The organism is Synechococcus sp. BO 8801 (assembly GCF_002252675.1).
Classification (GTDB): domain Bacteria; phylum Cyanobacteriota; class Cyanobacteriia; order PCC-6307; family Cyanobiaceae; genus Cyanobium.
This window is the reverse complement of the sequence record NZ_NQKY01000003.1, coordinates 223,258-274,221: the sequence shown is the minus strand read 5'-3', so window position 1 is coordinate 274,221 and position 50,964 is coordinate 223,258. Positions and strand designations below refer to the sequence as shown.

The 50,964-nt window shown below is 70.0% G+C and carries 51 protein-coding genes, 1 tRNA gene and 1 pseudogene (1 of these 53 only partly in view); 28 read left to right on the top strand and 25 right to left on the bottom strand.

Features of this window, described 5'->3' with window-relative positions:
- The 7 genes and pseudogenes from CJZ86_RS16910 to CJZ86_RS04295 form a co-directional block, all read left to right on the top strand.
- Positions 1–257 (top strand): annotated as a pseudogene (locus tag CJZ86_RS16910) (hypothetical protein); the annotation flags it as partial.
- A 77-nt stretch (positions 258–334) separates the two neighbouring features.
- Complete coding sequence (locus CJZ86_RS04320; RefSeq protein WP_233133827.1) at positions 335–796, top strand: DUF2996 domain-containing protein; 462 nt, start codon at positions 335–337, stop codon at positions 794–796.
- A 103-nt stretch (positions 797–899) separates the two neighbouring features.
- A complete protein-coding gene (gene acsF / locus CJZ86_RS04315) occupies positions 900–1,991 on the top strand; it encodes a magnesium-protoporphyrin IX monomethyl ester (oxidative) cyclase (RefSeq protein ID WP_094584707.1) in 1,092 nt (363 codons plus the stop codon).
- A gap of 87 nt (positions 1,992–2,078) precedes the next feature.
- Complete coding sequence (locus CJZ86_RS04310; protein WP_094584739.1) at positions 2,079–3,491, top strand: TldD/PmbA family protein; 1,413 nt, start codon at positions 2,079–2,081, stop codon at positions 3,489–3,491.
- Positions 3,492–3,493: 2 nt separating this feature from the next.
- The gene (locus CJZ86_RS04305; RefSeq protein WP_094584706.1) at positions 3,494–4,888 is read left to right on the top strand and encodes a TldD/PmbA family protein; all 1,395 of its coding nucleotides are present in this window, start codon (positions 3,494–3,496) and stop codon (positions 4,886–4,888) included.
- Positions 4,885–5,943 carry a methionyl-tRNA formyltransferase gene (gene fmt / locus CJZ86_RS04300; RefSeq protein ID WP_094584705.1) on the top strand — a complete coding sequence of 353 codons (1,059 nt, stop codon included), beginning with the start codon at positions 4,885–4,887 and terminating at the stop codon, positions 5,941–5,943. Before CJZ86_RS04305 ends, fmt begins: the two co-directional genes overlap by 4 nt.
- Before the next feature lie 108 nt (positions 5,944–6,051).
- Complete coding sequence (locus CJZ86_RS04295) at positions 6,052–6,249, top strand: hypothetical protein (RefSeq protein ID WP_094584704.1); 198 nt, start codon at positions 6,052–6,054, stop codon at positions 6,247–6,249.
- A gap of 32 nt (positions 6,250–6,281) precedes the next feature.
- Here the strand turns inward: CJZ86_RS04295 and CJZ86_RS04290 are convergent, their stop codons facing one another.
- The 4 genes from CJZ86_RS04290 to CJZ86_RS04275 form a co-directional block, all read right to left on the bottom strand.
- A complete protein-coding gene (locus tag CJZ86_RS04290) occupies positions 6,282–6,479 on the bottom strand; it encodes a hypothetical protein (protein WP_015108343.1) in 198 nt (65 codons plus the stop codon).
- A gap of 85 nt (positions 6,480–6,564) precedes the next feature.
- Positions 6,565–7,827, bottom strand: coding sequence for a DEAD/DEAH box helicase (locus tag CJZ86_RS04285; RefSeq protein WP_094584738.1), 1,263 nt, complete (start codon positions 7,825–7,827; stop codon positions 6,565–6,567).
- Between the two features lie 229 nt (positions 7,828–8,056).
- Entirely contained in the window at positions 8,057–8,404 is a 348-nt protein-coding gene (locus CJZ86_RS04280; RefSeq protein WP_094584703.1) for a DUF6464 family protein, read from the bottom strand.
- Between the two features lie 13 nt (positions 8,405–8,417).
- Positions 8,418–9,221, bottom strand: a complete 804-nt coding sequence (locus tag CJZ86_RS04275) for a TerC family protein (RefSeq protein ID WP_094584702.1) — start codon at positions 9,219–9,221, stop codon at positions 8,418–8,420.
- A 71-nt stretch (positions 9,222–9,292) separates the two neighbouring features.
- On the opposite strand from CJZ86_RS04275, the gene CJZ86_RS04270 reads away from it, so the two are divergent.
- A complete protein-coding gene (locus CJZ86_RS04270) occupies positions 9,293–10,144 on the top strand; it encodes a hypothetical protein (RefSeq protein WP_094584701.1) in 852 nt (283 codons plus the stop codon).
- A 6-nt stretch (positions 10,145–10,150) separates the two neighbouring features.
- On the opposite strand, the gene CJZ86_RS04265 is transcribed toward CJZ86_RS04270, so the two are convergent.
- The gene (locus tag CJZ86_RS04265; protein WP_094584700.1) at positions 10,151–11,017 is read right to left on the bottom strand and encodes a hypothetical protein; all 867 of its coding nucleotides are present in this window, start codon (positions 11,015–11,017) and stop codon (positions 10,151–10,153) included.
- A gap of 297 nt (positions 11,018–11,314) precedes the next feature.
- Here CJZ86_RS04265 and CJZ86_RS04260 point away from each other — a divergent pair, with 297 nt between their 5' ends.
- Together CJZ86_RS04260 and gap are read left to right on the top strand one after the other, a co-directional pair.
- Positions 11,315–12,490 carry a hypothetical protein gene (locus CJZ86_RS04260; RefSeq protein ID WP_143594028.1) on the top strand — a complete coding sequence of 392 codons (1,176 nt, stop codon included), beginning with the start codon at positions 11,315–11,317 and terminating at the stop codon, positions 12,488–12,490.
- Between the two features lie 30 nt (positions 12,491–12,520).
- Positions 12,521–13,516, top strand: a complete 996-nt coding sequence (gene gap / locus CJZ86_RS04255; RefSeq protein WP_094584698.1) for a type I glyceraldehyde-3-phosphate dehydrogenase — start codon at positions 12,521–12,523, stop codon at positions 13,514–13,516.
- A gap of 25 nt (positions 13,517–13,541) precedes the next feature.
- Here gap and CJZ86_RS04250 read toward each other — a convergent pair whose 3' ends face one another.
- Entirely contained in the window at positions 13,542–14,423 is an 882-nt protein-coding gene (locus tag CJZ86_RS04250; protein WP_094584697.1) for a hypothetical protein, read from the bottom strand.
- 102 nt (positions 14,424–14,525) lie between these two features.
- On the opposite strand from CJZ86_RS04250, the gene mfd reads away from it, so the two are divergent.
- Together mfd and CJZ86_RS04240 are read left to right on the top strand one after the other, a co-directional pair.
- Positions 14,526–18,107, top strand: coding sequence for a transcription-repair coupling factor (mfd, locus tag CJZ86_RS04245; RefSeq protein WP_094584696.1), 3,582 nt, complete (start codon positions 14,526–14,528; stop codon positions 18,105–18,107).
- A complete protein-coding gene (locus CJZ86_RS04240; RefSeq protein ID WP_158219497.1) occupies positions 18,104–19,327 on the top strand; it encodes a glycosyltransferase family 2 protein in 1,224 nt (407 codons plus the stop codon). The genes mfd and CJZ86_RS04240 overlap by 4 nt, the downstream gene beginning before the upstream one ends.
- On the opposite strand, the gene CJZ86_RS04235 is transcribed toward CJZ86_RS04240, so the two are convergent.
- Positions 19,239–20,273, bottom strand: a complete 1,035-nt coding sequence (locus CJZ86_RS04235; protein ID WP_094584694.1) for a polysaccharide deacetylase family protein — start codon at positions 20,271–20,273, stop codon at positions 19,239–19,241. The genes CJZ86_RS04240 and CJZ86_RS04235 overlap by 89 nt on opposite strands.
- A gap of 173 nt (positions 20,274–20,446) precedes the next feature.
- Between CJZ86_RS04235 and CJZ86_RS04230 the strand changes: the two genes are divergently transcribed.
- Entirely contained in the window at positions 20,447–21,688 is a 1,242-nt protein-coding gene (locus tag CJZ86_RS04230; protein WP_094584693.1) for a hypothetical protein, read from the top strand.
- 58 nt (positions 21,689–21,746) lie between these two features.
- Positions 21,747–21,914 (top strand): hypothetical protein, encoded by a 168-nt coding sequence (locus CJZ86_RS17065; RefSeq protein WP_190609555.1) that lies wholly within the window; start codon positions 21,747–21,749, stop codon positions 21,912–21,914.
- 24 nt (positions 21,915–21,938) lie between these two features.
- Here the strand turns inward: CJZ86_RS17065 and CJZ86_RS04225 are convergent, their stop codons facing one another.
- The 4 genes from CJZ86_RS04225 to CJZ86_RS04210 form a co-directional block, all read right to left on the bottom strand.
- A complete protein-coding gene (locus CJZ86_RS04225; protein WP_094584692.1) occupies positions 21,939–22,193 on the bottom strand; it encodes a DUF6737 family protein in 255 nt (84 codons plus the stop codon).
- Positions 22,180–23,511: a S41 family peptidase gene (locus CJZ86_RS04220; protein WP_094584691.1), complete on the bottom strand. Its 1,332-nt coding sequence runs from the start codon at positions 23,509–23,511 to the stop codon at positions 22,180–22,182. Before CJZ86_RS04220 ends, CJZ86_RS04225 begins: the two co-directional genes overlap by 14 nt.
- Positions 23,512–23,580: 69 nt before the next feature.
- Positions 23,581–24,834, bottom strand: a complete 1,254-nt coding sequence (ispG, locus tag CJZ86_RS04215) for a (E)-4-hydroxy-3-methylbut-2-enyl-diphosphate synthase (RefSeq protein ID WP_094584737.1) — start codon at positions 24,832–24,834, stop codon at positions 23,581–23,583.
- Positions 24,835–24,864: 30 nt separating this feature from the next.
- Positions 24,865–25,560: a uracil-DNA glycosylase gene (locus CJZ86_RS04210; protein ID WP_094584690.1), complete on the bottom strand. Its 696-nt coding sequence runs from the start codon at positions 25,558–25,560 to the stop codon at positions 24,865–24,867.
- A gap of 65 nt (positions 25,561–25,625) precedes the next feature.
- Between CJZ86_RS04210 and CJZ86_RS04205 the strand changes: the two genes are divergently transcribed.
- From CJZ86_RS04205 to CJZ86_RS04195, 3 genes are all read left to right on the top strand, one after another.
- Positions 25,626–26,804: a pyridoxal phosphate-dependent aminotransferase gene (locus tag CJZ86_RS04205; RefSeq protein WP_094584689.1), complete on the top strand. Its 1,179-nt coding sequence runs from the start codon at positions 25,626–25,628 to the stop codon at positions 26,802–26,804.
- A gap of 11 nt (positions 26,805–26,815) precedes the next feature.
- Positions 26,816–27,487, top strand: a complete 672-nt coding sequence (locus CJZ86_RS04200) for a GDSL-type esterase/lipase family protein (protein WP_094584688.1) — start codon at positions 26,816–26,818, stop codon at positions 27,485–27,487.
- 171 nt (positions 27,488–27,658) lie between these two features.
- Positions 27,659–28,657 carry a sigma-70 family RNA polymerase sigma factor gene (locus tag CJZ86_RS04195; RefSeq protein ID WP_143594027.1) on the top strand — a complete coding sequence of 333 codons (999 nt, stop codon included), beginning with the start codon at positions 27,659–27,661 and terminating at the stop codon, positions 28,655–28,657.
- On the opposite strand, the gene CJZ86_RS04190 is transcribed toward CJZ86_RS04195, so the two are convergent.
- Entirely contained in the window at positions 28,581–29,342 is a 762-nt protein-coding gene (locus CJZ86_RS04190; protein WP_094584686.1) for a TIGR00297 family protein, read from the bottom strand. The genes CJZ86_RS04195 and CJZ86_RS04190 overlap by 77 nt on opposite strands.
- Before the next feature lie 91 nt (positions 29,343–29,433).
- On the opposite strand from CJZ86_RS04190, the gene CJZ86_RS04185 reads away from it, so the two are divergent.
- The gene (locus CJZ86_RS04185) at positions 29,434–29,811 is read left to right on the top strand and encodes a hypothetical protein (RefSeq protein WP_094584685.1); all 378 of its coding nucleotides are present in this window, start codon (positions 29,434–29,436) and stop codon (positions 29,809–29,811) included.
- Here the strand turns inward: CJZ86_RS04185 and CJZ86_RS04180 are convergent.
- Together CJZ86_RS04180 and CJZ86_RS04175 are read right to left on the bottom strand one after the other, a co-directional pair.
- A complete protein-coding gene (locus CJZ86_RS04180; protein ID WP_094584684.1) occupies positions 29,777–30,592 on the bottom strand; it encodes a 16S rRNA (uracil(1498)-N(3))-methyltransferase in 816 nt (271 codons plus the stop codon). The genes CJZ86_RS04185 and CJZ86_RS04180 overlap by 35 nt on opposite strands.
- Complete coding sequence (locus CJZ86_RS04175) at positions 30,592–31,038, bottom strand: DUF3531 family protein (protein ID WP_094584683.1); 447 nt, start codon at positions 31,036–31,038, stop codon at positions 30,592–30,594. Before CJZ86_RS04175 ends, CJZ86_RS04180 begins: the two co-directional genes overlap by 1 nt.
- 85 nt (positions 31,039–31,123) lie before the next feature.
- On the opposite strand from CJZ86_RS04175, the gene CJZ86_RS04170 reads away from it, so the two are divergent.
- Together CJZ86_RS04170 and hslO are read left to right on the top strand one after the other, a co-directional pair.
- Complete coding sequence (locus tag CJZ86_RS04170; RefSeq protein WP_094584682.1) at positions 31,124–31,777, top strand: ABC transporter ATP-binding protein; 654 nt, start codon at positions 31,124–31,126, stop codon at positions 31,775–31,777.
- Positions 31,778–31,847: 70 nt separating this feature from the next.
- The gene (gene hslO / locus CJZ86_RS04165; protein WP_094584736.1) at positions 31,848–32,765 is read left to right on the top strand and encodes an Hsp33 family molecular chaperone HslO; all 918 of its coding nucleotides are present in this window, start codon (positions 31,848–31,850) and stop codon (positions 32,763–32,765) included.
- Positions 32,766–32,781: 16 nt separating this feature from the next.
- On the opposite strand, the gene CJZ86_RS04160 is transcribed toward hslO, so the two are convergent.
- The 4 genes from CJZ86_RS04160 to CJZ86_RS04145 all read right to left on the bottom strand — a co-directional run bounded on the left by CJZ86_RS04160 (position 32,782) and on the right by CJZ86_RS04145 (position 36,188).
- Complete coding sequence (locus CJZ86_RS04160) at positions 32,782–33,468, bottom strand: CPP1-like family protein (protein ID WP_094584681.1); 687 nt, start codon at positions 33,466–33,468, stop codon at positions 32,782–32,784.
- Between the two features lie 24 nt (positions 33,469–33,492).
- Positions 33,493–33,732: a hypothetical protein gene (locus CJZ86_RS04155; protein WP_094584680.1), complete on the bottom strand. Its 240-nt coding sequence runs from the start codon at positions 33,730–33,732 to the stop codon at positions 33,493–33,495.
- 111 nt (positions 33,733–33,843) lie between these two features.
- Positions 33,844–35,496: a peptide chain release factor 3 gene (locus CJZ86_RS04150; protein WP_094584679.1), complete on the bottom strand. Its 1,653-nt coding sequence runs from the start codon at positions 35,494–35,496 to the stop codon at positions 33,844–33,846.
- A complete protein-coding gene (locus CJZ86_RS04145) occupies positions 35,493–36,188 on the bottom strand; it encodes a class I SAM-dependent methyltransferase (RefSeq protein ID WP_094584678.1) in 696 nt (231 codons plus the stop codon). Before CJZ86_RS04145 ends, CJZ86_RS04150 begins: the two co-directional genes overlap by 4 nt.
- A gap of 110 nt (positions 36,189–36,298) precedes the next feature.
- Here CJZ86_RS04145 and nrdJ point away from each other — a divergent pair, with 110 nt between their 5' ends.
- Entirely contained in the window at positions 36,299–38,686 is a 2,388-nt protein-coding gene (nrdJ, locus tag CJZ86_RS04140) for a ribonucleoside-triphosphate reductase, adenosylcobalamin-dependent (protein WP_094584677.1), read from the top strand.
- A 69-nt stretch (positions 38,687–38,755) separates the two neighbouring features.
- Here the strand turns inward: nrdJ and siaD are convergent, their stop codons facing one another.
- The 4 genes from siaD to CJZ86_RS04120 form a co-directional block, all read right to left on the bottom strand.
- A complete protein-coding gene (gene siaD / locus CJZ86_RS04135; protein ID WP_286145687.1) occupies positions 38,756–39,610 on the bottom strand; it encodes a biofilm regulation diguanylate cyclase SiaD in 855 nt (284 codons plus the stop codon).
- A 1-nt stretch (position 39,611) separates the two neighbouring features.
- The gene (gene siaC, locus CJZ86_RS04130) at positions 39,612–40,007 is read right to left on the bottom strand and encodes a biofilm regulation phosphoprotein SiaC (RefSeq protein WP_198960068.1); all 396 of its coding nucleotides are present in this window, start codon (positions 40,005–40,007) and stop codon (positions 39,612–39,614) included.
- Between the two features lie 4 nt (positions 40,008–40,011).
- On the bottom strand, positions 40,012–40,560 hold the full coding sequence (siaB, locus tag CJZ86_RS04125; protein WP_094584675.1) for a biofilm regulation protein kinase SiaB: 549 nt from the start codon (positions 40,558–40,560) through the stop codon (positions 40,012–40,014).
- A gap of 91 nt (positions 40,561–40,651) precedes the next feature.
- Positions 40,652–41,788 carry a SpoIIE family protein phosphatase gene (locus tag CJZ86_RS04120; protein ID WP_233133826.1) on the bottom strand — a complete coding sequence of 379 codons (1,137 nt, stop codon included), beginning with the start codon at positions 41,786–41,788 and terminating at the stop codon, positions 40,652–40,654.
- A gap of 332 nt (positions 41,789–42,120) precedes the next feature.
- Here CJZ86_RS04120 and cax point away from each other — a divergent pair, with 332 nt between their 5' ends.
- The 3 genes from cax to CJZ86_RS04105 all read left to right on the top strand — a co-directional run bounded on the left by cax (position 42,121) and on the right by CJZ86_RS04105 (position 44,557).
- Entirely contained in the window at positions 42,121–43,233 is a 1,113-nt protein-coding gene (cax, locus tag CJZ86_RS04115; protein ID WP_094584673.1) for a calcium/proton exchanger, read from the top strand.
- The gene (locus CJZ86_RS04110; RefSeq protein WP_094584672.1) at positions 43,230–44,411 is read left to right on the top strand and encodes a pentapeptide repeat-containing protein; all 1,182 of its coding nucleotides are present in this window, start codon (positions 43,230–43,232) and stop codon (positions 44,409–44,411) included. The genes cax and CJZ86_RS04110 overlap by 4 nt, the downstream gene beginning before the upstream one ends.
- A gap of 61 nt (positions 44,412–44,472) precedes the next feature.
- Positions 44,473–44,557 (top strand) — tRNA-Ser (locus CJZ86_RS04105).
- A 33-nt stretch (positions 44,558–44,590) separates the two neighbouring features.
- Here CJZ86_RS04105 and CJZ86_RS04100 read toward each other — a convergent pair.
- Positions 44,591–47,101, bottom strand: a complete 2,511-nt coding sequence (locus CJZ86_RS04100) for a ligase-associated DNA damage response DEXH box helicase (RefSeq protein WP_094584671.1) — start codon at positions 47,099–47,101, stop codon at positions 44,591–44,593.
- Between the two features lie 22 nt (positions 47,102–47,123).
- Positions 47,124–47,333, bottom strand: coding sequence for a DUF350 domain-containing protein (locus CJZ86_RS04095; protein ID WP_094584670.1), 210 nt, complete (start codon positions 47,331–47,333; stop codon positions 47,124–47,126).
- Positions 47,334–47,387: 54 nt separating this feature from the next.
- Between CJZ86_RS04095 and CJZ86_RS04090 the strand changes: the two genes are divergently transcribed.
- The 4 genes from CJZ86_RS04090 to CJZ86_RS04075 all read left to right on the top strand — a co-directional run bounded on the left by CJZ86_RS04090 (position 47,388) and on the right by CJZ86_RS04075 (position 50,903).
- The gene (locus CJZ86_RS04090; protein WP_094584669.1) at positions 47,388–48,422 is read left to right on the top strand and encodes a hypothetical protein; all 1,035 of its coding nucleotides are present in this window, start codon (positions 47,388–47,390) and stop codon (positions 48,420–48,422) included.
- 1 nt (position 48,423) lies between these two features.
- The gene (locus CJZ86_RS04085; protein ID WP_094584667.1) at positions 48,424–48,657 is read left to right on the top strand and encodes a hypothetical protein; all 234 of its coding nucleotides are present in this window, start codon (positions 48,424–48,426) and stop codon (positions 48,655–48,657) included.
- The gene (locus CJZ86_RS04080) at positions 48,654–50,201 is read left to right on the top strand and encodes a polyamine aminopropyltransferase (RefSeq protein ID WP_094584666.1); all 1,548 of its coding nucleotides are present in this window, start codon (positions 48,654–48,656) and stop codon (positions 50,199–50,201) included. Before CJZ86_RS04085 ends, CJZ86_RS04080 begins: the two co-directional genes overlap by 4 nt.
- 93 nt (positions 50,202–50,294) lie before the next feature.
- The gene (locus tag CJZ86_RS04075) at positions 50,295–50,903 is read left to right on the top strand and encodes a DUF4178 domain-containing protein (protein ID WP_094584664.1); all 609 of its coding nucleotides are present in this window, start codon (positions 50,295–50,297) and stop codon (positions 50,901–50,903) included.
- Here CJZ86_RS04075 and CJZ86_RS04070 read toward each other — a convergent pair.
- On the bottom strand, positions 50,879–50,964 hold the end of the coding sequence (locus CJZ86_RS04070; protein WP_094584662.1) for an ATP-dependent DNA ligase. Its footprint extends 1,591 nt past the window's final position; 86 of the gene's 1,677 nt are visible here — the last part of the coding sequence; the start codon falls outside the window, past its right edge; its stop codon occupies positions 50,879–50,881. The genes CJZ86_RS04075 and CJZ86_RS04070 overlap by 25 nt on opposite strands.

The following is a 50,964-nucleotide window of genomic DNA, read 5'->3' as shown; positions in this document are numbered from 1 at the left end:
GGGCCGGCCGATCCGAGGCGCGCTCCGCCGCCGCGCCTCCCGCCCAAGCCGCTCCAGCGGCCACCGCCGCTGGACCCAGCCGGGCCCCCGGTGAGCCGGCCCCGACGGTCTCGGTGCCCTACCGGGTGCTGCACCGTCCCGAGGCCTCAGGCCCGCGCCCGTTCCGTCCGGAGCCGGCGGTGGTGTCGCGCCCTCCGGCCCCGGCCCCGGCCAGCGCCGCCGATGACTGGGGCAACAACGACGGCGAGGAGTGGTGATTCCGGTCGCCGCGACCACCTGCGGCTCCGGGACGCTGCCTAAAGTTCCTCCACCTCCGCGCCCAGGGACCGCACCGGTGACCGAGACCCCCAGCAACACCCCCGACCCTGTCGTCGCCGCCCCCGTGAAACCAGAGGCGCCCGCCGCGGCCCCCGCCGCCGCGAAGGCCAAGCCACCCGCCCCGGAGGACAAGCCGTTCGAGGTCTTTGTGCCGGAGCTGCTGCTGCCGGCCCTGGTCAAGGAAATCGAGGCCTACGGCGGCCCGGCCCCTGAGCTGGTGTTCGAGCAGGGCACCATGCCGGTGGTCGGGGCCGACTGCTGGATGGTCCGGGGGCGGCTGCCGGGCGAGCGCCGCTTCTGGCTCTGCTTCACCCGGCCCGACATCAGCTCCGCCAAGACCATCGCCCTCAGCGAGGGGGCCGGCAGCCCCAGCCTGCTGGAGTCGTTCCTGATCGACGAGAAGAAGATGACCCTGTCGCTGCTGGTGTCGCGGGTGGTGCAGCGGCTCAACGGCCAGAAGTGGCTGGGCCCCAACTGAGGCACCTCCCCGTCCGCCGGCTTCACATCCGCGGCTTCACATCCGGACCGATGGCGGGGATCGATGCCTACGATGGCTGCCGAGCTCTCTGAACGCCCGCGCGATGGTGCCTCCCGCCACCCAAGCCCCCACCGCCCCCCGGGTGGGCACCCCGGATGCCCCGGCCATCAAGGACCCGGTGAAGGACACGATCCTCACCCCGCGCTTCTACACCACGGATTTCGACGCCATGGCGGCGATGGATCTGCGGCCCAACGAAGTGGAGCTGGAGGCCATCTGCGAGGAGTTCCGCAAGGACTACAACCGCCACCATTTCGTCCGCGACGACCAGTTCGAAGGCGCCGCCGACAAGCTGGACCCCGAGACCCGTCGGGTGTTCGTCGAGTTTCTCGAGCAGAGCTGCACCTCGGAGTTCTCGGGCTTCCTGCTCTACAAGGAGCTGAGCCGCCGCATCAAGGAGCGCAACCCGCTGCTGGCGGAATGTTTCGCCCACATGGCCCGCGATGAGGCCCGCCATGCCGGCTTCCTCAACAAGGCCATGGCCGATTTCGGCCTCCAGCTCGACCTGGGCTTCCTGACGGCCACCAAGGCCTACACCCACTTCCAGCCCAAGTTCATCTTCTACGCCACCTACCTCTCCGAGAAGATCGGCTACTGGCGCTACATCGCCATCTACCGCCACCTGGAGCAGCACCCGGAAAGCAAGATCTTCCCGATCTTCAACTTCTTCGAAAACTGGTGCCAGGACGAGAACCGCCACGGCGACTTCTTCGACGCCCTGATGAAGGCCCAGCCCGACACCGTGCGCGGCTTCACCGCCCGCCTCTGGTGCCGCTTCTTCCTGCTGGCCGTGTTCGCCACCATGTACGTGCGCGACGTCGCCCGCAAGGAGTTCTATGAGGCCCTCGGGCTTGATGCCCGCACCTACGACAAGTACGTGATCGCCAAGACCAACGAAACCTCCGCCCGGGTGTTCCCCGTGGTGCTCAACGTCGAGCACCCCGAGTTCTACGAGCGGCTGGAGAAGCTGGTGCAGAACAACGCCGCCCTCGATCGGGCCGACCGTTCCGGCGCCCCGGCGCCGGTGCGTGCCCTGCGCAAACTGCCCCACTGGTTCGGCAACGGTGTCCAGATGGCGCGCCTGTTCCTGATGGCGCCGATCCGCAGCGAGCGCTTCCAGCCCGCCGTGCGCTGAGCCGACCCGCCAGAATCGGCCGAGTTCTCCCTTCGCCGCTTGGTCGTCTCCCCTCCCACCGGCGCACCGGCCGGCACTGCGCTCACCCTGTCCCCGGCGGCCCTCGGCGATCCGGCCTGGCGTTCCGTCCTGGAGCCGCTCCTGGCCTCTGGGCGCTCGGCCGGGGCCGACCTGGTGGAGGTGTTCCTGGAGCGCTCCGACCACCTCGGCCTGCTCGCCGAGCAGGATTCGATCACCAGCGTCAGCCCGGCCTTCGGCGCCGGGGCAGGGCTGCGGGTGTTCCTGGGGGATCGGGACGGTTTCGTCTCCACCAATGACCTGAGCGCCGCCGGCCTGCGGGCCGCCCTTGAGCAGGCCCTGGGCATGCTGGGCCTCGTGCTCCCCGCCCACACAGGCGGGGGCTTTGACGGCCTGCCCGAGCTGCGCGACTTCGCCGCCACCAAGGACGGCTGGCTGCCGTCCTGTCCGTCCCTGGCGGAGGCAACCAGCCGTCTGCTTGAGGGCACCGACCGGCTCCAGGCCCATGGCCACCACCTGCAGGTGCGTCGCGGCAGCTATGCCCGCGACTGGCAGGAGGTGCTGGTGGCCGCCAGCGATGGCACCTTCGCCCGGGACGTGCGGCTGCACCAGTCGGTGGGCCTCAATGTGCTGGCGGCCGACGGCGACCACCGGGCCAGCCTGGGCCGCCGCTACGGCACCTCCGACAGCCCTGACGACCTGCGTCGCTGGGATGTGGAGGCGGCCGCGGTGGAGGTCTGCAGCAGCGCCGGCACCATGCTTTACGCCGATTACGTCGAGGCCGGCCAGTTTCCTGTTGTGCTGGCCAACCGCTTCGGCGGTGTGATCTTCCATGAGGCCTGCGGCCACCTGCTGGAGACCACCCAGGTGGAGCGGGCCACCACCCCCTTCGCCGACATGGTCGGCCAGGCCATCGCCCACCCCTCCCTCACGGCCATCGACGAAGGCCTCACCGCCGGCGCTTTCGGGTCCCTGGCCATGGACGACGAGGGCATGGAACCCCAGCGCACGGTGCTGATCGAGAACGGCGTCCTGCAGCGTTTCCTCAGCGACCGGGCCGGGGAGCGCCGCACCGGCCATCCCCGCACCGGCAGCGGCCGGCGCCAGAGCCACGCCTTCGCCGCCGCCAGCCGCATGCGCAACACCTACATCGCCGCCGGCCCCCACAGCCCGGAGGATCTGATCGCCTCCGTCGACAAGGGGCTCTACTGCAAGTCGATGGGGGGCGGCAGCGTCGGCCCCACCGGCCAGTTCAACTTCGCCGTCGAGGAGGGCTACCTGATCGAGAACGGAACCCTCACCAAGCCGGTGAAGGGGGCCACCCTGATCGGCGACGCCAAGGAGGTGATGCCCCGGATCTCCATGTGCGCCAACGACCTGGAGCTGGCCGCCGGCTTCTGCGGCTCGGTCAGCGGCAGCATCTTCGTCACCGTGGGCCAGCCCCACATCAAGGTCGACACCATCACCGTGGGGGGACGCTGATCATGGGAACCACCGAATCAGCGGCCGCCAGCCTCGATGCCGAGGTGCTGCGCCAGCGGCTCGACCAGCTGGCCCAGCGTGAGGGGGTCCGTCGCTGGGATCTGGGCGCCTCCTGCAGCACCGACACCTCCGTGCAGGTCGACCGGGGCGAAGCCAAGCAGATGAAGGGCGCCCAGCGCAGCGCCATCACCCTGAGGGTCTGGAACGACGACGGTCTGGTGGGCATCACCAGCACCTCCGACCTCTCCGACGCCGGCCTGGCCCGGGCCCTGGCCGGGGCCCGTGACGCCAGCGCCTACGGCAACGTCGATGAGGTCCCCGACTTCTCCCCTCTGGCCACCGCGCCGCTGCCGGTCCTGGAGCAGCCGCTCCGCCCGGCCGTCAGCATCCTCAGCCTGCTGGACACCCTCAAGGAGGCCGAGCGCGACCTGCTCGGACGCCATCCCGCCATCGGCACGGTTCCCTACAACGGCCTGGCCCAGCGCAGCAGCGACCGGCTTTACATCAACAGTGACGGCGCCTGCCGCCAGCAGCGCCTCACCACCGCCTCCCTCTATCTCTATGCCCGGGCCGAGGAGGCGGGCCGCAAGCCCCGCAGCAGCGGCGCCGTGCGTCTGGCCTACGGCGCTTCCGACCTCGATGTGGCCGGCTGCGTTCAGGAGGCGGCGGAGCGCACCATCGCCCACCTCGATTACGCCCCCATCGCCACCGGCCGCTACACCTGCGTCTTCACTCCCGAGGCCTTCCTCGACCTGATCGGCGCCTTCAGCAGCCTGTTCAATGCCCGCGCCGTGCTCGATGGCGTCAGCCTCAGCCGGCGCGAGTCCCTGGGCGAGCAGCTGGCCGTTCCCTTCTTCTCCCTGCACGACAACGGCCTGAATCCGGCCAACGTGGGTGCGGCCGCCTTCGACGGCGAAGGCACCCCCACCGGTCGCCTGTCCCTGGTGGAGGGCGGGGTGCTGCGCCACTTCCTCCATTCGGAGGCCACGGCCCGGGCCTTCGGCGTTGCCCCCACCGGCCATGCCGGCCTGGGGGCCAAGGTGTCGGTGGGCCCCGACTGGTTCGAGATCGGCCCCACCCCCGGCAGCGACGGGGGCGCCCGGGGCCTTGACCGCTTCGCCTCCGGTGCCGGCGGAAGCGATGGGCTGGTGGTGATCGATTCCCTCTCGGCCCTCCATGCCGGCGTCAAGGCCAGCCAGGGCTCCTTCTCCCTCCCCTTCGACGGCTGGCTGGTGGAGGGCGGCACCGCGCGCTCCATCGAGGCCGCCACCGTGGCCGGTGACATCCGCACCCTGCTCAAGGCCATCGTCGGTTTCGAGGGTCAGGCCAAAGTGACCCCCGACGGTCTCTGCCCCCACGTGTGGGTGGAGGGTCTCTCGATCACCGGCGACGCTTGAGGATCCTGTTCTGGGGCACCCCGGCCTACGCCGTGGTCAGTCTCGAGGCCCTGCTACAGGCCGGCCACAGCATCGTTGCTGTGGTGAGCCAGCCGGACCGGCGCCGTGGCCGGGGCAAGGCCCTGGTGGGCTCCCCTGTGAAGCAGCGGGCCCTGGAGCTGGCTCTGCCGGTGTTCACCCCCGAGCGGATCCGCCGCGATCTTGGCTGCCAGCAGGAGCTGGCGGCCCTGGGGGCGGACCTGTCGGTGGTGGTGGCCTTCGGCCAGATCCTGCCGCCGGCGGTGCTCTCCCAGCCCCCCCTGGGCTGCTGGAACGGCCACGGTTCCCTGCTGCCCCGCTGGCGGGGGGCCGCGCCGATCCAGTGGGCCCTGCTGGAGGGGGATGGCGAAACCGGCGTGGGCATCATGGCGATGGAGGAAGGACTCGACACCGGCCCGGTGCTGCTGGAGCGGCGCCTGTCCATTCCCCTGCTCCAGAACGCCTGCCAGCTTTCGGAACGGCTGGCGCGCCTCACCGGGGAGCTGCTGGTGGAGGCCCTGCCGCTGATCGAGGCGGCGGGTGCGGGGCCTGAGCCGGAGCGGCTTGCCCGCCTCGGGGTGCGTCCCCAGGCCGGAGAAGGGGTCAGTCACGCCCGCCAGCTCACCAAGGAGGACACCCTGGTGGACTGGAGCGGCTCCGCCCTGGCCATCCATCGCCGGGTGATGGGGCTGTATCCCTATGCCTCCTGCCCCTGGGGGGCCGAGCGGCTGAAGCTGCTGGCCACCGAACCCCTCGTTGTTCGTCTGAGGGACCAGCTCACCCCCGCGGCCGCCGCCCTGGCCGACCGCTGGGGCAGCCCCAGCCAGGACGGGACATCAGTGGATGGCTCGTCAGTGGCTGGCCCCGGCACCGTGCTCTCGGTGGTGGAGGGGGAGGGGCTGGTGGTGGCCACCGGTGGCTGCCCTGTGCTGCTGCGCCAGGCCCAGCTGCCGGGACGGCGTCCGAGCGAGGGACAGGCCCTGATCCAGCAGCTGGGGCTGGTGGTCGGTGATCGGATCGGTGTAAATACCCCCTGATCCGCTCTTTCGGCAAGGGGTCTTGACGTTTTGTTCCCTTAGCAGCGTCTCAGTGTTGGACTGCCGACGCAGGCAGTAGACCGAAGTCAGTGAATGGGTGGGGATGTCATGGCCAGTGAGCTTTCCTTCGTCAACAGCACCGGATCCGGCTGCCGGATCTTCCGGGACACGCTGGGCTGCTACGTGGCCAGCCATGAGCGGATCCCGGGCCAGCGGGTGATGAGCCCCACCCTGGCCGGTGCCTATGCGGCCTGCCAGGGGTGGGAGCAGAGGGGCCGGGGGGAGGAGACGTCCGGCGCAGGATGAGCCTGCCGCGGAGGGCGGCCCCAGCCTCCGGTTCAGCTGCCGGAGGCGAGCTCCTCCGGCTGGCGCCGGTGCAGTTCGTGGAGACCTTCCAGCTGGTTGTGGACCGCCACCAGCTGATCACGGATGTGGCGGCTGTTGTCGATGCGCTCCAGCGCGAGAAGCATGCCCTCGATCTGGGCCTTGCAGTCGATCAGCACGCGGCACTGGGTGGATCCGGGTTCGTAGGGCATGTCGGAAGGAGGCAGATCCTCACTTCACCCTAGGGAGGCGGTGGAGGCTGTCACAACCACTGCCATTCCCCCGCTGGGCCCTGGCTCAGCGGGAACCGGTGCGGCGCCGGCCGCGCTCGTGACCCTGTCCCTGCCCGTGGCGGGGGCCCTGGCTGCGGCGTCCCCGGCCACCACTGAGATCCAGGGGCGGCGCGGACAGCACGGTGGGCTCGAAGCCCGCCACCTCCTGGCGGGGCAGGGGGGAGCCGACCAGGCGTTCGATGGCCCGCAGCAGCTCATGCTCTTCGGCCGCCACCAGGGAAATGGCATGGCCGTTCTGGCCCGCCCGGCCGGTGCGGCCGATGCGGTGCACATAGTCCTCGGCCACGTTGGGCAGGTCGAGGTTGACCACATGGGGCAGCTGGTGGATGTCGATGCCGCGGGCGGCGATGTCGGTGGCCACCAGCACCCGCACCTCGCCGCTCTTGAACTCCGCCAGGGCCCGGGTGCGGGCCCCCTGGCTCTTGTTGCCGTGGATCGCCGCCGCCCCGAGGCCCTCCTTCTCGAGACGCTCCGCCAGCCGGTTGGCGCCGTGCTTGGTGCGGGAGAACACCAGCACCTGACGCCAGTCGTTGCTGCGGATCAGATGGCTGAGCAGATCCCCCTTGCGATCCATGTCGCAGGGATGGATCACCTGCTCCACCAGGGGCGCGGCCTGGTTCTCGGGGGTGGCCTGGAGCTGCACGGGGTTGTGCAGCAGGCCGGTGGCCAGCCGCCGGATCTCGGTGGAGAAGGTGGCCGAGAAGAGCAGGTTCTGGCGCTTCGCCGGCAGCAGGGAGAGGATCCGGCGGATGTCGCGGATGAAGCCCATGTCGAGCATCCGGTCGGCCTCATCCAGCACCAGGATCTCGACCCGGTCGAGCCGCAGGGCGTTCTGCTGGTGCAGGTCCATCAGCCGGCCGGGGGTGGCCACCAGCACGTCGGCTCCGCGGCGCAGCCGCTGCATCTGGGGGTTGGCGCTCACGCCGCCGAAGACGACGTCGGAGCGCAGATCCAGGTAGCGGCCGTAGGCGGTGACGCTGTCCGCCACCTGGGCCGCCAGCTCGCGGGTGGGCGTCAGCACCAGGGCCCGCACCACACCCGAGCGGGCATGGGGACCGTGGCGCAGCCGTTCCAGCATCGGCAGGGTGAAGCCCGCCGTCTTGCCGGTACCCGTCTGGGCGGCCGCCATCACGTCGTGGCCCGCGAGCACGGCGGGGATGCACTGCAGCTGGATCGGCGAGGGGCTGCTGTAGCCCTTGGCGGCCACGGCCTTGAGGATCGGCTCCGAGAGGCCCAGCACGGCAAAATCCGTCGCCAGTCCGGCCACCGGTGGGTTGAGCCCGGTGGCGGTGTGGCTGGGGGTGAGGGGATCGGCGGCCAGGGAAGCAGCGACCGGGGCGGCCCCAGGGGCAGCGACCGGCGCGGGGGTGGGGGAGGAGCCGTTGCCGCTGCGTCGGCTCCGGCTGGCCTGGGCCTGGGGCCTGGAATTAGGGGCGGTGATCGGGCGCGAACACGGAGTGGGCATCAGCCTAGGACCGGCCGGCGGCGCCATCGCCTCAGCGGGGCGTGCGGTGGCTGCAGCGCTCGCAGGGGCCCTCCGGCAGCACGGCGCAGCGCAGCAGGGGGCTGCGGGCGTTGAAGCGGCAGTGGGGGTCACCGATCACCCAGCGCCCGTCCCACCAGAGGGCATCCGCGGGCTGTCGCTGGGGCTTCACCTGCAGGGCCACCGTCGCCAGCTCGTAGCGGCCCTGCCGCAGCCGATAGCGGTGGCGGCGCTGCAGCACCAGGAAGCTGCCCTCGCCGACGGTCAGCCAGCGGCCGGGATGGGGGACGTCGCCGAGGTCATCGATCTCGATCGTGGTGATCAGCCGGTCCGAGTCGATCTGGCGCAGCTCGATCCGCATCGTTCCGCGGGCCTCAGGCGTCGCCGCTGCCCTGCTCGGGCAGGGTCGAGGGCTCCGAGCGCAGGGAGAAACCCCAGGCGAACAGGCCCGCCACCACCAGCAACAGGGCCCATTCCGGCACCTCCACGGCCGGCAGCACCAGGCGCAGCAGCAGCTTCAGCCCCACCAGTCCCACGGCCAGGTAGCCCGCGGTTTCCAGGTGGGGAAAGATCTCCAGCCAGCGCAGGAACAGCTCGGCCGTGAGCCGCAGGGCGAGGATGCCGATCACCCCGCCGGCCATCACCAGCGGCAACCGGTCGGTCACCGCCACCGCCGCGGAGACGCTGTCGAGGGAGAAGGCCAGATCGGTGAGGGCCAGGGTGGCCACGATCGAGCCCAGGGTGGCGCCGTGGTGGTGATGGCCCGGGTTGTGATGGGAGCCGTGGGTGTGGTCGGCTGCCGTCGGGCCCTGGCCCGCACCGTCGTCGTCGTCCGCGCCATCGTCCTTGCCCAGCAGATGCCGGCCGCAGAGCCAGAGCAGGTAGGCGGAGGCCAGCAGCTGCAGGGGCCAGAAGGCGAGCACCTGGCTGGCCAGGGCGATCAGGGCCAGCCGGAAGACCAGGGCCAGCACCAGGCCGAGGTTCAGGGCCATGCGTTGCCGCGCGGGATCGTGCAGCCGCCGGGAGATGGCGGCCAGGGCGATGGCGTTGTCGGCGGAGAGCACCGCCTCCAGCCCCACCAGCAGGACCAGCAGCAACAGCACCTCACCCCACTGGTCCGCTTCCTGCAGCAGGGGCTGCAGCAGGGGCGTGAGGCTCTCCACCGATTCCACTTCCATTCCTGCGGTTCGCTCGGCCGTGGAGGCTGCAAAGAAGCACTCTAGAAAGGGCGTCGGTCCCTCCCGCCCCCATGCACGTTCAGGTCCGACTGCTCCACTGCGACGGCGGCCGCCGCGTCGTGCTGGTCTCGGCCCGGGATGGGGAGCGCTTTCTGGGCAGTGCCCTGGGGGAAGCGGGCGACGCGGAGGAGGCCGAAGACCGTGCCAGGGCCAGGCTCCTGGCCCGCCTCCAGGATCCCGGGCCGGCCGCCGCAGCGCCGGAGCGGGCGCCTTCGCTGCCGGAGCGGGTCTCCGCCTCCCCGACCCCTGGCCCGGCGGCGGAACCGCCGGCTCCCCTTCCGACCCGAACGGTGGCCGCCTCTGAGCCAGGGCTGCCCGCGCCGGCCCCAGCTGCGCCGCCCCCAGTGCCGCCATCGCCCGCCGCGACGTCTGCGCCGCCGGAGCCTGCACCCCTTCCGGCCACACCCGCGCCCCCAGCGCCCCCGAGTCCCGTCGAGGACCCCGAGGACTGGAGTGCCGAACTCACCCACCTGGATCTGCAGCTGCGCCGCCTCGGCTGGGACCGGGAGCGGGAGGCGGCCTATCTGCAGCGCTGCTTCGGTCACCCCAGCCGCGATCGCATCACCGTCTACGCCGATCTGATCGCCTATCTGCAGGCGATCGAGACCCTCGAGCCCGGCTGCGATCCCGCCACGGCGTCGGTGCCGCTGCGTCGGGCCGACCTGCTCGAGCAGTGCAACCTGCTCCTGCAGCAGCTGGGCTGGGACGGGAGCATGGGCCGCAGCTTCCTCGAGAAGCACCTGGGTGTCAGCAGCCGCCAGCAGCTGAAGGACGCCGACCTGCTGCGCTTCAACATGTTGCTGGAGGAGGAAACCCTGCTGGCCGCCGACGGCGGGCCTGCAGCTCCGGGTCTGGAGGGCTGATCCCGGTCAGGGGAGCGGGCCGCTGCCCTGGGGCTCCCTCGCCACACTCAATTCGTGGAAATAGGCCATATCGGCGGGAAGTGCTCGCGGCGCGGTGGATCGGGCCTCCAGGCGCCGCCGCAGGCCCCTGGCCCGCAGGTGATTCCAGCGGGCCAGGAGCTCCCGGAGCAGGGACGCCTCGCGGCCCCGCCGCTGGCTGCCGGCCGCGAAGGCCAGGGCGTACACCAGGGCCAGGAGCAGCACCCGGAGGGTCCGCTGGACGATCGCCCAGAGCTCCGGCCTCCAGGGGGAATGGATGACGCCTCGCGAGCTTCTCAGGGACTCCCGCAGCCGTTCGTTCAGGGTCCGCTTCAGGTCAGGCAGGGACTGGGGACTGTCGCCCAGCCGCAGCCCGGGGCCCTGCAGGACCGCGATCCTCTGCTGCAGATCCTCCACCGACGTGGCGGCTCCGATGGCGCGCTGGAACTCCCCGGCGCGTTCGGTTGCCACCGCCATGGCGCTGCTCTGGCTGCGGGCCACCAGGCCGTAGCCCTGGACGGCGGAAACGGCCTGAAGGGGAATCAGCAGCAGGAATCCGATCACCGCTCCGGTCGCCCAGCGGGCCAGCGTCCGGCGACGGGCCTGGAGACGGAGGTGGTCGGGCTCGAGATAGGCAAGCAGATGGACCAGCCCCAGCCCCACCAGGGCCAGGGGGGCGCCATCCAACAGGGCACTGATCAGGTTCGCGAGCCAGGCCGGTTGCCCGACCGCCATGGGGGGAATCGCGTTCAGCAGCGTCACGACGTAGGTGACGAAAAGGGCCAGGGAGATCAGGGACAGGACATCGGTGACGGTCTGGCGGTGCGGGTGCTGATCCGGATCGTTCAGTGACATCGGGAGGGGTAGGACCCTGTGCAGGCCAATGGCCGACATTGTGGCGGTGGTCGAGGCCTCTGTGGTGAAATCCTGCTGTGGATCTCGGGTCAGTCTCTGGTCCTGGGTATCGCAGATCTCCGAGAGATGCTGCTGAGCGAATGCCGACATCTGCTTGGGAACGGTGTTAGATTCCCGTCGAACATCCATTGGCTTGATGTCTGCAGAGTACCGCCTGAAAAAGAAGGAAACATGCCTTCTTCTCGCCTGAATGATTCTCACCTGCATGAAATCAGCAGACCCAGGTCAGCCAGGTTGATGACGTCAGTGCTCCAGCGAACCTCTCCCGCCAGCGAGCCGCCTCTGCTGCGGACCCGGGCCATGGGGGGCCGCCAGGCGCTGATCTGGGGCCTCGGGGTCGCTCTGGCGCTGGCCCTCGGCCACGAACGGCCCGCCCGGGCCAATGGGGCCCAGGCGGAGGGCTTCAACCTGGGGTGTGCCGCCGGCTTCGGTCTGGTGAACATCACCGCCAGCAACGTCGCCTCCAGCCTCGGCACCAGCACCGGTTCCCCCAACCAGCTCAACGGCGGCCCCACGGTCTCCGTGCCGGCAAGTTGCAGCGTCACCCCACCGGCCCCCGCCCAGCCCGGCAACGGCCATGCCCTGGTGGGCGGTAATGCCCGGATCAATGCCGGATCGATCGCCGCCACCCGGATCTTCCGATCCCAGTCCGCCACCGTCACCAACGGCCCCGGCACCACGGTGGTCAGCAATGCCTGGACCGTCCAGGCCGAGGCGGATGCCCTGGCCGTGGCCAGCTACATCGGCGGCATCAACGCCTCGAACTGCACCGTGGCGCTGAGCTCCTGCCGCTACAACGATGCGGTCAACCTGTCCGGCAGTCTCACCCTCACCGGATCGCTGCCCGACACGGGGGGGATCAACTACTACAACGTCCAGACCGTCGGCAGAAACGTCGATCTCAATTTCGTCGGCTCGGGCCGTGAGTATTTCGTCTTCAACATGCCCGCCAGCCTCACCACCAACCAGGACTGGACGCTGCAGGGAAATGTGGATCCCTCGAAGATCATCTTCAACTTCGCCCGTCCCGGCTCCAACCTCGCCCTGACGGGCTCCGATGTCTTCGGCACCTTCCTGCTCACCGGCGGTGGCACGGCGACGCTGAATCGCTCCGGCAATGGAAATCCTTCGAGCATCACCGGCTCCCTGATCGTCATCAACAACCAATCCGCCCTCAGATTCGGATCGACGACCGGCGCCAATCGTGTCAACGCCGTGATCAATGGCAGGCCCTTCAACCCCACTGCCCTGCGCAGCGTTCCCGTGCCGGGCCCCCTGCCGTTGCTCGGCGGCGCCGTGGCGTTCGGCTGGAGCCGGCGGCTGCGGCGTCGGTTGCGGCAGGCGAGCCCGTTTCATCTGGCGACAATGGCCGGGACGGCTGCGCCGATGGCCGCTGGCTGCGTGCGACGCTGAATCCCCTGTATTGCCTTGGGAGATCCACGGGTGACCATCAGGATCGGCATCAACGGGTTCGGACGCATCGGCCGCCTCGTCTTCCGCATCGCCTGCGGGCGCGATGACATCGAGGTGGTGGGCATCAACGACCTGATTGATGTCGATTACATCGCCTACATGCTCCGCTACGACTCCACCCATGGCCGCTTCGTCGGCGAGGTGGCCATCGACGATGGCGCCCTGGTGGTGAACGGACGCCGCATCCGCATCAGTTCGGAGCGCGATCCCGCCGCCCTGCGCTGGGGCGATGTCGGTGCCGATGTGGTGCTGGAGTCCACCGGCCTGTTCCTGAGTGACGAGCGGGCCCGTGCCCACATCACGGCGGGGGCGTCCAAGGTGGTGATGTCGGCCCCCTCCAAGGACGACACGCCGATGTTCGTGATGGGGGTGAACCACACCACCTATGCGGGCCAGGACATCGTCTCCAACGCCTCCTGCACCACCAACTGTCTGGCGCCGATGGCCAAGGTGCTGCATGACAGCTTCGGCATCCGCGATGGCCTGATGACCACCGTCCACGCCACCACCGCCACCCAGAAGACGGTCGACGGGCCGTCGGTCAAGGACTGGCGCGGCGGCCGTGGGGCCGGCCAGAACATCATCCCCTCCTCCACCGGCGCGGCCAAGGCGGTGGGCAAGGTGATCCCGGCCCTCAGCGGCAAGCTCACCGGCATGGCCTTCCGGGTGCCCACCCCCAACGTGTCGGTGGTGGACCTGACGGTGAACCTGGAGCGGGGAGCCAGCTATGACGCCATCAAGGCCGCCATGCGGGAGGCCGCCGCCGGTCCGATGGCCGGGATCCTCGGCTACACGGAGGACGCCGTCGTCTCGACCGATTTCCTCGGCGAAACCTGCACCTCGATCTTCGATGCCTCCGCCGGCATCGCCCTCACCGACACGTTCGTGAAGGTGGTGGCCTGGTACGACAACGAGTGGGGTTACTCCAGCAAGTGCCTCGATCTGATCGCCCACATCTCCGGCTGATCGCTCCGGCCCCGCCGCCAGCTCCCTAGCCCGTGGCGCGAATGCGGCAATGGGTGCGGATCAGGCTGGCGCCCAGCTCCAGCTGGCGCTGGTTGGCGTAGGCCTCGCGCTCCAGGGCCTTCTCCCAGTCGGAGGCCCCGGCATAGAGGGGATCGTCGAGGTGGAGCTTCAGTTCCGGCGGCACCTCCTGGCTCAGCCCCAGTGTCCTGGGGACGGAGCGGAGGCCGCCCGCCGCACAGCTCTGGGCCACGTGGATCGCCTCGTGGTTGAGCACCTGGGCGAAATCCACGGTGCCCTTGTCCACCACCGCGGGCTTGATCCTCAGGGTGCGGCTGGCGTGGTCCCATTCCCCGGCGGCCCCCGTCTTTTTCGGTGCCGACAGATGCACCTGCACACCGGCCTCCTCCAGGACGCCGAGCAGTTCGGCGATGGCCTGGCGCTTCTCGCCGTGGTCCGGTGGGGAGTCGATCAGGGCCTGCAGCTCATCCACCGAGAGCTCGGGTTCGCCGGCCCGGCGGCGGTAGAGGAAGCGGATGCCACCGCCGGCCAGGGGTTCGGCGGTGGGAATCCATTGGCGGTCGGCCTCCTTGAGGTTCTCGAGCAGGCCCCCCTCGACCAGCGCCATCGGCCGCAGCTGCGGATCGGGGGCGGGATCGAAGCGCTCCAGCAGCCGGGTGGTGACTTCGGGGGCCTGCTGGGGCAGGCTGCCCACCTGCTCCAGCAGGCCCGAGAAGGCGGCCCCCCCCAGCACCAGCGCGGTCACCCCGACGGCCAGGCCCCAGGCACGGCCATGGCGGGGTTTGGGCTCGAGCAGGTCCCCACAGCGCCCGCAGCGGGGAAGGCCCGTGAAGGCTTGCTGCAGCCGCAGGGGACGACCGCGGCAGGTGGGACAACGGAAGCGGGCCATCGCTCGTCAGACCGGCCTCCAGCATGACGGCAAAGGGGCCGGGATGTCGCGGCGGCGTGCGGTGGTTGCGAGGATCGCCACCGGTTCGATCCCCCCGTTGCGATGCCCCTCCACGCCCTCGTGCGCCAGCTGCAGGCCGCGCCGCTCACCGCCGAGGTGAGGGCACGCTGCGGGCGGCCCGAGCGCCTGCGGCTGAGCGGGGCGGGCCGGGCGGCCCGGGCCTTGGTGGCCAGCGCCCTGGCGGGCTGCGGCGAGGCCCCCCTGCTGGTGATCGTGCCGACCCTGGAGGAGGCGGGCCGCTGGGCCTCCCTGCTGGAGCTGATGGGCTGGCCCCTGTGCCAGCTCTATCCCACCAGCGAGGGTTCCCCCTACGAGCCCTTCGACCCCACCAGCGAGATCACCTGGGGCCAGCTGCAGGTGCTGGCCGAGCTGGTGGGCGACGGGGACGGGGCTTCGGGTGCCGGCGCCGGCCGCTTCGCCGTGGTGGCCACCGAGCGGGCCCTGCAGCCCCACCTGCCGCCGCCGCCGCAGCTGGCGGCCCGCTGCCTCACCCTGCGCCGGGGCGACCGGCTGGATCTGGAGCAGCTGGCCCACACCCTGGCCGGACTGGGCTACGAGAAGGTGCCCACGATCGAGCAGGAGGGCACCTGGAGCCGCCGCGGCGACATCGTCGATGTGTTTCCGGTCAGCGCCGAGCTGCCGGTGCGGCTGGAGCTCTTCGGTGAAGACCTCGAAAAGCTGCGGGAGTTCGACCCCGCCACCCAGCGTTCCCTCGATGTGATCGAGCGGGTGCGCTTCACTCCCACCAGCTACGCGCCGCTGGTCGCCGAGGCCCTGCGGGAGCGGATGCCGGACGGGCTGGAGCGGCTGCTGGAGCCCGCCGCCCTCGACCAGCTGCTGGAGGGCGGCACGCCGGAGGGAATGCGGCGGCTGATGGGCCTGGCCTGGGAGAGACCGGCCTCCCTGCTCGATTACCTGCCTGCCGGCACGCTGGTGGCGGTCGATGAACGGCGCCAGTGCCTGGCCCACGGCCAGCAGTGGTTTGACCATGCCGCCGAGCACCACGGCGAGGTGGTGAAGGCCGCCGAAGCTGAGCCGCCCCTGCCCGGCCTGCTGCACCGGCCGATCGCAGCGGCCCTGGCGGAGGCGGAGGCCTTCACCGGCTTCGATCTGGCGGAGCTGCACGAAAGCGACCGCCACCCGAACGATCTCGACCTTTCCAGCCGGCCAGTGCCGGCCCACCCCAACCAGTTCGGGCGCCTGGCGGAGCAGATCAAGGGACACCTGCGGGACAAGGCCCGGCCCTGGATCGTCTCCGCCCAGCCGTCGCGGGCCGTGGCGTTGCTGGAGGAGCACGACTGCGTCACCCGCTTCGTGCCCAACGCCCGCGACTTCCCGGCCATCGAACGGCTGGTGGAGCAGGCCACCCCGGTGGCGCTCAAGCTGCGCGGCACGGCTGAGCTGGAGGGGTTCCAGCTGCCGGCCTGGAAGCTGGTGCTGTTCACCGACCGGGAAATCTTCGGCCAGCACAGCCTGGCTAGCGGCGGCTACGTGCGCCGGCGCCGCAAGGCGGCCAGCCGCACGGTGGATCCCAACAAGATGCTCCCCGGCGACTTCGTGGTGCACCGCAACCACGGCATCGGCCGCTTCCTGAAGCTGGAGAAGCTGGCCATCGGCGGCGAGGCCCGCGACTACCTGGTGGTGCAGTACGCCGACGGCCTGCTGCGGGTGGCCGCCGACCAGCTGGGCAGCCTCGGCCGCTACCGAGCCAGCAGCGACAGCCCGCCGGAGCTCAACCGCATGGGCGGCACGGCCTGGACCAAGGCCAAGGAGCGGGCCCGCAAGGCGGTGGCCAAGGTGGCGATGGATCTGGTGAAGCTCTACGCCGAGCGCCACCAGGCGCCGGGCTTCGCCTTCCCCCCCGACGGCCCCTGGCAGGGCGAACTGGAGGATTCCTTCCCCTACGACCCCACCCCCGACCAGCTCAAGGCGATCGTCGAGGTGAAGCGCGACATGGAGCGGGACCAGCCGATGGACCGGCTGGTGTGCGGCGATGTGGGCTTCGGCAAGACGGAAGTGGCGATCCGGGCCATCTTCAAGGCGGTCACCGCCGGCAAGCAGTGCGCCCTGCTGGCCCCCACCACCGTGCTGGCCCAGCAGCACTGGCGCACCCTGAGCGAGCGCTTCGCCCCCTATCCGCTCAAGGTGGCCCTGCTCAACCGCTTCCGCACCGCCGCCGAGCGCAAGACGATCCTGGACGATCTGGCCAAGGGCAACACCGACGTGGTGGTGGGCACCCACCAGCTGCTGGGCAAGGGCACGGCCTTCCGCCAGCTGGGTCTGCTGGTGGTGGATGAGGAGCAGCGCTTCGGTGTGAACCAGAAGGAGAAGATCAAGGCGCTGCGCAAGGACGTGGACGTGCTGACCCTGTCCGCCACGCCGATCCCGCGCACCCTCTACATGAGCCTCTCGGGGGTGCGGGAGATGAGCCTGATCACCACGCCGCCGCCGCTGCGGCGACCGATCAAGACCCACCTGGCCAGCCTCGATGAGGAGGCGGTGCGCAGCGCCATCCGCCAGGAACTCGACCGCGGCGGCCAGGTGTTCTACGTGGTGCCGCGGGTGGAGGGCATCGAGGAGGTGGCGGGTCAGCTGCGGGCGATGCTGCCGGGGCTGCGGCTGCAGGTGGCCCACGGCCAGATGCCGGAGGGGGAGCTGGAGAGCGCCATGGTGGCCTTCAACGCCGGCGAGGCCGACGTGATGCTCTGCACCACGATCATCGAGAGCGGCCTGGATATCCCCAGGGTGAACACGATCCTGGTGGAGGACGCCCACAAGTTCGGCCTGGCCCAGCTGTACCAGCTGCGGGGCCGGGTGGGCCGCAGCGGCATCCAGGCCCACGCCTGGCTCTTCTATCCCGGCGATGCCTCCCTCAGTGAGGCGGCCCGCCAGCGGCTGCGGGCGATCCAGGAGTTCGCCCAGCTGGGCTCCGGCTACCAGCTGGCCATGCGCGACATGGAGATCCGCGGCGTGGGCAACCTGCTGGGGGTGGAGCAGAGCGGCCAGATGGAGGCGATCGGTTTCGACCTCTACATGGAGATGCTGCAGGACTGCCTGGCCGAGATCCAGGGCCAGGACATCCCGGCGGTGGACGAGACCCAGATCGACCTGCCGGTGACGGCCTTCATCCCGGCCGACTGGATCACCGAGGCCGACGAGAAGATGGCCGCCTACCGGGCCGCCGCCGAATGTGGCGGCAAGGCGGCCCTGGTGGAGCTGGCCGCCGGCTGGGCCGACCGCTACGGCCCGATTCCGGCGCCGGTGCAGAGCCTGCTGCAGCTGATGGAACTGAAACTGCTGGCCCGCCGCTGCGGCTTCTCGCGCATCAAGCCGGAGAAGCCCAACATCGCCCTGGAAACGCCGATGGAGGAACCCGCCTTCCGCCGCCTGCGCCAGGCCCTGCCCCAGCACCTGCACGGCCGGCTGGTCTACCAGGGCGGCACCGGCAGCACCGCCAAGGTGCTGGCCCGGGGCCTGGGGGCCCTGTCCCCCGCCCAGCAGGTGGAGCAGCTGATGGCGTGGCTCTCCGCCATGGCCGGCCAGATCCCCGAGGCCGACGGGCTCACCCCGGAGCAACGGGCCGAGGAGCAGGCGGCGACGAACGCGGCGGTGCTGGTGGTTTGAGCGACCCCGTCGCCACCGCGGCCGACATCGCCGTCATCATCCCGCTGTTCAACGGGGCGGCCTGGATCCGCCAGACGCTGGCGTCGGTGCTGGCCCAGACCCTGCCCGCCCGGGAGATCATCGTCGTCGACGACGGATCCAGCGACGATTCGATCGCCATCGTCCGCTCCTTTCCCCAGGTGGCCCTGCACCGCCATCCCGGCAAGGGCACCCACCAGACCCGGCAGTTCGGCTTCGCGCGCAGCACGGCGGCCCTGGTGACCTTTCTGGACCAGGACGACCTCTGGCATCCCCGCCACCTCGAGCTGCTCAGCACGCTGCTGCGCGACGATCCGGCGGCCTGCGCGGCGGTGTCCCGCACCCTCACCTACGAAGACGAGCTGGAGTTGCACTTTCCGGCACCTTTTCTGGGCCCGGAACGCTTCGACCCCTGGGACAGCTTTCCCTTCCACCGGATCGATACCCCGTCCTTCGTGCTGGTCCGGCGCAGCGCCCTGGAGGCCATCGGCGGCTGGCCGGCCCGGAACGCCTGGAGCAGTGATGTGCAGGCCTGGTTCCAGCTGGCCTCCCTCGCCCCGATGGTGCGGAATGCCAGTGCCACCGCCGCCTATCGCGTGCAGCACCGGGAGGCCACCAGCACCCGCTGGCGCCTGGAGCGGGCCCACGAGTACTTCCTCAACATCCGCACAAGCTGCGAGGCCCTCGCCCGCGAGCGGGGCCTCAGCCATCCGGCGGAAGCGGAGCGGCGCCTGCGGCAGTGCCGCATCCTTGAGCCCATGGCGCAGGTGATCGAGGCGCTGGAACGGGTCGACCCGGTGCTGATGCGCTCCGCCCTGACGCAGCTTGAAGCCGAGCTGACCCGATCGGCCGCCGCCACGGATCTCGTCATCGGCACCCTGAGCTGGTACATGCGCCCGACCCTCACCTCCGGAGACGCCCGGCAGTGGCGCCCCTTGGTGCGGACGCTCCACAGGGGGCAGCCCCACACCATCCGGCATCTGGGACGGCTGGTGCCCTTCCACCCGGAGAGTGCCTACCCGACGGCCGTCCTGACCGGCTATCTGCTGGCCGAACCCTGGCAGCCACGTGCCTGGTGGCAGCTGCTCCGCCACCGGGGGGTTCCGATCGCCCTCAGCGGGATGGGCCGCCGGATGCGTTTCCTGAGGCGTTCCCCTGCAGGGTCGCCATGGCTTCGGCGGGGGTGCAGAACACGAACCTAGAGCGCTCCGGATGGGACGTCAGAGCCTGCAGGCAGTGATCGATTCTCGGCAGCGACCCGGGTTCGACGGGGGCGTTGGAGTGGATGGCGAAGGCCAGATAGGGCTGGCGCTGCTGGGCCATCGCCCGGTCAAGCATCACGCTGAAGTCGTTCGGCGGGCTCCAGTCCCGCCATAGCGACAGCGGTGTGTCCTGCCGCCGGTGCCGCCAACCGTTGTGGCGCAGACGCCTGAATCTCTGCCTCAGGCTTCTTGGACCCCAGCCGTAGCGGAGGTGGGAGGAGGTGAGGGGCAGGAGCGTGATGTCACGCTCGCCGGGTCTGGCCCTGCGGCGAAAGTCGCTGCGGGAGGGGGCATAGGGTTCGCGGGGCACCCGGTAGTAGTCAGGCAGGTCGCCCGAATGGGGCGGCTTGCGTGAGTCCAGCGCATTCGGGGGCAGGCCGGGCTCGATGGTCAGATCGAAGCGGAACCCCAGGGCTTCGGCCCGGTTGATGGCCTCCGTTCCCGACCAGTAATTGCCGAAGCGCAGCGAACGGCAGGGTGTCCCGAAACTGGCGCGGTAGCCCTCAACGGCGGTGTCCAGACATTCGGCCACCCAGTCGTCATGGCCGTGGTCATCCAGCCAGTCGCCGGAGTTCTCACACCAGCGATAGGTGTGGACATGGGCGCCCAGCTCATCGCCGGCCTCGATGGCCTCCTGGAACAACTTCGGGTAGTGCTCCACGGCCCAAGAGGCACGGCCATGGGCCAGGGCCACCTGGGGATCCATCCGGATGAACCAGCTGACATGCACGGCGTCGCCGGTGAGCTGTTGCAGGGCCGATCGCCATTCCCGGATGTAGGCATGGGTGAGCTCGTAGCCCTTCCATGGCTCGGGGTCCTGACGCGAGACGAAGAACGCATCCGGTTCCACATCGATGCAGATCAGGACGGGAATCTTCGTCTTCACGAACGATCGGAAAGCAGCAGGGACGTCAGCGGTTGGTGCTGCCCTGCCTGAGATTAGGCCGAGTCGATTCGCCTGGCCGCAGATCGGTCAGGGCCTGCTCCTCACCAGCGGGGGATCCTTGAATTCAGGGGCAGTAACGGCACCATTGGTGCCCCGGGCACCCATCGCCGCCGATGATCGACCTCGCCAGCTACCGGCCCAGGGGCGACAAGCGCAACACGGCCTTCTTCGAGGAATTCCTGCCCCGCGTCTACGCCCGGCGGGTTGCGTCGGGGCTGGAGCAGGTGGTGGGGCCGATGGCGGCCGTCGTGATCCAGGTGGACCACGGCAACGGCCTGCCCTACCTCGCGGAACTCACCCTCACCACCCCCTATCGCTACCAGGAGTGCTGGATCAACGCCACCCACCGCATTTACCTGCTCAAGGGGGGTGAGGCCTTGCCGCGGGTGATCGTGCTGGAGCCGCTGTTTGACGACTTCGAGGATGAGGTCACGCGCTGGAATGCGATGTATCCCCTCTCGATCGACAAGCCCAACGCCCGCTACATCGGTGAGATCTTCCAGGTGTCCTCCTGCCACGATCTGCGCGCCATCCTCGAACCCCAGAACATCCGCTTCGCCTATCCGGGGGAGACCGTCAACCCCTTCTATGCCTCGAAGCATCTCTGCTTCACCTTCCTCTCCGACTACACCTACAACCGGGTCGGCTATGTGGACCGGCCCCTCGATGGCCTGGCGGCCCTGGATCTGGGCGATCGGGTGCTGCTCGATGACGAGGCCCTCGAGCCCCTCACCGAAGCCGCCCGCCGCCACCGGGACCACGGGCTGGAGGGCAAGATCCTGGGCATCGACCACCTGGCCACGCGGGTGCTGGCCGGCGAGCGGGAGGATGCCATCCTCGAGTATCTGACGATGGTTCCCTACTACTACTGGGGCTCCTACGACATCGCCGAGATGAATTCCTCCACCAACGTCACCCGCCATCCGACGCTGGCGGACGACAAACTCTCCCCCGCCCGCGTCTTCACCGCCAACAACACCCCCTCCTATCTCAACTCCCTGGCCAACCTGCCCATGCCCACCGAGGACTTCGTCCGCAATTTCGGCCGGCGCATGCATCACATCGCCTATGAGGTTGTCGATGGCGACAGCAACGGGGAAAAGAACGTGGACGTGGTGGTGCGGACCCTGCGCGAGCTGGGCATCCCCTTCCTCGCCGACATGGTGGGGGAATGCGGCGACCAGCCCAACCTGCGCCAGATCTTCTCGCGCAGCTCGGCCTATTCCCTGCTGATCACCGAGTACGTGGAGCGCTGCCTGGGCTACGACGGCTTCTTCACCCGCGAGAACGTGGCGGCCCTCACCGAGGCCGCCGGCCACGCCGAGCGCTACGAGCACGGCCATGTCTTCGACTGAGGCGCCCAACCGATGAGAATGTCCGTTAAGCTGGCGTCATCTTTCGTTACGCGCCGACATGGGTGAGCTGATCGAGGTCGCGGGCGCCACCCAGAATCCCCTGATGCTGCCGGCCTTCCTGGGGGTGCTCGGCCTCGGCTTCTTCGCCCTGCTCCAGTCGTCCGCCGGCAACAACGACGACGACGACTCCTCCCCCGGCGGTGGCCTGATGCAGCCGGTGGCCTGAGTCCCGGGCTTCACTCGCAGCTTTTCAGCCTCCGCTGCTGCTGGCCTGCTCCTGCTTCCAGGCAGCCGGCATCAGCACCAGGAACAGCAGCCACCAGGCGGCGATCACCACCGACACCCCGGCGGTGAGCCACCACAGGTGCAGCACCATCCAGCTGCCCGTCACGATGGACAGGCCGGTGAGCAGAATGCTCCACGGCTGACACCACCACGGTTTGAGGTCCCAGACCGAGCCGGGCGGGGTGCCCGGCTCGTGCTCCAGCGGCTCAGGGTTTGGCAAGGGCCGCCGGCAGGTTGGCGCTGCCGGGCTCGAAGGCCTTCTGCAGAGCGGCCCCGGCCTGCAGCTGCTTGCGCAGGGTTGACTCGGCCACCCGATACTGGCTGTCGCGGTTGGTGCCGATGTCCTCCAACCTGAGGCGCTGGACCTCCTGCTCGGTCATTTTCACCGGCACGTCCGGGTTGATGCCGTGCTTATGGATGTCCCGGTTGCGGGGCGTCAGGTACTTGGCGATGGTCACCGTCATGCCCGAGCCATCCGAGAGCCCGCGGACGGACTGCACCAGACCCTTGCCGAAGGTCTTCTGACCCACCAGCACGGCGCGGTTGTTGTCCTGCAGGGCGCCGGAGAGGATCTCGCTGGCGCTCGCCGAACCCTCGTTGACCAGTACCACCATGGGCTTGGTGGTGAGGGCCTGCCCCGTGGCCCGCTTGACGTCCTGGATGCCGTCGCGGGTCTTGGTGGAGACGATGATCCCTTCGTTGATCCACTGGCGGGCGATCTCGACGCTTGCCACCAGCAGCCCGCCGGGGTTGCTGCGCAGATCGAGCACGTAGCCCTTTACCCCCTGGGCCTCCAGGTCGCGCACCGCCGCCCGCATGTCCTTGGTGGCGGTGGCGCTGAACTGCTTCAGGCGGATGTAGCCGATCCTGGTGCCGTCCGGCGCCGTATTCACCTGGTGGGTGACGGCGTGGATCTCGATCAGCTCCCGGGTCAGGGGGGTGTCGAGGTTCTGGCCCTTGCGGCGCAGCACCAGGTTCACGGTGGTGCCCGCCTTGCCCCGGATCAGCTTCACCGCGTCCTCGGTGCTCATCCCCTTGGTGCTCTTGCCGTCGATCGAGACGATCACGTCCTTGGGCTGCACCCCGGCCCTCGAGGCCGGCGAACCCTCGATCGGCGAGATGACGACCAGCTCCTTGGTCTCCTTGTCGACGCTCAGCTGGATGCCCACCCCGGAGAGCTCCCCGGAGGTGTCGATCTGCATCTCCTTGAACTCCCGCGGGTCCAGGAAGCGGGTGTAGGGATCGTCGAGGGTGCCGAGCATGCCGCGGATGCCCTCGTAGGCATCCTTGGGGGTGCTGTAGCTCTTGGACAGCACGCTCCTGCGCAGCTTGCGCCACTGCTCAGGCGTGTACTTGCCCGTGGTGTCCAGGTAGTCGCGGAAGACGATCTGCCACGCCTGGTCCATCACCTCCTTGGGGCTGTCGCTGATCGACACGGTTCCGGTGGGGGTCAGCACCATCTCCCTGGCCATCACCGCCGTGGCGGCGCAGGCTCCGAGACCAACCAGCACCACGACGGTGGCGCGAGCTCTGCCCATGGTGGGGATCCTCAAGGAGTCTGAAACGTGGTTCCAACGTAGCGCCGATGCCTGGGGTGGGCTCCCCGTTCAGGGGTCGACCCAGCGACCGTCCTCCTTGATCAGGGCGATCAGCGCCTCCACCCCTTCGGCCTCGGGAACCCGGCGGATCTCCTCCCGCCCCCGGTAGAGGGAAATCGTGCCGGGGGTCTTGCCGACGTAGCCGTAGTCAGCGTCGGCCATCTCGCCCGGGCCGTTGACGATGCAGCCCATCACGGCGATGTCCAGCCCGGTGAGGTGGGCGGTGGCATTGCGCACCGTGTGCAGCACCTCCTCCAGGTTGAACAGGGTGCGGCCGCAGCTGGGGCAGGCCACGTACTCCACCATCGTCTTGCGCAGCCCCATGGCCTGCAGAATCGAGTAACAGACAGGGATCTCCTTCTCTGGCGCCTCGGTGAGCGACACCCGGATCGTGTCGCCGAGGCCCTCGGCCAGCAGGGTGGCGATACCGGCGGTGCTCTTGATCCGGCCGTAGTCGCCGTCGCCCGCCTCGGTGACCCCCAGGTGCAGGGGGTAGTGGAAGCCCTCGGCGTCCATGCGGAAGGCCATCATCCGGTAGGCCGCCAGCATCACCGGGGCCCGTGAGGCCTTCATCGACACGACGATGTTGTGGAAGTCGAGGCGGTCGCAGATGTGGATGAACTCCATGGCGCTCTCCACCATCCCCAGGGGGGTGTCGCCGTAGGTGAACAGCATCCGCTCCGCCAGGGAGCCGTGGTTGACGCCGATCCGCAGCCCCTTGTCCTGTTCCTTGAGCAGGCTCACCAGGGGTTCGAGGGTGGCCTGGATCCGCTCGCCGATCGCCGCCACCTCCTCTGGGGTGAACTCGGTGCGGTTGGGGTCGGGTTTGTCGAACACGTAGAGGCCCGGATTGATCCGCACCTTGTCGACGTGCTGGGCCACCTCCAGGGCGATCTTCATGCCGTTGTGGTGCACGTCCGCCACCAGCGGCACCGGCTGGTAGCTGTCTTCCAGCCGCTGGCGGATCTCCTTCACCGCCTTGGCATGGGCCAGGCTCGGCACCGTCAGGCGCACGATCTCGCAGCCCGCCTCGTGCAGGCGGCGGATGCCGGCGGTGGCCCCCTCGATGTCGAGGGTGTCCTCGTTGATCATCGACTGCACCACCACGGGGTGCTCGCTGCCCACCCACACGTCGCCCACCCGCACGCTGCGCGTCCGGCGGCGGCGGATCACCGTGTCGAAGCGGGGGTCACTGGCCCAGTCGGCCGGCAGGGGGGAGGTCCCCGGAGCGGTGGTGGTGGATGTGGCCAGGGTGCCGGTCATCTTGGGTGGGCCGGTGGTGGCCAAAGCCTGTCACAAAGAGGGTGTCGACGGTTGGTCCTGGTCCAGGCGCCGCCGCACCTCCTGCAGGTCCTGCCAGGTGAGCCACTTGGGCGAGCCCTGCTCCCGCGAGGGATTGCGCAGCAGGTAGGAGGGATGGAACACGGGCATCACCGAGCGGCCCTGCCAGGGATGCCAGCGGCCCCGCAGCCGGGAGATCCCCCCCTTGATCCCCAGCACCCCCTCCAGGGCGGTGGCGCCGGCCAGCAGCACCACGGAGGGATTGACGGCGGCGATCTGGGCGGCCAGCCAGGGGGCGCAGGCGGCGATCTCCTGGGGCGTGGGCCGGCGGTTGTCCGGCGGGCGGCACTTCACCACGTTGCAGACGTAGGCATCGCGCTCGCTGTCCAGCCCCACGCTGGCGAGCATCTGGTCGAGCAGCTGGCCGGCCCGGCCCACGAACGGCCGGCCGCTGGCGTCCTCCTGGGCGCCGGGCCCCTCGCCGATCACCATCAGCCGGGCCGCCGGATCGCCGCGGCTCACCACCACCCGCTGGCGGCCCTCCGCCAGGCCGCAGCGGCGGCACTCGCGGCAGTCCCTCTCCAGGGCCGCAAGGTCGGGCGTCCCCGCAGTGGCAGGCTCCGCGGTGGCAGGGGCCTCACCCAGAAGGGACGGTTGCAGGGGAGATGGTTGCAGGGGATTGCCGGCCATCGCCCCATTCTTCGGCATGGCGCAGGGCGTAGGGCAAGATGGCGGGATTGCCGAATCGCGCCCTCCAGACGGCGCGCGCTGCCATGCCGGCCCCGTTGCCGCTCTCCGCCCGGGCGCAGGCGTTGCAGCCATCGCTCACCCTCGCCATCACCGCCAAGGCGCGCGAGCTGCGCGCCGAGGGCAAGGACATCTGCAGCCTCAGCGCCGGGGAGCCCGACTTCGACACCCCCGCCTTCATCCGCCAGGCGGCCGCCGAGGCCCTCGAGGCCGGCCACACCCGCTATGGGCCCGTGGCGGGCGAGCCTGATCTGCGCCAGGCGATCGCCACCAAGCTGAGCCAGGAGAACGGCGTTCCCACCCGGCCCGACCAGGTGCTGGTGACCAATGGGGGCAAGCAGGCCCTCTACAACCTCTTCCAGGTTCTGCTCGACCCCGGTGACGAGGTGCTGCTGCCGGCCCCGTACTGGTTGAGCTACCCGGAGATGGCCCACCTGGCCGGGGCCAGCGTCTGCTGCCTCCCCACCGATGCCAGCGGCGGGTTCCGTTTCAGCCCCGAGCAGCTCGAGGCGGCGATCACCCCGGCCAGCCGGCTGCTGGTCCTCAACAGCCCCTCCAATCCCACCGGCATGGTGCTCAGCCGCTCCGAGCTGGAGGGGATCGCCGCCGTGCTGCGCCGCCACCCGGCCGTGGCGGTGGTCTGCGACGAGATCTATGAGCTGCTGCTCTCCCCCGGCCACGTGCACCACAGCCTGGCGGCGGTGGCGCCCGACATCGCCGAGCGGATCTTCATCGTCAATGGCTTTGCCAAGGGCTGGGCGATGACCGGCTGGCGCATCGGCTGGCTGGCGGGCGCCCGCCATGTGGTGGCCGCCGCCAGCGCCCTGCAGAGCCAGAGCACCAGCAATGTCTGCAGCTTTGCCCAGTTCGGTGCCCTGGCGGCTGTCAGCGGCTCGCGCGACTGCGTCCAGGAGATGGCGGCCGAATTCAGCCGTCGGCGCTCCCGCCTCAGCGACGGGCTGATGGCGATCAGCGGCCTCGAGTTGCTGCCCCCCGAGGGGGCCTTCTACGCCTTCCCCGACGTCAGCGCCTGGGGGCTGGATTCGATGACCCTCTGCGGCCGGCTGCTCGACGAGGTGGGGCTGGCGGTGGTGCCCGGTGCCGCCTTCGGCGATGACCGCTGCATCCGTCTGTCCTGCGCGGCGTCCCCGGCCACGATCGACGACGGCCTGGAGCGGCTGCGCCGCTTCGGCGCCAGCCTCTGAGCGCCCTGCCCATGCAGGTGCCAAAGAAGCTGGTGGTGCTCGGCGACAGCGGGGTCTATGGATGGGGTGATCCGGAACAGGGCGGCTGGTGCGAGCGGCTGCGGCGCCACTGGATGGAGCTGCCCCAGGGGCCGGTGCTCTATGGCCTGGGGGTGCGAGGGGATGGGCTGGAGCGGCTGGCGGCCCGTGCCGAGGCGGAGGTGAGCCACCGGGGTGAACTGCGCCGCCAGCGGCCCCAGGGGATCCTGCTGTCGATCGGCCTCAACGACACGGCCCGGGTGGGCCGGCCCGACGGCCGCCACCAGCTGGCCCCCGACGCCTTCCTGTTCGGCCTGAAGCAGCTGCTCCCCCGGCTGGCGTCGATCGCCCCGCTGTTCGTGCTGGGCCTCACCCCGGTGGATGAGGTGGTGATGCCCTTCGCCGAGATGCTCTGGTACGACCTGGCCACGGTGCGCCACTACGAGGGCCTGCTGGAGGAGGCCTGCATGGAGGCCGACGTCCCCTTCCTGCCCCTGCTCGATGGCCTGCTGGCCGACCCCCACTGGCTGCAGTGGCTGGGCAGCGACGGCCTGCACCTCAACAGCGACGGCCACGGCCAGCTCTACCGGCGCCTGCGCACATGGAGGGCCTTGCTGGACTGGGCCGGGCTCGATCCCCACAGCAGCGTGACGGCTGGCTTCTGAACCGCCGGCCCGGCCGTCAGTTTTCCCGGGGCGAACCCAGCCGCCATTCTTCCCCGGGCCGCTGCCGCTGGCATCACCCGATCGGATGAGAGCCGCTCCCCCCGTGGGGTGAACCGCCGCCCGTGGCCGACGGCGACCCTGAAGGAACGGCCCCTCGCTGAGCCCAACGCCATGGATCGCCCCCCGCCCCCTTCGCCCCCGCCGCCGGCGGCGGTGGTGCAGAGCACCCGCCGGGTGCCGGCCCCGGATCTGTGTCCGGGCTGCCGTGAGATCCCGGAGGCCATCGTCGATCGCCGCAGCCGCAACCGCCGCCGGCTCAAGGCGTTCGCCGAGGCCACCGATCCGGTCGTCCGGCTGCGCTGGCGCAACCTGCTGGTGGAGGACAACCTGCCGCTCGTGTACAGCATCGCCAGGCGCCAGGGCGCCGACGCGGGGATGGCCTTCGATGACCTCGCCCAGGTGGGCAGCCTCGGCCTGATCCGGGCGGTGGAGGCCTTCGATCCCGACCGCAACGTCAGCCTCAGCAGCTTTGCGGTGCCGTACATCCAGGGGGCGATGCGCCGCGAACGGCGGGATCGGCAGCCCCTGGTGCGTCCGCCCCGGCCCCTGTGGGATCTGCATCAGCAGGTGCTGGGCCTGCAGGAGGCCCGCCGCCGCCAGGGGCTCGATCCCCTGCCGCCCGCCGCCCTCGCCGACCGGCTGGCCTGTGATCCGGCCCGGCTGGAGGAGGCCCTGGGGATCCGCCGGGCCGCCCGGGTGCGCAGCCTGGATGCCCCCCTCGGCCCGGGAGGTGGCGCGTCCGAGGCGGCCAGCTGCCTGCTGGATCTGCTGGCCGCCCCCGCCTCCCCCTGCGGCGATGAGGCGGCGGCGGGCGAGAGCGAAGCCCGCGGCGCAGAGCGTCAGTGGCTGCGCCAGCAGCTGGCCGATCTCGATCCCCGGGAGCGGGAGCTGCTGGTGGGCCGCCTCGATGGCGGCTGCACCTGGGTGGAGCTGGGCCGGCAGCTGGGCATGCCGGCCCGCCAGGCCCAGCGCCGCCACGACGCCGCCCTCGATCGCCTCAGGCGCGCCGCCCTCGCCTGGCGCCAGCAGGCCCTCAGCCCAGAGGCGGCGACAGCCACGGCACCAGCGCCATCGCCAGCAGGGCCGCCAGCAGGGTCTGGAGCCCGTTGACCACCTCATTGCTCAGCCAGCGCCAGTGACGCTGCAGGCTGGCGCCCACCACGCTCTCGGCCAGGGTGGCCACCAGCCCGACACCGCCCACCAGGGCCGCCAGCGGCCAGCCGCGGATCACCCCCAGGGCCCCCATGGCCAGGGTCATCAGGACGCTGCCCAGCAGGCTGGCGGCGGTGCCCTCCAGGCTGATGGCCCCCTCGGTGCCGGGGGGTACCGGCCGCAGGCTGGTGATCAGCACGGTGTGCCGGCCCCAGCGCTTGCCGATCTCGCTGCCGAAGGTGTCGGCGAGCTTGGCGGCGAAGCTGGCGGCGAATCCGGCCAGGAGCAGGGGCTGCATGGCCGCCGGTGCCCGGCAGGTCAGCAGGGCCAGCACCGTCCCCACCAGGGCGGAGCCCCAGACGTTCTCCGGCCCCCGGCGCCCCTCCCGCCCCTCGGCCAGCCCCAGCTCCCGCTTGCGCCGGAACCCCAGCTTCGTCACCGCGCTGCCCAGGGCGAGATACACCACCACCGCGAGCCAGCCGCGCCAGCCCAGGCTTCCCCACAGCAGGGTGCCGAGCACCCCGGCATGCACCCAGCCCGCCGGGGTGAGCAGGGGCAGGCGCTGGGCCAGCCCGATCAGCAGCCCGTTGATCGCCAGGGCCGCCAGCCAGTGGAGGGGGTCCTGGGGCGGCAGCGGCAGCATGGCGGAAGCCCGGTTGTGTTGCACAGATCTAAGCCAGGCGCTGCGGGGCGCCGGCTTCGGCGGATAATCCCTGCATCCGGCGGTGCTCCGAATGGTCTTCAAACGACCCAAGTTCTTCCTCGATCTGGGTGGCGGCGAAGGCAATCAGCCCCCGGCCGTGGTGGCCCCCCCCAAGGCCGAAGCCAAGCCAGCGGCCAAAGCCGCCCCCCAGCCTGCCGAGGCCAAGCCTGCGGCGTCTGCAGCCCCGGCGGCGGCTGAGGGCACCCCTCAGCCCGTTTCAGGTCTGACCACCGCCGAGGCGATCGCGGCCGAACTGGCCGCCGCCGAGGCGCTGCGGCCGGCACCCTCGTTGGCCACCTTCGCCCCCGACTGCGTCACCGCCGGGGGCGCCACCCCGATGAAGCGCCGCACCCCCGGGGCGAACCTGGGCGTGTTCAAGGAGATGGCGGCCGGCATGATGCGCTCCTGAGCGCACGCCAGTCGGCCAGCAGGGCCAGGCCGGCCACCGCGGCAGTCGCCGTGCGCAGGATGGTTGGCCCCAGGCTCACCGGCTGCCAGCCGGCGGCTTCGGCCCATTCCTCCTCCTGGGGGCTCCAGCCCCCTTCCGGACCGATCGCCAGCCGGAGGCCGGCCGCCAGGTCCTTGTCGCTCGCCCCCTCGCCCGCCCCGTCCAGCAGTTCCCGCAGCCTTTGGCTGCAGAGGGGCAGCCCCTCCCGCCGGGTGGTGGCCAGCAGGGCGATCCCGGGCGTGTGCCGGCTCAGCCACTCCCGGGCCGGCTGGGGAGATTCCAGCACCGGATGCCACAGCCGTTCGCACTGCTCGGTGGCCTCCCGCACGATCCCCTGCCAGCGCTCGAGGGGACAGCGCTCGCCAGGGGCGCCACGCTCGGCCAGCAGGGGCTGAAGCCGGTCGGCCCCCAGTTCCGTGGCCATGCGCCAGACCAGATCCGCCTCCCGCCGCGGCACGGCCATGGCGAGCTCCAGGGGTGGCCAAGGCGGCTCCTCCCGCAGCAGCGGCTCAGCAGGTGCCTGCTCCAGCCGCAGGCCCCGCTCCGGGTCGAGCACCGCCGTCCAGAGTCCGCCGACACCGTCGACCAGCGCCAGGCGATCGCCGGGGCGGTAGCGCAGCACCCGTTCCAGGTAGTGGCGTTCCTGGGACTCCAGGGCCAGCCTGGCCAGCTCCGGGCCCCCGGCCGCCAGGGCGGCGATCCGCTCCGGGGTGATCAGCAGCCGGCGCAGCTCCCGCCCCATCAGTCTCCGGTGAACGGGCTCTCGGGCTCCTCGTCAATCGGCCAGTCCTCGTTGAGGCCGCCGATCACCAGTTCGGTGATCTCGAGAACGTCGTTGTCCAGCTGGCGCAGGGCGTTGATCAGCACATCGAGGGCCAGGGCATCGCTGGTGCCCAGGTCGACCCAGCAGCGGGCCCAGTCGTCCTGGTACTCCATCGGCCCCATGTTGTGCATCAGGGCGGGCAGACAACGTTCGGCGGAGTCGGTGTCGTAGGGGAGCCAGCCCAGGTCCACACCCCCCTCGTGGGTCTGCAGGTTCTCGGCATTGAAGCCGCCCAGCTTGCCGAGGAAGAACCAGCTGTCGAAGGCCGTTTCGACGTAGCCCCGCTCGGACCCGCCGGGCTGGTCGGCGAAGCGCAGCCAGATCCAGCAGTTGAACGGATCCACCTCGCGAAATCGGACATCCATGGAGAAGGGGAGACGGCGCGCGTGTCCCCCCATCCAACACGTTCCCGGGCGCCGGCGCCGCAGCGCCGGACGGCATGCTGGTGGGATGCTCGACGTCATCGGTCTGCGCTATCACCCGGCCACGGCGGCCGCGCCGGTGCTGCGTGACGTTTCGCTGCAGCTGGCGGTGGGAGCCCCGGCCCTGGTGGCCGGCCGCAGCGGCAGCGGCAAGACCACCCTGCTGGAGGTGCTCTGCGGTCTGGCCGAAGCCGATGCCGGCCGCATCCTCTGGCAGGGGGAGGCCCTCAACAGCCGCCAGCGCCGCTGGCTGTGTGGCCTGGTGTTCCAGTTCCCGGAACGCCATTTCCTCGGCCTGACGGTGGGCCAGGAGCTGAAGCTGGGCCAGCGGCGGCTCACCGCCGAGAAGGCTGAGGCGGTGCTGGAGCAGGTGGGTCTCGGCCACCTCTCCCTGCAGCAGGCTCCCGAGCGGCTCAGCGGCGGCCAGCAGCGGCGGCTGGCGCTGGCGGTGCAGCTGGTGCGGGATGCCCGGGTGCTGCTGCTCGATGAACCCACCGCCGGCCTCGACTGGACCGTGCGGGAGGAGGTGCTGCAGCTGCTGGCCGACCTGGCCCGGGAGCGGGCCCTGCTGGTGGTGACCCACGAACCCGAGCTGTTCCGGGGTGTGATCGACCACGGCTGGCGGCTGGAGGCCGGCGCCCTGGGGCCCCTGGAGGCGCCCCGATCCGCCTCCTTACGATGACCAGCTGATGGTGGGGGACGGCTGGATGGGGGATCGGTTCATGGGGGCTCAGTTCATGGGGGCTCAGTTCATGGGGGACAGCCTGCTGAGGGCCACCGGCGCCGGCGGCGGCATCCGCATGGTCGCGGTCACCACCACCGCGGCCAGCCGCGTGGCCCGGGAACGCCACGGGCTCTCCTTTCTCACCACCGCCCTGCTGGGCCGTGCCATGACGGCGGCCCTGCTGCTGGCCAGCTCGATGAAGGTGGCCCATGGGCGTGTGAATCTGCGCATCCAGTCCGACGGACCGCTGCGGGGCCTGATGGTGGATGCGGGCCGGGACGGCAGCGTGCGGGGCTACGTGGGCCGCCCCGACCTGGAACTCGATCTGCTCCCCGACGCGGACGGCGGCCACCGCTTCGACTTCCGCCGCGCCACCGGCACCGGCTACCTGCACGTGGTGCGGGACCGGGGCCAGGGCGAACCCTTCAGCAGCACCGTGGAGCTGGTGAGCGGCGGGATCGGTGAGGACGTGGCCTCCTACCTGTTGCATTCCGAGCAGACCCCCTCGGCCCTGTTCGTGGGGGAGACGATCGACAGTTCCGGGGTGCGCTGCGCCGGTGGGGTGCTGGTGCAAGTGCTGCCGAAGGCGGCGCGGGAGCCGGCCCTGGTGGCCCTGCTGGAGGAGCGTTGCCGGGAGATCACCGGTTTCAGCGAGCGGCTCGCCGCCAATGCCCACCAGCTTCATGCCCTGTTCGAGGACATCTTTCCGGATCTCGATCCCCAGCCCCTGGAGGCGGCTCCGATCGAGCAGCCGGTGCGCTTCCACTGCCCCTGCAGCCGCCACCGCAGCGTCAGCGCCCTGCGGCTTCTGGGCCGCGATGAACTGAGCGCCATGCTCAGCGAGGACGGCCAGGCGGAACTGACCTGCCATTTCTGCAGTGAGGTCTACCGGGTGGGGGCAGAGGAACTGCAGGAGCTGATCGACGAGCTGGCCGCTGTGGCCTGACCTGAAGCCCCGGGGCTCAGGCGATCAGCAGGGCTCCGAGCAGCAGCAGCAGGATGGCGGGAATGCTCTGCAGCTGGAGGGTGGAGACCGGCAGGGCCGAGCTCAGGGAGGGCCCCAGCCCACCGGCCAGCAGGCCGCCGAGGACCAGACCCACGCAGAGGAGGGCGAAGGACCAGCCCACCGCCGCCAGAAAGCGTCCGTTGCGCCGCTGCAGGTTGAGCAGGGTGACGCCCGTGGCCAGAGCCGTGAGCAGCTCAGGGGCGGCGCCGGGCATCAGCACCAGCAGCACCAGCAGCACTCCGTCGGCCGCCAGGGGAAGCCAGAGATCGCGGCCGCTGGCCAGCTGCAGACGGGGCAGGGAGAAGCTCGGGCGCGGCAGTCGCGAGGGGGGAAGCTGGGGCAGGCTAGGCAGGGCCGAAAGGGCGGGCCGGCTCGGGGGTGGTGAGGCCTGCTCCCGCTGGGAGGCGGAACGGGCGGCGCTGCTGACCCGCCCCTGCTGACGCTCCTTGAGCCGATCCATCAGCACGGCGTCGTAGGCGGCCTCGATGCGGGAGCGCACCATCGGATCTTCGCCGGCCTCCTGGAGCCGAGCCAGCTTGGCCTCCTGGACCGTGTCGAAGGAGGCATCCGGGGCGACACCCAGCCGCTCGTACGGATCGGAGGCGTCAGGGCCCGGATGGGGCAGGTCGGATCCTTGGTTCATACCAACGAGCGTATCGAGCCAAGGCTAAAAAAGCGGTTCACTGCGGTGATATCCGGCTTCCTGTTGCAGACGGCGACGGCAGGCCTCGGCCTCCTCAATGGCCAGCGACCGGCGCCGCTTGAGCAGGGGCATCTGGGGGGGCAGGTGGCTGCCTTCACGCATCTCCACGGCCCCCTGGGAGGGCTGGAAGCTGACGTAATCACTGCCCCCGTCGCTGCGGGGACGCACAAGCCAGAGCGGGAATGGCGTCACGGATCGAGGCATCGCAGTGACCGTCCGTTGCGGCGTGACGATTTGTTGCTTCATTCTGCCCCCTCCGCCGGGGTTGCGCGAGGGAGGGGTTTCCCCCGCACCGACCCCAACGGCGCCCCGGGTTCAGAGGGCGATCGGCTCCACCCCGCTCACCACCGGCGCCACCCCGTGCAGCTCCAGCTCGGGATGGTCCTCCTGCAGCTGGTGCAGATTCCAGTCGTTGCGGAACAGCAGAACCGGCCGGTCCCAGGCGTCGCGGACCGTCTTGCAGTTGAACAGGCGGCCGACCCGTTCCAGGGCCGGCCAGCCGCCGCTCACCCAGCGGGCGACGCTGAATTCCAGCGGTTCGAGCCGGCTGGTGACGCCGTACTCGTTCTCCAGCCGGTACTGCACCACCTCCAGCTGCAGCTGGCCCACCGCCGCCAGGATCGGGTCCCGCTTGCTGGGGTCGGTGTCATAGAGCACCTGGACGGCCCCCTCCTCCCGCAGCTCGTTCACCCCCTTGCGGAAACTCTTGAAGGCCGAGGGGTTGGGATTGCGCAGCCAGGCGAAGATCTCCGGGCTGAAGCAAGGAATGCCCTCGTACTCCACCCGCGAACCGGTGTAGAGGGTGTCGCCGATGGCGAACATGCCGGGGTTGTTGAGGCCGATCACATCACCGGGGTAGGCGTCCTCCACCACCTCCCGGTCCTGGCCGAACAGCTTCTGGGGGCGGGACAGGCGGATGGTGCGGCCGCTGCGGGCGTGGCGCACGTTCATGTCCTTCTCGAAGCGGCCGCTGCACACCCGCACAAAGGCGACGCGGTCGCGATGGCGGGGGTCCATGTTGGCCTGGAGCTTGAACACGAAGCCGCTGAACTCCGGTCGCAGCGGATCCACCGGTCCCTGGTCGCTCTCCCGGGCCACCGGCGGCTGGGCCAGCTCCAGGAAGGCATCCAGGAAGGGGCGCACCCCGAAATTGGTCATCGCCGAGCCGAAGAACACCGGGCTCAGCTCACCGGCGTGCACCCGCTCCAGATCCAGCGTGGCCCCGGCCCCCTCCACCAGCTCCAGTTCCTCCTGGGCCAGCTCCAGCAGCTCCGCCTCCACGAGCCCGGCCCGATCGGGATCGCCGGGGGCCAGGCGCCGCTCCAGGCTCTGGCGGCCTCGCTCGGCCCGCTCGAACAGCAGCAGATCCTGGGAGCGCCGGTCGATGACGCCGCGGAAGCGGTCGCCGCTGCCGATCGGCCAGTTCACCGGCCAGCAGGCCAGCCCCAGCTCCTGTTCGATCTCGTCGATCAGCTCCAGGGGTTCGCGCCCCGGCCGGTCCATCTTGTTGATGAAGGTGAAGATGGGGATCCGCCGCATCCGGCAGACCTCGAACAGCTTGCGGGTCTGGGGCTCCAGACCCTTGGCTGCGTCCACCAGCATCACGGCGTTGTCGGCGGCGGCCAGGGTCCGGTACGTGTCCTCCGAGAAGTCCTGGTGACCGGGGGTGTCGAGCAGGTTGATCGTGCTGCCGGCGTAGTCGAACTGGAGCACGGTGGAGGTGATCGAGATGCCGCGCTGCTTCTCCAGCTCCATCCAGTCGGAGGTCACCTTGCGCTGCTCCCCCTTGGCCTTCACCGCCCCGGCCTGCTGGATGGCCCCGCCGTAGAGCAGCAGCTTCTCGGTGAGAGTCGTCTTGCCCGCATCGGGGTGGGAAATGATCGCGAAATTGCGGCGCCGGCTCACCGCCGCCGCCAGTGCCGCGGCGTCGGTGTCCGGAACGGGGACGGAGGGGGGTCGGCTGGTCATGGGGCCAGCCTGCCAGGCAGGCCGTGGCCCTGGATCTCCAGATACCGGTCGTCCACCTCCCGCACCTGAAGCCCCCCCAGCCCGGCGGCCTCCAGCTGCTCGATCACCTCGGCGGCGGTGAAGGCCGCCCGCAGGGAATGGGCATAGTCCCGCCGCAGCACCTCCGGCGCGGCGCCGGCGTGGCGGGCCACCAGGGCCTCGAGGTCGGCGGCGTTCGCCGGCCGGCGCAGATCCCTCACGTAGAGGCTGGTGTCCGGACCCGAGAGCTGCTTCACGGCTCCCCAGAACACGCCCGGATCATGGAGATGGTGCAGCAGGCTGTTGCTGACCACGGCGCTGCAGGGGCCCGCCAGCTGGGGGCTGGGCAGCACCAGCCGCTGGAAGCGCACCTGGCGGTGGGCGGCCGGCTGCGCCAGCCGCCGCCGCTCGGCGATGGCCAGCATGGCGGCCGATCCGTCGATGCCCAGCACCCGGGCCTCTGGCCAGCGCCGCGCCACAAGGAAGGTGATGTTGCCCGGTCCGCAGCCCAGATCCACGACGTTCAGGCCCTCCCCGTCGCCGCTCCCCCGCAGGGCGGGGAGGGCCTCGATCCGCTCCAGCACCGCAAGGTCACCGCTGGAGAAATCCGCCGCCGCGTAGGCCTCGGCCTGCAGCGGCTCGTCCATCAGCTCCGGTTCGCAGATCCGCTCCATGGCTCCAGCATCGCGTTCGGGCGCCAAAGGCACCGTGGCTGGTGGGGTCGGGGCGTTGCAGACCCTACAGGTGGCGTTATGGTGCGCAACACGATCCGGCCGTACCCACCGTGACCATCTCCGCCGCCCGTCCAGCCACCCCCGACACGGCGGCGACCTCTGCCGGGGCAACGTCTGCCGGGGCGACCTCTGCCGGCAGCGACGCGATCCCAGCGCCGGCGGCGGATTTCCCGGTCACCGCTCCGGCGGCCTATCCGGTCTTCTATCGCACCTACAGCCGCAAGACCGCGAGCGGTGGTCGGGAGAGCTGGCACGAGGTGGCTGAGCGCAACCTGGAGGGCCTGCGGGTCCTGGGCTCCCTCGACGCCTCCGAGGTGGAGCTGATCCGGCGCATGCAGCGCCACCAGATGGCCCTCCCCTCCGGCCGCTGGCTGTGGATCGGCGGCACCGAATGGATCGAGCAATCCGAGAACTTCTCCGGGGCCTACAACTGCACCTCCACCAACCTGGTGGACTGGGAAGCCTTCGCCCTGATGATGGATCTGGCGATGATGGGCTGCGGCACCGGCGCCATCATCGAGCCCCATCTGATCAGCCGGCTGCCGAAGATCCGCAACACCCTCGTCATCGATGGCGTCACCGACATCGGCCTGACGCCGATCGGCTCCCGCCAGCAGCAGACCAGCCACGTGATCGATGGCCATCACGTCAGCGTCCGGGTCGGCGACACCCGGGCCGGCTGGGTGGAGAGCTACCGGCTGCTGCTCAACCTCTGCAGCGACGAGCGCTTTGACGGTCCTGTCCATGTTTCGGTCGACCTCTCGGACGTGCGGCCGGTGGGGGAAACCCTCAAGGGCTTCGGAGGCATGGCCAATCCGGTCAAGCTGAAGGATCTCTACGGCCGCGTCGCCCAGATCCTCAACAAGGCCAGGGGCCGCCAGCTCACCTCGGTGGAGTGCTGCCTGCTGATCGATGAGGCGGCGGTCACGATCGTGGCCGGCAACATCCGCCGCAGCGCCGGCATGCGCCAGTTCTGTGCCGATGACGATTCCGCCCTCGGCGCCAAGGAGAACCTGTGGCAGCAGGACGACCAGGGCAACTGGCGCATCGACCCCGAAAGGGACGCCCTGCGCATGGCCAACCACACGCGCGTGTTTCACGTGCGTCCCAGCCGCGAGGTGGTGCTGGAAGCGGTCACCAAGCAGTTCCAGTCGGGCGAGGGGGCCATCCAGTTCGCCCCCGAGGCCATCGCCCGCTCCAACGCCGACCTGCTGACCACCCCGGAGCTGCGCACCGAGTTCATCGGCATCTACTGCGACCAGGGACGGGAGGAAGCCGGCCGCTGGCTGCAGCTGCACCACCCCGAGATCGGCGCCGACGAGCTTGAACACCGACTCTGTCGCTATGGCCTCAACCCCTGCGGTGAGATTCTCGGAGCCGATTTCCACTGCAACCTGGCGGAAATCCATCTCAACCGGATCGACCCCGCCGACCACCAGGCCCAGGAGGATGCCTTCAAGGCCGGCGGTCTGGCGGTGGCCTGCCTGCTGAACCACCGCTTCGAGGTCGAGCGCTATCGCCGCAGCCGGGCCTGGGATCCGATCGTGGGGGTCAGCTTCACGGGCCTGTTCGACTTCTTCGTCCACGCCTTCGGCACCCCCTGGCTGCAGTGGTGGGAGGCGGGCCGTCCCGACAGCGAGGAGGGCCGGTCGTTCCGCCAGCAGGAGGCGGCCTACCTGTCCCGCTGGAAGGACTGGGTGCACGAGGCGGTTTGGGACTACTGCGACCGCCATGGCATGCGCCGTCCCAATCGCTGCACCACCGTCCAGCCGGCCGGCACCAAGAGCCTGCTCACCGGCGCCAGCCCCGGCTGGCATCCCCCCAAGGCCCAGCGCTTCATCCGCCGCATCACCTTCCGCAAGAACGATCCGGTGGCCCTGGCCTGCATGGAGTACGGCTACGCGATCGTTCCCTCCCAGTCCGACAAGGACGAGCAGGGGCGGCTGCTGAATGATCCCTTCGATCCGCGCTGCACCGAATGGCTGGTGGAGATCCCCACCGAGGTGAGCTGGGCCAACCTGCCCGGGGCCGACCGGGTGGAAATCAACAACTTCTCCGCCCTGGCCCAGTTCGATTTCTACATGCAGGTGCAGCGCTCCTACACCACCCACAACACCTCGGCGACGGTGGAATTCCGTGAGCATGAGATCGAGCCCCTGGCCGCCGCGATCCACCACGCCATCGAGAACGGGGAGGGTTACATCTCGGCCGCACTCCTGGCCCGCTTCGATGCCAACGCCACCTTCCCGCGGCTGCCCTTCGAACCGATCGATCAGGCCACCTACGCCCGGATGGTGGGCGAGGTCGAACAGCGGCGTGTGTGTGGCGATTTCTTCCTGGCCCTGCAGAAGTACGACGGCGGCGAGCTGATCGAAGCCGGCCCGGCCGGGTGCGATTCCGACAAGTGTCTGCTGCCGCTGGCCAAGCCTGAGGCCTGAGGCCTGAGCCCTCGCCGGCGGCCCTGCGGCCGCCGGCTCATTCGCTGAGCTGGCTTGGGTGGGTGGCCCCTACTCCGTCGCCGCCAGGGTGCTGATTTCCCGATGGCCGAGGGGGTCGCCGGGATCAATCACGACGAGGCGATCGCGACCACTGTTCTTGGCCATCAGCAGGGCCTTGTCGGCGCGGCGGAAGGTGGCGTCGTAGTTCTCGTCGGCCTTGTGCTCGGTCAGGCCCATGCTGGCGGTGAGCTTCAGCTCCATGTCGTCGATGGACACGCGCATGCTGCGGATGTTGGCCAGCATCCGCTTGGCCACCCCTTCGGCCGTGGCCAGATCGGCATCGATCAGCAGGGCCAGGAACTCCTCCCCACCCCAGCGGGCGATGATGTCGTAGTGGCGGAGGCTGCCGGAAAGCGCCTTGACGAAATCCACCAGCATCAGATCGCCGGTGGCATGCCCATAGTCGTCGTTGATCAGTTTGAAGTGGTCAACATCGAGGATGATCATCGAATAGGTGGAGCCATGCCTGCTGGCCCGCTGATCCTCCTCCAGGCAGCGCTCCGCCATGAAGCGACGATTGGAGATCCCTGTCAGGGGGTCGTGGGTGGAAGCCTCGAACAGGGTGAGATTCACCTCTTTCAGTGAGGCCTGATAGAGGTCAGAGATGCGCACCACCCGCTTGATCTGGCGCAGCTGCTTCTCATAGCGATTCGTGAGGCTGCGGTTACTCTCCAGAACGTGGGATTGGTAGAGATCGGAGATATCGGCAACCCGCTCCAGGCGGTCCACCTGCTCTTCGATGCGGTGCCACAATCTGGCCAGCAGGTTCCGGACCGGATCATTGTCGTAACGCTGATCTGCCAGGACGGCCATGACTTCCTGTTCCAGCTGATCGTCAGATTTGGGGCCGGAAGTCTCTGGCATGTCAGGCGTTGATGGAAAGGATCAGAAAAGGAAAGGTGTAGTCTTCCTTGAATTCGGAGCCCAGCTCGGCGGAGCGAGGGTTTCGGTCATCAAACATCCACTGCACCAGCACTTCCTTACCCTCATCAAACGCCGTCTGCAGCAGATCAAAGATGTCGATCATGAAGCGGATGCTGCTGGTGTTCAGATAGTTGAGATGCAGCTCGAGAGTCAGTGAGTGGTTGGCGGTGGTGAGATAGGACTCAATCCACTGGATCAGCTGGTCGTAGAGCTCAAAGGAATTCTCAGGATAGGACTCACCGCTCATCACCACGACACCCGCCTTCCAGTCCGCACGGATCGAAGGGCTGGACTGGGAGCCCGGTACGGACAGGTTCAGTTCTTCGCTGCTGGTCATGGGATCAGATGATGGCCCGAAGGCTGAAGAAAGCGCGACCGGGCTCAAGGGGGTCAAGGGAGGCCTCCATGGGTTGGCTTGAGCGCCTGGCAATCTCAATGAGACCCAGGCCGGCGCCCTGGCCCGGGGTCTGGGAGTGGGGCTGGCGCAACTGCTGTTTGTAGAGCGCCTTCAGCTGGGGCTTGTCACAGGCGGCGAGTTCGTGGATCCGCTTCAGCAGGGCCTTTCCATCCTCCATCTCAACGAGGTTACCTGCACAGACGGCGTAATGGCCAGCCTCGGCGGCCGCGATCACGACCGTGGCGGAGGACTCGGCATCGCTGAAGCCATGGCTGGTGGCGTAATTCCTGATATTCTGACTCATTTCGATATACACACTGAACACATCCATCACTTCCAGTTCAGGCGCGTGATTGGATTCGATGTGTTCCTTGAGTGCGGATCCAATCTCGCCGATCAGCGTGGTGGAGATGGGGCCATTGAAGCAGATGAGAATCCGATAGTCACTGAAGAACTCCCTCAGAGACATCAGACTGGTGGTGGTGATCGTCATCGCTTCAACTCCGAGAGGCGCTCTTGCGCGGCGATGGCGCGCCAGGAGAATCGTTCGCTGAGCATGGTCGCATAGGACATCAGTCGGTCCTCTAGGAGAAACGGAAGGAAAGGATCGTGATGTCATCCCGCTGGGGATGACTGCCGCGGAACTGTTCAAGGGCATCGGCCAGGGCCTGACGCTGCTGCTCCAGCGGCTGGCGGGCCAGTCCGATCAGCCATTCCTTGAATTGCTGGGTGCCGAGGGAAAAGCCGTTGTCACCGCCTGACTGGTCCAGCAGGCCGTCGGTGGTGAGGTAGTAGGTGCAGTCCGGCTGCAACGGAATGTCGTGGTCCGTGTAGGAGCCGACCCGTTGGTCGCAGATGGCCCGATGGTCTCCCCTGAGCATGTGCATGGTTTGCCCATCACTCCAATAGAGACTGATCTTTGCACCCGAGAATCTAAGTGTCCTGGCTTCGAAGTCAAGGCGAACCAGCCCGATGTCCATGCTGGTGGCGATGGACTTGCTCATCCTGGCGCCATGCAGCAGGGTGCGCATCGCGGTGTCGGTGCAGCTCAGGATGGCCGCCGGTGAGGTGATGCCCACCTCCATGATCGAACGATCGATGCCTGCCCTGGCCAGCATGGTCATCATTGCCCCGGAAACGCCGTGGCCGGCGCAGTCGGCCACACCGGCCAGGCAGTGCCCGCCTTCCGAGTGGAAGATGTAGTAGTCGCCACCAACCGTGTCGCGCGGCAGCCAGAGGATGAAATAGTCGTTGCCGAAGGTTTCCTGCAGCTGGCGGTCCGGCAGGATCGAGCGCTGCAGCAGGCCCGCATAGTTGATGGAGGACTCGATCTGGCGGTTCGCCTCCAGCAGTTGCCGGTTGCTGGCCTCACCGGCGATCAGGGCCTGCCGCATCTTGGTGAGTACCACGTTGAAGGCCTGCGCCAGCCGGGAGATCTCGTCGTTGCTCCGGATCGTCAGCAGACTGCTCATGTCGTCGCTCTCGATCGCACTGGCTTCCCTGACCAGTCGGGCGATGGGCAGGATGATGCGCCTGGCGATGATCTGATACGAGATGATCGCCAGGATGACCAGCAGCAGGGTCAGAATCAGGGAGACGTAGATCTCTGCTGACCGGCCACCAGGAACCTTCAGCACCTGGATGGCGGCAATCACCAGGTACAGGAGAACAAGCCCATTGACAATCGCGATCAGCGTGAAGACCTGCTGAATCGATGCCACCGGTTGTCGTGCCGGATGCTGTCCTCCTCGTGATTTCCGGGGCCCGAAGCGCAGCCCGAAGCGCTGCCTCGGCCTGCCGCCATCGGGCCGCTGGACAGGGACGTTCATGGGCTGAGGGTTCTTCGGACCCAAGCTGGCCTGCAGGGTGTCGGGCAATCCGGAGCATGCTGCTGCGGCCATTCTGAGCCGAACATCCCTGTCGCGCCGCCTTCATCACGACCCCGCCCCGCGTGGGGCCCGGCCCACCCCGCTGCCATGGCGATTTCACCACGTCCGGCCATGGCCCCGGGCATCAACAGTCGGTCACAATGGGTCACCGTCTTTCTCCTTTCATGCCCCCTCGCCTGCGCATCGCCACCGGCCTGCTGGCGATGCTGCCGGTGGCTGCGGTGGCGGACCGGCTCCACTGGGGGGATGGGATCGTCTTCGTAACCTCGATCCTCTCGATCATTCCGCTGGCGATCCTGCTCAGCACCGCCACCGAGGAGCTCTCCCTCACCCTCGGGCCTTCGCTCGGGGCCCTGCTCAATGCCCTGTTCGGCAATGCCACCGAACTGATCATCGCCCTGGCGGCCCTGCGGGCGGGCCTGGTGGACATCGTCAAGGCGAGCATCACGGGCACGGTCATGGCCAATCTGCTGCTGGCCCTCGGCCTGTCGATGCTGGTCGGTGGGATCGGCCGCAGCGAGCAGCGCTTCCAGCCGGTGGTGGCCAGGGTGAACGGCTCGGCCATGACCCTGGCCGTCCTGGCGATCCTGATCCCGAGCCTGCGGGGCATGGTGGGTGACGGCGCCGGTGGCCTCGATGCGGGCGCCGCTGAATCCTTCTCCCTTTTCGTGGCCTGGGTGCTGCTGGCGGTCTACGCCCTCACCCTGCTGTTTTCCCTGAAAACCCACCGCACCCTCTACGCCGTGGCCGAGGCTGACCTGGGCGTGGAGGGAGAGGAGGCCCACGGCGAGGGCGGCGGCACCAAGCCGCCCCTGCTCCCCTGGGTCGCCGTGCTGCTGGCGGCGACCGTCGGCCTGGCCTACGCCTCCGAGCTGTTCGTCGGGGTGGTGGAGACCGTCACCGAGTCCCTTGGCCTCTCGGCCCTGTTCACCGGCGTGGTGCTGCTTCCCCTGCTGGGCGGCGCGGCGGAATATCTCACCGCGGTGTCCATGGCCCGCAAGGACAAGATGGATCTGGCGGTGTCGGTGGCCCTGGGCTCCACCCTGCTGGTGGGGCTGCTGGTGGTGCCGGTGCTGCTGCTGGTCGCTCCCCTGCTCGGTCACCCCCTCGACCTCAGCTTCAACGTCTATGAGGTGGTGGCCGTGGCGACCGCGGTGCTGGTGAGCAACCTGGTCAGCCTCGACGGACGCTCGGACTGGCTGGAGGGGGTGCTGCTGCTGGCGGCCTACGCCATCCTGGCGGCCGGGTTCTTCTTCCAGGGCAGCCCCGTCCCATGAGCACGAAGCCGGACGACCGTCCGCTCACCGCCGCCACCGCCCCGCCCCCTGCCCTGCGCTCGGGTGGTGCCTGGACCCGTCTGCGCCATGGAGCCGGCCTGCAGCTGCTGCTCACGCTCCTGGTGCTCCAAGCGGCCCTCATCCTGGGTCTGGCCTGGCTGGCGCTGCCGGCGGCCCTGCTGGTTGTCGCCCTGGCCCTGCGCCAGTTGCTGCCGCCCCTCTGGGAGCTCCTCGCCCGCCAGCTGGAGGAACCCCCCACCGTCCGCCTGCTGGCGCTGGTGTCCCTGGTGCTCGCCCTGCTGTCGATCCCCCTGGCCCTGGGCTGGTTCGACCCGCTGCTGGCGATCTACCGCAACGGTGACTGGGAGGCGATCGGCGCCTTCGGGGAAGGGGTGATCGGGGCCATCGGCCAGATCCTCGTGGCCCTGGTGGCCCTGATGATCGCCTGGCGCCAGGTGATGGTGGATCAGCGGCTCACCACCCAGCAGAACCGCATCACCCAGGCCCAGACCATCGACAGCTTCATCCACGGCATCTCCGAGCTGATCAGCGACGAGGAGGGGCTGCTGGAGGACTGGCCCCTGGAGCGGATGCTGGCGGAGGGTCGCCTGGCTGCTGTGCTGAGCAGCATCGACGGCGACGGCAAAGCCCGGATCCTGCGGTTTCTCTCCCACGCCCGGCTGCTGACGCCCCTGCGCCGCGACCAGCGGCTGGGGCGGGCCATCCTTGACGGCGAGGGCAGCTACGAGGAGGACCGGCCGCGGGGCGTCCCGGTGATCCGCCTGCAGAGCATGCTGCGGGGGGCCGACCTCGCCGGCACCGACCTGCGGGCCATCGATTTCAACGGGGCCGACCTCTCGGGCGCCGACCTCTCCGGCGCTGATCTGGCCGAGGCGAACCTCTCGGGCGTGAATCTTGCGGGCGCCAACCTGCAGGGGGCCTGCCTGCAGGGCACCCGCTTCTTCTACGGCGACCCCCTGGAGGCCACCCCGCCCCAGGCCCAGCAGCCACCGGATCACGTCGGCGGTGCCGGCACCGGTGCCCTGGTGGAGAACGTCAACCTCTCGGGGGTGCGCCAGCTGGATCCGTCCAGCCGGACCTACCTGGCGGCCTGGAGCGGTGTGCGCTCCCGGCAGACCATCCCGGGTGGCTGCAAGGGGCTGCCCAGCCGGCTCTAGGCGCCGCCCCTCCATGGGAGCATGGCTGGGCTTCCGACATGGTCGGCAGGCCGTCCAGCCTGGAGGGGTGGTCGAGTGGTTGATGGCTCCGGTCTTGAAAACCGGCGAATCGCAAGATTCCGTGGGTTCGAATCCCACCCCCTCCGTCTTTCCCCCCGCCCTGGCCCGCATCCGGCTGTTCAGAGCCCCTCGGCCCGACAGGCCTGCTGGCGCAGCCGCTCCAGGCGCTCCAGCAGCGATTCGTTGCTCATCCGGTTGTTGAGCCGCTCCGCCAGCAGCGGGAAGGCCATGGGCCCGGGGCGGGGCGGGTGCCGCTCCAGCCACTCGCTCCCCTGCAGCCGCTGCAGGGTGCCGATCAACCGACCGAGGTCGAGCTGCTCCTCCAGCACCTCGCCGCGAGCCTGGGCCAGCAGCAGATTGCCGGGCTCATGGCGCTGGAAGACATCGAAGAGCAGGGCGGCGCTGATCTGCAGCTGGCCGCCGGAGCGGGCCTGGCCGGGGTAGCCGTTGAGCACCAGGCCGCTTACCTGGGCGATGGAGCGGAAGCGGCGGCGGCACAGCTCCGAGAGGTTCACGGCCCGCTCCAGGTCCTCCAGCAGCCCGGCGGGATCCAGGAGGCTCTCGGCGTGCTCCACGAGCAGCTCCTCGAAGGGGTAGCCGCGGGGGGCGAGCAGCTCGAAGCCGTAGTCATTCACCGACACCGTGAAGGTGCCGCTCCGGTGCCGGGCCAGCCGCCACGACCACAGGAATCCCAGGCCCTCGTGCACGAAACGGCCCTCGAAGGGATAGGCGTAGAGATGGCTGCCCTCCCGGGTGTGGCACAGCTCCACCAGGAACTGGTGCGTCCGGGGCAGGGCGGAGAGCTGCACCTGACGCTCCAGCAGCGGCTCCAGGGCCCGCAGCTCGGCGGTGTCGAGGGTGAAACCAGCCTCGCCGTCGAGGGCGCGGGCGCAGCGGTCGACCTCCCGGCGCAGATGGGCGCTGAGCAGGTCGGAGAGGGCCATCTGGCCGCCGCCCCAGGCGGGCACCGTGGCACTGCGGCGCGTGGTGGCCTTCACCATCGCCGTCATCTCCCTCAGCCGCACGAACTCCAGCTGGCGCCCGGCGAAGAAGAAGACGTCCCCCGGCTTGAGCCGGCCGATGAAGGCTTCCTCCACATGGCCCAGCACGGCGCCGCGCACGAAGCGCACGGTCACGGCGCGGTCGGCGCTGATGGTGCCGATGTTGAGGCGGTGCAGGCGGGCGACGGCCGATTCCCGCACCACGTAGCGCCAGGTGCCGGCCTGGTCCGCCCCGGCCGGGTCCCGCTCCAGTTTCCGGTAGCGCGGGTAGGCCCCCAGGCAGTCGCCCCCCTCCTCCAGGAAGCGCAGACACCAGTCCCAGCGGCTGCGCTCCAGCTGGCTGTAGCTCCAGGTGCGCCGCACAGCCGCGAGGGTGGCCTCGGGCTCGAAGCCCGGTCCGCAGGCCAGGCTCACCAGGTGCTGGAGCAGCACATCGAGCGGCTCCTGGGGCGGGCGGCGGTGCTCCACCAGCCCCTCCCCCAGCCCCCTGCGCATCGCCGACACCTCGAGCAGCTCCAGGGCGTTGGTGGGCATGAACAGCACCTGGGCCGTGCCGCCGGGCTGGTGGGCCGAGCGGCCCGCCCGCTGCAGCAGCCGGGCCAGGTTCTTGGCGCTGCCGATCTGCACCACCCGCTCCACCGGCTGGAAGTCGACCCCCAGATCCAGGGAGCTGGTGCAGACCACCCAGCGGATCTCCGCGGCCTTCACCCCCGCTTCGATGGCCTCGCGCTGGGCCCGGTCGATGGCGCTGTGGTGCAGGGCCAGGGCGCCGTCCATCTCCGGGCAGGCGAAGCGCAGGCACTGGTGCCAGCGTTCGGCCTGGTTGCGGGTGTTGGTGAACAGCAGGGTGGAGATGGCCGGGTCCAGGGCGGCCACCAGCTCCTCGTACATGCGCAGCCCCAGGTGGCCGGCCCAGGGGAAGCCGTTGATCGTGTCGGGCAGCAGGCTGCGGATCTGGGTGTCCCGCCGGATCCGGGCGGTGATGATCCGCGGCTCGCCGCCCACCCCCACCGCAGCCCGGGCCGCCTCCTCCAGGTTGCCGATGGTGGCGCTGATCGCCCAGGTGCGCAGGGCCGGCCGCCGGCCCCGCAGCCAGCTGAGGCAGAGCTCGGTCTGGGAGCCGCGCTTGCTGCCCATCAGCTCGTGCCACTCGTCGATCACCACCGCCTCCAGGTCGGCGAACAGGGCCTCGGCCCGGGGGCCGGCCAGCAGCAGGGAGAGGGATTCGGGGGTGGTGATCAGGATCTGGGGCGGGGCCTTGAGCTGCTTGCCCCGCTCATGGCTGCTGGTGTCGCCGTTGCGCAGTCCCACCCGCAACGGCCAGCCCATGGCCTCGATCGGTTCCCGGATCGCCAGCAGCAGATCCCGGCTCAGGGCCCGCAGGGGCGTCAGCACCAGCAGACGCAGACCGCCCTCCGGCCCGGATCCCCCGTTCTCGGCCAGCATCGCCGCGATCGGTCCCATCACGGCGGCGTAGGTCTTGCCGGAGCCGGTGGGCACCTGGATCAGGCCGCTGGCTCCCTCCAGGTAGGCCCGCCAGCACTGGCGCTGGAAGGGCATCGGCCGCCAGCCGCGGCTGGTGAACCAGGCCTCGATCGGCCGCAGCGCCGCCGCGGGGGAAGGGGTCAAGTGTTGGCGGGGCGGGGACGGCTCAGGTGGAGAGCACCGCCACCACCACGGCGGCGATGGCCAGGATCACGGCCCCCAGCACCACCCCGGCGGCGATGTTGCCCCGGCGGATCTCGGCCCGGTAATCGATCGGAGAGAGCCGATCGAAGAGCAGGAGCCCGACATAGATGAGGATGATGCCCAGAAAGGTCCAGCCGACCATCAGCAGCATCTGGAGCAGTGGTTTGACCATCCCCGCGTCGCGAAGCCGGCCCCACCGTAGGGACAGCCCGGAGGCCGCCCGCTGATGGGGCTTTCTTCCCCGGGCGGACGGCGGGATCCGGCGCTGCTGCTCTGGCCGCTGGCCAGCCTGCTGCTGCCGCTGCTGCCTTTGCTGGTGCTGGCGGTCTCGGCGCTGGAGTGGCCCCGGCGGCTGGTGATGGTGGTGCCGGAGGGGCAGCGGGTGCTCAGTGCCCCCTTCGAGCTGCGGGACGGCTGGCTGGGCAGCCCCCGGCTGACGTTGACCGCCGAGATCCCCCCCAACAGCAGCGTCGAGCTGGATGTGGCCCTCCTCGATGCCGGCGGCCGCACCGTGCTCAGCCTCACCAAGGACGGCTGGCGGGCCAGCGGCACCTGGGCGGAGGAGGGGGAGAGCGGCACCTGGGAGGAGGGCGACGCGGGCCTGGCGCTGGCCATGCGTCCGGGCCGCACCGGACGCTTCCAGCTGGCGGTGCAGCTGCACGATCTGCTCGATGAAGCGGGCCGCCCCCTGCCGAATCCGGTCGTGGTCCGCGGCAGCATCCGCAATCACAGCGTCGACGCCCCCCTGCTCCTGTTCACCGCCGTAGTGACGCAGGCGACGGCGCTGGTGCTGCTGATGGCCTGCTACGGCATCGCCCGGGGCCGCTGGGTCCGCCGCAGCGATGAGGGCGTCGCCGCGATCCGCTGTGAGGCCGGTGGACCCGGCTTGGTGCGGGTGGGGGTGGTGGCCCGCTGGGAACTGCCCCATGACAATCCCCCCCTGGGCCAGCCCCCGGCCACCGCTTCTCTGGAGCTGCGGGTGTGCGACGCCTTGGGGCGCCCCTGCCTCCGGCACCGGCAGACGGTGACCGTGGCCCACCGCTCCAGCGATGGGGACCACTGGCTCTCGGCCCACCAGGTGATCCATCTGCGACTGCCGGAGACGGGCAGCCACCGCTTCCGCGTGCAGCTGCCCGAGACCTTCCGCGCCGACGGTGACATTTGGGAGATCGAATGGCTGCGACTCGCCGTGGAGGACGGGCTCATGACGCCGCGCCCGGTGCCGGTGTTGTCCCCGGACGCCGTGACGGAGGGCCGCTGAGATGGTCGATGAGCGCGCGGTGGTGATGGTGCTGGCCGTGACGGTGGTCACCGCCGGCACCCTGGCGGCCATCACCCGCCCCGGCCTCTGGCGCCTCGGCCAGGAGGGCACCCCCGCCGCCTCCAGCGGCGTCCGCTACGGCGGCAGCTACCGCTCCGGCCGCTGGGTGACGGCGACACCCCGCCGGCAGGACTGGTCGGGATTCCAGGGGCGCGGACCCGGCGCGGCCAAGTGACGGCCCGGAGCCTGCCTGCCCTCAGCCCCGTTCAGGTGCGGGTGCTGCTGGCGGCGGCGGCCCTCTCCTCCAGCGTCAGCCTGGTGCTGGAGCTGATGCTGATCACCCAGGCCAGCTATCTGCTGGGGGACCAAGCCCTGGCCACCGGCGTCGTGGTGGGCACCTTCCTGGCCGCCATGGGTCTGGGTGCCTGGGTGAGCCAGTTCCTGGCCACCGGGCCTGACCCCGCCATGGCCCTGCTGCAGTGGTTCCTGGGCGTCGAACTGGCCCTGGCGCCCCTGTGCCTGCTGGCGCCCCTCGGCCTGTTCGCCCTGTTCCGCCTGGGGGGGCCGGTGTGGCTGGGCCTGGTGGTGTTCACCGTGCTGGTGGGGGCGCTCGGTGGCATGGAGGTGCCGCTGCTGACCCGCCTGCTGGAGTGCGGCCAGCAGCTGCGTGTCGCCCTGGCCAGGGTGCTGGCCCTGGATTACCTGGGTGCCCTGGTGGGGGCCCTGCTGTTTCCCCTGGTGCTGCTCCCCTGGCTGGGGCTGCTGCCCACCGCCGGCCTGCTGGCCCTGATGCCGCTGGTCAGCTGCGTGGTGATCGTCGCCGTGTTCCCGGTGGGGCGGCTCTGGCGCCGCTCGATCGCCGTCGCCGTTCCCGTGGTCGCCCTGGCCGGCCTGGGGCTGGTCCCCCTCGGCGACCGGATCGAGGACGGGCTCTACGAGGATCCGGTGGTGGGCCGCATCCAGAGCCGCCACCAGCGCATCGTGCTCACCCGCCGCCGCGACGACCTGCGCCTGTTCCTCGACGGCCAGCTGCAGTTCTCCAGCCTCGACGAGTACCGCTACCACGAGGCCCTGGTGCATCCGGCGATGGCCTGGCACGGCCGGCCTGCCCGGGTGCTGCTCCTGGGGGCGGGCGATGGCCTGGCCCTGCGGGAGGTGCTGCGCTGGCCCGCGGTGCGGCAGGTGGATGTGCTGGAGCTCGACCCGGCCATGGTGCGCCTGGCCCGGGAGCAGCCGTTCCTGCGGCGCCTCAACGGCGCCAGCCTCGAGGACCCTCGGGCGCGGCTGGTGATCGGCGACGCCTTCGAGCGGGTGCGGCAGCTGCGGGGCACCTACGACGTGATCATCGCCGATTTCCCCGACCCGGCCACGCCTGCCCTGGCGCGTCTCTACAGCGTCACTTTCTACGGCCGCCTGCTGCGGCGGCTCGCCCCCGATGGCCTGCTGGTCACCCAGGCCTCGACCCCGTTCTTCAGCCCCAGGGTGCTGGCCTCGATCCAGGCCACCCTGGCCGAGCTGCGACTGACCACCCGCCCCTACGGCGTGGATGTGCCCAGCTTCGGGCCCTGGGGTTTCGTGATGGCCCACCGCGGCCCGCCGCGGCCGGCTCCGGCCGTCCTCCCCTTCCAGGGCCGCTGGATCGACCAGGGCCAGCTGGATCGCCTGTTTCCCCTCAGCCGGGACCTGGCCCTGCCGCCGGGGGAGCGGGTGCTGCCGAACCGGCTGCACCGGCCTGTGCTGGCCGACTACCAGCGCCAGGGCCGCTGGCGGGAGAACTGATCGTCACCGCCACCCGGACCGCCACCGGCGCCAGGCGCCGGCGTCCATAAGCTGGGCCCGCCGGTCTCGATGGTCCGGCCCCCGAGCGCTCCGATGGCCGTCTGGCTTCTCCTGCTCCTGCTGCTGCTCGCCGCCGTCGCCCTGGTGCTGGGGCGGCGGGCCCGCCTGCGCCGCCGCAGCCCGACGCTGCAGGCCCGCACCCTGTTCAACCTCACCACCGGCGACATCGTCCAGCACGACGGCCGCGACTGGGTGGTGGAAGACCGGCTGCTCTACGACGACGACGGTTTCCAGTGGCTGGAGTACCTGCTGCGCGACGGCACAGATGGCCGCTGGCTGAGCGTCTGTGAGGACGACTGGCTGGAGGTGAGCTGGCTGGAGGACGTCCCGGCCGCCGAGCTGGAGGGTCTGACGGCCGACTTCCCTGAGCACGTGCGCTGCCGCGGCCAGCTCTATCACCTCAAGGAGACGGGCCGGGCCTCGGTGACCGCCGCCGCCCGGGTGATGAACCGGCGCCTGACGGGCTGCCGTTACGGCGATTACGAGGGGGCCGATGGCCGGGTGCTGTCCCTGGAGCGCTGGGAGGAAGGCGGTGATCCCGGGCCGCCGGAGCTCAGCCTGGGCCTGCGCATTGACCCGGCCGCACCGCTGCTGCTGCCCGGGGATGGCCGCTCGGTCTATCGCTCAGCTGTCTCCCCCTGACCAGCCGATCGCTGAGCCGGATTCTGCAGCAGGGCCAGGGCACTGGCGAGGGTATCGGCGG

Excerpts from the sequence above, each read along its gene's own strand:
- acsF (WP_094584707.1), top strand. The coding sequence starts at position 900 with ATGGTGCCTCCCGCCACCCAAGCCCCCACCGCCCCCCGGGTGGGCACC.
- CJZ86_RS04305 (WP_094584706.1), top strand. The coding sequence starts at position 3,494 with ATGGGAACCACCGAATCAGCGGCCGCCAGCCTCGATGCCGAGGTGCTG.
- CJZ86_RS04295 (WP_094584704.1), top strand. The coding sequence starts at position 6,052 with ATGGCCAGTGAGCTTTCCTTCGTCAACAGCACCGGATCCGGCTGCCGG.
- CJZ86_RS04290 (WP_015108343.1), bottom strand. The coding sequence starts at position 6,479 with ATGCCCTACGAACCCGGATCCACCCAGTGCCGCGTGCTGATCGACTGC.
- CJZ86_RS04280 (WP_094584703.1), bottom strand. The coding sequence starts at position 8,404 with ATGCGGATCGAGCTGCGCCAGATCGACTCGGACCGGCTGATCACCACG.
- CJZ86_RS04275 (WP_094584702.1), bottom strand. The coding sequence starts at position 9,221 with ATGGAAGTGGAATCGGTGGAGAGCCTCACGCCCCTGCTGCAGCCCCTG.
- CJZ86_RS04270 (WP_094584701.1), top strand. The coding sequence starts at position 9,293 with ATGCACGTTCAGGTCCGACTGCTCCACTGCGACGGCGGCCGCCGCGTC.
- CJZ86_RS04265 (WP_094584700.1), bottom strand. The coding sequence starts at position 11,017 with ATGTCACTGAACGATCCGGATCAGCACCCGCACCGCCAGACCGTCACC.
- CJZ86_RS04260 (WP_143594028.1), top strand. The coding sequence starts at position 11,315 with ATGACGTCAGTGCTCCAGCGAACCTCTCCCGCCAGCGAGCCGCCTCTG.
- CJZ86_RS04250 (WP_094584697.1), bottom strand. The coding sequence starts at position 14,423 with ATGGCCCGCTTCCGTTGTCCCACCTGCCGCGGTCGTCCCCTGCGGCTG.
- mfd (WP_094584696.1), top strand. The coding sequence starts at position 14,526 with ATGCCCCTCCACGCCCTCGTGCGCCAGCTGCAGGCCGCGCCGCTCACC.
- CJZ86_RS04230 (WP_094584693.1), top strand. The coding sequence starts at position 20,447 with ATGATCGACCTCGCCAGCTACCGGCCCAGGGGCGACAAGCGCAACACG.
- CJZ86_RS17065 (WP_190609555.1), top strand. The coding sequence starts at position 21,747 with ATGGGTGAGCTGATCGAGGTCGCGGGCGCCACCCAGAATCCCCTGATG.
- CJZ86_RS04220 (WP_094584691.1), bottom strand. The coding sequence starts at position 23,511 with ATGGGCAGAGCTCGCGCCACCGTCGTGGTGCTGGTTGGTCTCGGAGCC.
- ispG (WP_094584737.1), bottom strand. The coding sequence starts at position 24,834 with ATGACCGGCACCCTGGCCACATCCACCACCACCGCTCCGGGGACCTCC.
- CJZ86_RS04210 (WP_094584690.1), bottom strand. The coding sequence starts at position 25,560 with ATGCCGAAGAATGGGGCGATGGCCGGCAATCCCCTGCAACCATCTCCC.
- CJZ86_RS04205 (WP_094584689.1), top strand. The coding sequence starts at position 25,626 with ATGCCGGCCCCGTTGCCGCTCTCCGCCCGGGCGCAGGCGTTGCAGCCA.
- CJZ86_RS04200 (WP_094584688.1), top strand. The coding sequence starts at position 26,816 with ATGCAGGTGCCAAAGAAGCTGGTGGTGCTCGGCGACAGCGGGGTCTAT.
- CJZ86_RS04195 (WP_143594027.1), top strand. The coding sequence starts at position 27,659 with ATGGATCGCCCCCCGCCCCCTTCGCCCCCGCCGCCGGCGGCGGTGGTG.
- CJZ86_RS04190 (WP_094584686.1), bottom strand. The coding sequence starts at position 29,342 with ATGCTGCCGCTGCCGCCCCAGGACCCCCTCCACTGGCTGGCGGCCCTG.
- CJZ86_RS04185 (WP_094584685.1), top strand. The coding sequence starts at position 29,434 with ATGGTCTTCAAACGACCCAAGTTCTTCCTCGATCTGGGTGGCGGCGAA.
- CJZ86_RS04180 (WP_094584684.1), bottom strand. The coding sequence starts at position 30,592 with ATGGGGCGGGAGCTGCGCCGGCTGCTGATCACCCCGGAGCGGATCGCC.
- CJZ86_RS04175 (WP_094584683.1), bottom strand. The coding sequence starts at position 31,038 with ATGGATGTCCGATTTCGCGAGGTGGATCCGTTCAACTGCTGGATCTGG.
- CJZ86_RS04170 (WP_094584682.1), top strand. The coding sequence starts at position 31,124 with ATGCTCGACGTCATCGGTCTGCGCTATCACCCGGCCACGGCGGCCGCG.
- hslO (WP_094584736.1), top strand. The coding sequence starts at position 31,848 with ATGGGGGACAGCCTGCTGAGGGCCACCGGCGCCGGCGGCGGCATCCGC.
- CJZ86_RS04160 (WP_094584681.1), bottom strand. The coding sequence starts at position 33,468 with ATGAACCAAGGATCCGACCTGCCCCATCCGGGCCCTGACGCCTCCGAT.
- CJZ86_RS04155 (WP_094584680.1), bottom strand. The coding sequence starts at position 33,732 with ATGCCTCGATCCGTGACGCCATTCCCGCTCTGGCTTGTGCGTCCCCGC.
- CJZ86_RS04150 (WP_094584679.1), bottom strand. The coding sequence starts at position 35,496 with ATGACCAGCCGACCCCCCTCCGTCCCCGTTCCGGACACCGACGCCGCG.
- CJZ86_RS04145 (WP_094584678.1), bottom strand. The coding sequence starts at position 36,188 with ATGGAGCGGATCTGCGAACCGGAGCTGATGGACGAGCCGCTGCAGGCC.
- siaD (WP_286145687.1), bottom strand. The coding sequence starts at position 39,610 with ATGCCAGAGACTTCCGGCCCCAAATCTGACGATCAGCTGGAACAGGAA.
- siaC (WP_198960068.1), bottom strand. The coding sequence starts at position 40,007 with ATGACCAGCAGCGAAGAACTGAACCTGTCCGTACCGGGCTCCCAGTCC.
- siaB (WP_094584675.1), bottom strand. The coding sequence starts at position 40,560 with ATGACGATCACCACCACCAGTCTGATGTCTCTGAGGGAGTTCTTCAGT.
- cax (WP_094584673.1), top strand. The coding sequence starts at position 42,121 with ATGCCCCCTCGCCTGCGCATCGCCACCGGCCTGCTGGCGATGCTGCCG.
- CJZ86_RS04110 (WP_094584672.1), top strand. The coding sequence starts at position 43,230 with ATGAGCACGAAGCCGGACGACCGTCCGCTCACCGCCGCCACCGCCCCG.
- CJZ86_RS04095 (WP_094584670.1), bottom strand. The coding sequence starts at position 47,333 with ATGGTCAAACCACTGCTCCAGATGCTGCTGATGGTCGGCTGGACCTTT.
- CJZ86_RS04090 (WP_094584669.1), top strand. The coding sequence starts at position 47,388 with ATGGGGCTTTCTTCCCCGGGCGGACGGCGGGATCCGGCGCTGCTGCTC.
- CJZ86_RS04085 (WP_094584667.1), top strand. The coding sequence starts at position 48,424 with ATGGTCGATGAGCGCGCGGTGGTGATGGTGCTGGCCGTGACGGTGGTC.
- CJZ86_RS04075 (WP_094584664.1), top strand. The coding sequence starts at position 50,295 with ATGGCCGTCTGGCTTCTCCTGCTCCTGCTGCTGCTCGCCGCCGTCGCC.